The 57,179-nt window shown below is 60.6% G+C and carries 51 protein-coding genes and 2 tRNA genes (1 of these 53 only partly in view); 18 read left to right on the top strand and 35 right to left on the bottom strand.

All coding sequences use genetic code 11. From position 1 onward, the window contains the following. The 7 genes from ihfB to QM659_RS04220 all read left to right on the top strand — a co-directional run. A protein-coding gene (ihfB, locus tag QM659_RS04250) for an integration host factor subunit beta (protein ID WP_127075932.1) crosses the window boundary here: on the top strand, positions 1–173 show its 3' portion. It extends 160 nt beyond the left edge of the window; the window shows 173 of its 333 coding nt (coding positions 161–333); its start codon lies off the left edge, out of view; the stop codon is at positions 171–173. Positions 174–209: 36 nt separating this feature from the next. Next, positions 210–575, top strand: coding sequence for a LapA family protein (locus QM659_RS04245; protein WP_303486636.1), 366 nt, complete (start codon positions 210–212; stop codon positions 573–575). 162 nt (positions 576–737) lie between these two features. Then, complete coding sequence (locus tag QM659_RS04240) at positions 738–1,430, top strand: phosphoribosylanthranilate isomerase (RefSeq protein WP_415187490.1); 693 nt, start codon at positions 738–740, stop codon at positions 1,428–1,430. Next, complete coding sequence (gene trpB, locus QM659_RS04235) at positions 1,417–2,649, top strand: tryptophan synthase subunit beta (protein WP_415187489.1); 1,233 nt, start codon at positions 1,417–1,419, stop codon at positions 2,647–2,649. Before QM659_RS04240 ends, trpB begins: the two co-directional genes overlap by 14 nt. A gap of 30 nt (positions 2,650–2,679) precedes the next feature. Beyond that, positions 2,680–3,501 carry a tryptophan synthase subunit alpha gene (gene trpA / locus QM659_RS04230; RefSeq protein WP_415187506.1) on the top strand — a complete coding sequence of 274 codons (822 nt, stop codon included), beginning with the start codon at positions 2,680–2,682 and terminating at the stop codon, positions 3,499–3,501. Between the two features lie 49 nt (positions 3,502–3,550). Continuing rightward, on the top strand, positions 3,551–4,579 hold the full coding sequence (accD, locus tag QM659_RS04225; protein WP_127075937.1) for an acetyl-CoA carboxylase, carboxyltransferase subunit beta: 1,029 nt from the start codon (positions 3,551–3,553) through the stop codon (positions 4,577–4,579). Continuing rightward, positions 4,576–5,946, top strand: coding sequence for a bifunctional folylpolyglutamate synthase/dihydrofolate synthase (locus QM659_RS04220; RefSeq protein ID WP_415187488.1), 1,371 nt, complete (start codon positions 4,576–4,578; stop codon positions 5,944–5,946). The genes accD and QM659_RS04220 overlap by 4 nt, the downstream gene beginning before the upstream one ends. A 62-nt stretch (positions 5,947–6,008) precedes the next feature. Here the strand turns inward: QM659_RS04220 and QM659_RS04215 are convergent, their stop codons facing one another. The 9 genes from QM659_RS04215 to QM659_RS04175 form a co-directional block, all read right to left on the bottom strand. Then, positions 6,009–6,935, bottom strand: a complete 927-nt coding sequence (locus tag QM659_RS04215; protein ID WP_303486626.1) for a hypothetical protein — start codon at positions 6,933–6,935, stop codon at positions 6,009–6,011. A gap of 198 nt (positions 6,936–7,133) precedes the next feature. Continuing rightward, positions 7,134–8,003, bottom strand: a complete 870-nt coding sequence (locus QM659_RS04210) for an NAD(P)-dependent oxidoreductase (RefSeq protein ID WP_415187487.1) — start codon at positions 8,001–8,003, stop codon at positions 7,134–7,136. Positions 8,004–8,047: 44 nt separating this feature from the next. Further along, positions 8,048–9,334 (bottom strand): hemolysin family protein, encoded by a 1,287-nt coding sequence (locus QM659_RS04205; protein WP_415187486.1) that lies wholly within the window; start codon positions 9,332–9,334, stop codon positions 8,048–8,050. A 902-nt stretch (positions 9,335–10,236) separates the two neighbouring features. Then, complete coding sequence (locus QM659_RS04200; protein WP_415187485.1) at positions 10,237–11,286, bottom strand: branched-chain amino acid ABC transporter permease; 1,050 nt, start codon at positions 11,284–11,286, stop codon at positions 10,237–10,239. Next, positions 11,286–12,404 (bottom strand): branched-chain amino acid ABC transporter permease, encoded by a 1,119-nt coding sequence (locus QM659_RS04195; RefSeq protein WP_245433916.1) that lies wholly within the window; start codon positions 12,402–12,404, stop codon positions 11,286–11,288. Before QM659_RS04195 ends, QM659_RS04200 begins: the two co-directional genes overlap by 1 nt. A gap of 71 nt (positions 12,405–12,475) precedes the next feature. Then, positions 12,476–13,687: an ABC transporter substrate-binding protein gene (locus tag QM659_RS04190; protein WP_127075943.1), complete on the bottom strand. Its 1,212-nt coding sequence runs from the start codon at positions 13,685–13,687 to the stop codon at positions 12,476–12,478. A gap of 35 nt (positions 13,688–13,722) precedes the next feature. Further along, a complete protein-coding gene (locus tag QM659_RS04185) occupies positions 13,723–14,502 on the bottom strand; it encodes an ABC transporter ATP-binding protein (RefSeq protein WP_415187484.1) in 780 nt (259 codons plus the stop codon). Further along, the gene (locus QM659_RS04180; RefSeq protein WP_415187483.1) at positions 14,495–15,250 is read right to left on the bottom strand and encodes an ABC transporter ATP-binding protein; all 756 of its coding nucleotides are present in this window, start codon (positions 15,248–15,250) and stop codon (positions 14,495–14,497) included. The genes QM659_RS04185 and QM659_RS04180 overlap by 8 nt, the downstream gene beginning before the upstream one ends. An 85-nt stretch (positions 15,251–15,335) precedes the next feature. Then, entirely contained in the window at positions 15,336–16,310 is a 975-nt protein-coding gene (locus QM659_RS04175; protein ID WP_415187482.1) for a hypothetical protein, read from the bottom strand. A 273-nt stretch (positions 16,311–16,583) separates the two neighbouring features. Here QM659_RS04175 and QM659_RS04170 point away from each other — a divergent pair, with 273 nt between their 5' ends. Together QM659_RS04170 and QM659_RS04165 are read left to right on the top strand one after the other, a co-directional pair. Beyond that, positions 16,584–16,964 (top strand): phasin family protein, encoded by a 381-nt coding sequence (locus tag QM659_RS04170; protein WP_303486610.1) that lies wholly within the window; start codon positions 16,584–16,586, stop codon positions 16,962–16,964. A gap of 560 nt (positions 16,965–17,524) precedes the next feature. Next, a tRNA-His gene (locus QM659_RS04165) sits at positions 17,525–17,601 on the top strand. A gap of 213 nt (positions 17,602–17,814) precedes the next feature. On the opposite strand, the gene QM659_RS04160 is transcribed toward QM659_RS04165, so the two are convergent. The 7 genes from QM659_RS04160 to QM659_RS04130 form a co-directional block, all read right to left on the bottom strand. Beyond that, a complete protein-coding gene (locus QM659_RS04160; RefSeq protein WP_415187481.1) occupies positions 17,815–17,988 on the bottom strand; it encodes a hypothetical protein in 174 nt (57 codons plus the stop codon). 104 nt (positions 17,989–18,092) lie between these two features. Next, positions 18,093–18,845: an ABC transporter ATP-binding protein gene (locus tag QM659_RS04155; RefSeq protein WP_415187480.1), complete on the bottom strand. Its 753-nt coding sequence runs from the start codon at positions 18,843–18,845 to the stop codon at positions 18,093–18,095. After that, positions 18,842–19,624, bottom strand: coding sequence for an ABC transporter permease (locus QM659_RS04150; protein WP_415187479.1), 783 nt, complete (start codon positions 19,622–19,624; stop codon positions 18,842–18,844). Before QM659_RS04150 ends, QM659_RS04155 begins: the two co-directional genes overlap by 4 nt. A gap of 66 nt (positions 19,625–19,690) precedes the next feature. Further along, positions 19,691–20,662, bottom strand: a complete 972-nt coding sequence (locus QM659_RS04145) for a LysR substrate-binding domain-containing protein (RefSeq protein ID WP_415187478.1) — start codon at positions 20,660–20,662, stop codon at positions 19,691–19,693. A gap of 724 nt (positions 20,663–21,386) precedes the next feature. Then, a complete protein-coding gene (locus QM659_RS04140) occupies positions 21,387–22,292 on the bottom strand; it encodes a nitroreductase family protein (RefSeq protein ID WP_415187477.1) in 906 nt (301 codons plus the stop codon). A gap of 31 nt (positions 22,293–22,323) precedes the next feature. Then, positions 22,324–23,139: an ABC transporter substrate-binding protein gene (locus tag QM659_RS04135; protein ID WP_415187476.1), complete on the bottom strand. Its 816-nt coding sequence runs from the start codon at positions 23,137–23,139 to the stop codon at positions 22,324–22,326. A 180-nt stretch (positions 23,140–23,319) separates the two neighbouring features. After that, positions 23,320–25,452 carry a TonB-dependent receptor gene (locus QM659_RS04130; protein WP_415187475.1) on the bottom strand — a complete coding sequence of 711 codons (2,133 nt, stop codon included), beginning with the start codon at positions 25,450–25,452 and terminating at the stop codon, positions 23,320–23,322. 582 nt (positions 25,453–26,034) lie between these two features. Between QM659_RS04130 and QM659_RS04125 the strand changes: the two genes are divergently transcribed. Further along, on the top strand, positions 26,035–27,012 hold the full coding sequence (locus QM659_RS04125) for a helix-turn-helix domain-containing protein (RefSeq protein WP_415187474.1): 978 nt from the start codon (positions 26,035–26,037) through the stop codon (positions 27,010–27,012). Here QM659_RS04125 and QM659_RS04120 read toward each other — a convergent pair. The 6 genes from QM659_RS04120 to QM659_RS04095 form a co-directional block, all read right to left on the bottom strand. Next, positions 26,937–28,310 (bottom strand): amidase, encoded by a 1,374-nt coding sequence (locus QM659_RS04120; protein ID WP_415187473.1) that lies wholly within the window; start codon positions 28,308–28,310, stop codon positions 26,937–26,939. The two genes, QM659_RS04125 and QM659_RS04120, sit on opposite strands and share 76 nt — an antisense overlap. Positions 28,311–28,336: 26 nt before the next feature. Then, the gene (locus QM659_RS04115) at positions 28,337–29,590 is read right to left on the bottom strand and encodes an MFS transporter (RefSeq protein ID WP_415187472.1); all 1,254 of its coding nucleotides are present in this window, start codon (positions 29,588–29,590) and stop codon (positions 28,337–28,339) included. 18 nt (positions 29,591–29,608) lie between these two features. Continuing rightward, entirely contained in the window at positions 29,609–31,423 is a 1,815-nt protein-coding gene (asnB, locus tag QM659_RS04110; RefSeq protein ID WP_415187471.1) for an asparagine synthase (glutamine-hydrolyzing), read from the bottom strand. Between the two features lie 20 nt (positions 31,424–31,443). Next, entirely contained in the window at positions 31,444–33,276 is a 1,833-nt protein-coding gene (gene asnB, locus QM659_RS04105; RefSeq protein WP_415187470.1) for an asparagine synthase (glutamine-hydrolyzing), read from the bottom strand. Continuing rightward, complete coding sequence (locus tag QM659_RS04100) at positions 33,252–33,971, bottom strand: hypothetical protein (protein WP_415187469.1); 720 nt, start codon at positions 33,969–33,971, stop codon at positions 33,252–33,254. Before QM659_RS04100 ends, asnB (QM659_RS04105) begins: the two co-directional genes overlap by 25 nt. A gap of 1,000 nt (positions 33,972–34,971) precedes the next feature. Beyond that, the gene (locus tag QM659_RS04095) at positions 34,972–35,754 is read right to left on the bottom strand and encodes an IclR family transcriptional regulator C-terminal domain-containing protein (protein WP_415187468.1); all 783 of its coding nucleotides are present in this window, start codon (positions 35,752–35,754) and stop codon (positions 34,972–34,974) included. 878 nt (positions 35,755–36,632) lie between these two features. On the opposite strand from QM659_RS04095, the gene QM659_RS04090 reads away from it, so the two are divergent. Both QM659_RS04090 and QM659_RS04085 read left to right on the top strand, forming a co-directional pair. Next, positions 36,633–37,454 (top strand): TylF/MycF family methyltransferase, encoded by an 822-nt coding sequence (locus QM659_RS04090; RefSeq protein ID WP_415187467.1) that lies wholly within the window; start codon positions 36,633–36,635, stop codon positions 37,452–37,454. A 435-nt stretch (positions 37,455–37,889) separates the two neighbouring features. Continuing rightward, entirely contained in the window at positions 37,890–38,291 is a 402-nt protein-coding gene (locus tag QM659_RS04085; protein WP_415187466.1) for a bacteriohemerythrin, read from the top strand. A gap of 170 nt (positions 38,292–38,461) precedes the next feature. Here QM659_RS04085 and QM659_RS04080 read toward each other — a convergent pair. Both QM659_RS04080 and QM659_RS04075 read right to left on the bottom strand, forming a co-directional pair. Further along, positions 38,462–38,547: transfer RNA gene (locus QM659_RS04080), tRNA-Leu, on the bottom strand. Positions 38,548–38,607: 60 nt separating this feature from the next. After that, the gene (locus QM659_RS04075) at positions 38,608–39,393 is read right to left on the bottom strand and encodes a ceramidase domain-containing protein (protein WP_415187465.1); all 786 of its coding nucleotides are present in this window, start codon (positions 39,391–39,393) and stop codon (positions 38,608–38,610) included. A 281-nt stretch (positions 39,394–39,674) separates the two neighbouring features. Between QM659_RS04075 and QM659_RS04070 the strand changes: the two genes are divergently transcribed. Then, positions 39,675–40,118, top strand: a complete 444-nt coding sequence (locus tag QM659_RS04070) for a hypothetical protein (protein ID WP_415187464.1) — start codon at positions 39,675–39,677, stop codon at positions 40,116–40,118. A gap of 56 nt (positions 40,119–40,174) precedes the next feature. On the opposite strand, the gene QM659_RS04065 is transcribed toward QM659_RS04070, so the two are convergent. The 6 genes from QM659_RS04065 to QM659_RS04040 form a co-directional block, all read right to left on the bottom strand. Continuing rightward, on the bottom strand, positions 40,175–40,915 hold the full coding sequence (locus tag QM659_RS04065) for a reverse transcriptase domain-containing protein (protein WP_415187463.1): 741 nt from the start codon (positions 40,913–40,915) through the stop codon (positions 40,175–40,177). Positions 40,916–41,239: 324 nt separating this feature from the next. After that, entirely contained in the window at positions 41,240–42,016 is a 777-nt protein-coding gene (locus QM659_RS04060; RefSeq protein WP_415187462.1) for a sterol desaturase family protein, read from the bottom strand. 290 nt (positions 42,017–42,306) lie between these two features. Then, positions 42,307–42,906 carry a thiamine phosphate synthase gene (locus QM659_RS04055; RefSeq protein WP_415187461.1) on the bottom strand — a complete coding sequence of 200 codons (600 nt, stop codon included), beginning with the start codon at positions 42,904–42,906 and terminating at the stop codon, positions 42,307–42,309. A 65-nt stretch (positions 42,907–42,971) separates the two neighbouring features. Further along, positions 42,972–43,775: a thiazole synthase gene (locus tag QM659_RS04050; protein WP_303486572.1), complete on the bottom strand. Its 804-nt coding sequence runs from the start codon at positions 43,773–43,775 to the stop codon at positions 42,972–42,974. Between the two features lie 4 nt (positions 43,776–43,779). Next, positions 43,780–43,977 carry a sulfur carrier protein ThiS gene (gene thiS, locus QM659_RS04045; protein WP_415187460.1) on the bottom strand — a complete coding sequence of 66 codons (198 nt, stop codon included), beginning with the start codon at positions 43,975–43,977 and terminating at the stop codon, positions 43,780–43,782. After that, positions 43,955–44,965, bottom strand: a complete 1,011-nt coding sequence (locus QM659_RS04040; protein ID WP_415187459.1) for an FAD-dependent oxidoreductase — start codon at positions 44,963–44,965, stop codon at positions 43,955–43,957. The genes thiS and QM659_RS04040 overlap by 23 nt, the downstream gene beginning before the upstream one ends. 279 nt (positions 44,966–45,244) lie before the next feature. On the opposite strand from QM659_RS04040, the gene hemB reads away from it, so the two are divergent. Together hemB and QM659_RS04030 are read left to right on the top strand one after the other, a co-directional pair. Then, positions 45,245–46,291: a porphobilinogen synthase gene (hemB, locus tag QM659_RS04035; protein WP_415187458.1), complete on the top strand. Its 1,047-nt coding sequence runs from the start codon at positions 45,245–45,247 to the stop codon at positions 46,289–46,291. 65 nt (positions 46,292–46,356) lie between these two features. Next, a complete protein-coding gene (locus QM659_RS04030) occupies positions 46,357–47,628 on the top strand; it encodes a threonine ammonia-lyase (RefSeq protein ID WP_415187457.1) in 1,272 nt (423 codons plus the stop codon). A gap of 126 nt (positions 47,629–47,754) precedes the next feature. Here QM659_RS04030 and QM659_RS04025 read toward each other — a convergent pair whose 3' ends face one another. Next, positions 47,755–48,297: a cysteine rich repeat-containing protein gene (locus tag QM659_RS04025; protein WP_415187456.1), complete on the bottom strand. Its 543-nt coding sequence runs from the start codon at positions 48,295–48,297 to the stop codon at positions 47,755–47,757. A 377-nt stretch (positions 48,298–48,674) separates the two neighbouring features. Here QM659_RS04025 and QM659_RS04020 point away from each other — a divergent pair, with 377 nt between their 5' ends. Beyond that, on the top strand, positions 48,675–49,124 hold the full coding sequence (locus QM659_RS04020) for a DUF2141 domain-containing protein (protein WP_415187455.1): 450 nt from the start codon (positions 48,675–48,677) through the stop codon (positions 49,122–49,124). 245 nt (positions 49,125–49,369) lie between these two features. Here QM659_RS04020 and QM659_RS04015 read toward each other — a convergent pair whose 3' ends face one another. The 3 genes from QM659_RS04015 to QM659_RS04005 form a co-directional block, all read right to left on the bottom strand. Then, positions 49,370–50,323, bottom strand: a complete 954-nt coding sequence (locus tag QM659_RS04015; protein WP_303486560.1) for a TerC family protein — start codon at positions 50,321–50,323, stop codon at positions 49,370–49,372. Between the two features lie 288 nt (positions 50,324–50,611). Next, entirely contained in the window at positions 50,612–51,838 is a 1,227-nt protein-coding gene (locus QM659_RS04010; protein ID WP_415187454.1) for a beta-ketoacyl-[acyl-carrier-protein] synthase family protein, read from the bottom strand. A gap of 63 nt (positions 51,839–51,901) precedes the next feature. Continuing rightward, positions 51,902–52,171 (bottom strand): acyl carrier protein, encoded by a 270-nt coding sequence (locus QM659_RS04005; protein WP_127076040.1) that lies wholly within the window; start codon positions 52,169–52,171, stop codon positions 51,902–51,904. Positions 52,172–52,452: 281 nt separating this feature from the next. Between QM659_RS04005 and QM659_RS04000 the strand changes: the two genes are divergently transcribed. After that, on the top strand, positions 52,453–54,192 hold the full coding sequence (locus QM659_RS04000) for a long-chain-fatty-acid--CoA ligase (protein WP_415187453.1): 1,740 nt from the start codon (positions 52,453–52,455) through the stop codon (positions 54,190–54,192). Between the two features lie 56 nt (positions 54,193–54,248). Beyond that, positions 54,249–54,947 (top strand): aspartate/glutamate racemase family protein, encoded by a 699-nt coding sequence (locus tag QM659_RS03995; RefSeq protein WP_415187452.1) that lies wholly within the window; start codon positions 54,249–54,251, stop codon positions 54,945–54,947. A 135-nt stretch (positions 54,948–55,082) separates the two neighbouring features. Here the strand turns inward: QM659_RS03995 and mazG are convergent, their stop codons facing one another. Then, entirely contained in the window at positions 55,083–55,940 is an 858-nt protein-coding gene (gene mazG / locus QM659_RS03990) for a nucleoside triphosphate pyrophosphohydrolase (protein ID WP_415187505.1), read from the bottom strand. Between the last annotated feature and the right edge of the window lie 1,239 nt (positions 55,941–57,179).

Below are 57,179 nucleotides of genomic sequence, written 5' to 3'. Positions count from 1 at the left end.
AGCACCGCCCCGCTAGGGTCGGCCGCAATCCGAGGACCGGAGATCAGGTCTCCGTGCCCGAAAAGTTCGTTCCGTATTTCAAGACAGGCAAGGAGCTGCGAATCAGGCTTAATCCGCCCGAGGCTCCTGCCGAGAAGCCGAAAGGCCGCAAGAAGGCAGCGAAGGCATCCTAACTCTGGCGACAGGCGGCCGCTTCGGCCGATGCATCCATGAAACGTTTCCTCATCTTCGTTCTTCTTCTGATCATCGGCGCGATTATCGCCGCCTTTGCCGTTGCGAACAGGCATGATGTGTCCTTCATCGTCGATCCGTTCATCGATCGCGACATTGCATTCAAGGTGAGCTTGCCGTTCTACGTCTTCCTCTTCGGCGCGGCGTTCCTCGGAGCCATCGGGGGATGGATCGCGGCATGGCTAGGCCAGGGCCACTGGCGAAAGGCGGCCCGCGAGACGCACAAGGAGGCGGCGATCTGGAAGCAGGAGGCTGAGAAGCTCAAGCGCGGTCTTGAGCAGGCGCTTCCGAAGCCCGGCGCAGTGCAGCAGCCCCAACAGCGCGCGCTTCGCTCCATCCGCTAGGCCGTCTTCGCCAGAAGACACTCATGTCGGATGTGGTGAAAACGAGGGAGCCGCGTCCAGGGGCAGACCAGGACGTGCTCGGAGCTGTCGGCTCTATTTTTGTTTGTCCCGTGGTCCGGGGAGCTGAGGCCGGCTCCGGTCTTTCACGGCAGTATTGAAAGCATGACCGTCTCCGTCAAAATCTGCGGACTTTCGACCGAAGACACGCTTGAGGCAGCGATCGGCGCAGGCGCTGATTATGTGGGCCTCGTGTTTTTCCCCAGGAGCCCGCGCCATGTTTCGCTCGACCGGGCCGCGAGTCTCGCTGAGGTCGCACGCGGGCGCAGCGCCATCGTTGCGCTGACGGTCGATGCCGACGACGCGCTTCTCGAAGCGATCAGGGAGCGTGTCGCACCTGACTTTTTGCAGCTTCACGGGCACGAAAGCGTTGAGCGCGTGGCCGATATCCGCCGTCGCGTCGGCGCGCGCGTCATCAAGGCGGTTAAGGTCGGAAGCCCGGCCGATATCGAATCGGCGCGGATCTTCGAGCCCACCGCCGACATCGTGCTGTTCGATGCGCCGCCACCTCGCGCAGGCGACGCGCTTCCCGGCGGCAACGGCGTCTCCTTCGATTGGACGTGGCTCGCCACGGCACAACCCAGACCCGATTTTATGCTTTCCGGCGGCCTTGACCCTGATAATGTGCGCTTTGCCATCGCCACGAGCGGTGCGCGGAGCGTCGACGTTTCATCGGGCGTCGAGCGCGCGCCGGGCGTGAAGGACCCGGACCTTGTCGCCCGCTTCGTCCGCGCCGCCAAACATCTGGAACAAGTCGCCGCGCCAGCGGCGGAAGAGGATCGACATGAACCCCGCTGAAACGCCGCTGCATCTGAACAGTTATCGCACCGGCCCGGATGACAGGGGCCATTTCGGGCTTTACGGCGGCCGATTCGTTGCCGAGACGCTGATGCCGCTCATCCTCGAACTCGAGACCGCATATGAGGCGGCGAAGGCCGATCCGTCGTTCCATGCGGAACTCGCGGACCTCAACGCCCACTACGCCGGACGCCCCAGCCCGCTCTACTTCGCGGAACGGCTCACGCAGCATCTCGGCGGCGCGAAGGTCTATTTCAAGCGCGAGGAACTCAACCACACCGGTTCGCACAAGGTAAACAACTGCCTCGGGCAGATCCTGCTGGCGAAGCGCATGGGCAAGAAGCGCATCATCGCCGAGACCGGCGCCGGCCAGCACGGCGTTGCAACCGCCACGGTCGCCGCGCGCTTCGGCCTGCCTTGTGTGATCTACATGGGCGCGACGGACATCGAGCGGCAGAAGCCGAACGTGTTCCGCATGCGGCTTCTCGGCGCGGAAGTGCGCCCCGTCATCTCGGGCACGGGTACGCTCAAGGATGCCATGAACGAGGCGTTGCGCGATTGGGTGTCGAACGTGGAGGACACGTTCTACATCATCGGCACGGTCGCGGGTCCGCATCCCTATCCCGCCATGGTGCGCGATTTCCAGGCCGTGATCGGGAAGGAAACCCGCGAGCAGATGCTTGCGGCGGAAGGCCGACTGCCGGACACGCTCGTTGCGGCGATCGGTGGCGGCTCGAACGCGATGGGCATCTTCCACCCCTTCCTCGACGACCCGAGCGTGAAGATGTTCGGCGTGGAGGCGGCGGGCAAGGGCCTCGATGTGCCGAACGGACATTGCGCCTCGCTCAACGGCGGCACTCCGGGCGTGCTCCACGGCAACCGCACCTACCTGCTTCAGGACAGCGACGGCCAGATTCTCGAAGGACATTCGATCTCGGCGGGCCTCGACTATCCGGGAATCGGGCCGGAGCATAGCTGGCTGCGCGACACCGGCCGCGTGACCTATGTTGCGGCGACGGACCGCGAAGCGCTGGACGCTTTCCAGCTTTGCACGCGGATCGAAGGCATTATCCCGGCGCTGGAGCCCTCGCACGCGCTCGCCTATGTGACAAAACTTGCCCCCACCTTGCCGCCGGACAATCTCCTCGTTATGAACATGAGCGGGCGGGGCGACAAGGACATCTTCGCCGTCGCCGCTCACCTCGGCATGGATATCTAGCGCACATTCGCGCTTTTAAGGCTCAAGGCGATCATGCATCGGCTCGCGAAAGTCTTCGAAGAACTGGCGGCTCAGGACCGCAAGGCGTTCGTCACCTTCATCACGGCTGGCGATCCCGATACCGCCACGTCGCTCGAAATCCTGAAAGGTCTTCCGGGGGCGGGCGCGGACGTCATCGAACTCGGCATGCCGTTTTCCGACCCGATGGCCGACGGCCCGGCGATTCAGCGCGCCTCGCTGCGGGCGCTTCACGCGGGCCAGGACATGCACAAGACGCTCGCCATGGTGCGCGCCTTCCGCGAGACGAACAAGACGACGCCCATCGTGCTCATGGGCTACTATAACCCCATCTACGTCTACCCGGTGGACCGGTTCCTGGCCGATGCGGTCGAGGCGGGCGTCGATGGGCTGATCGTGGTGGACGCGCCGCCGGAAGCCGACGACGAGCTTTGCATCCCGGCGCTCAACGCCGGACTGAACTTCATCCGCCTGACCACGCCGACAACCGATGACCACCGTCTCGGCGCCGTTCTCGCGAACACGAGCGGCTTCGTCTACTACGTTTCGATTACGGGCGTGACGGGCACCCGCGCGCCCGACCTTGAGGCCGTCGCCAGGAACGTGGCGCGCATCAAGGCGCGAACCACGCTACCCGTCGCGGTCGGTTTCGGCGTTCGCACGCCCGAGCAGGCGAAGGCGATCGCCAGCGTTGCCGACGGTGTCGTCGTCGGTTCCGCGCTGGTCGATACTATCGCCCAGAGCCTTGACGACAAGGGACGCGCGACCGAGCTAACGGTAAGCTCAGTGCTCTCTATGGTCGAGAAGCTCTCCGCCGGCCTCAAGGCAGCCTGAACAGAACAAGGGAATGGCCTCCCGCGCGAGGCGATGAAAGTGAAAAGCCGTGAACTGGATCAATAACGTCGTCCGCCCCAAGATCAGCGGTCTCTGGCAGAAAAGGGAGATGCCGGAGAACCTTTGGATCAAATGCCCGGAGACCGGGCAGATGGTTTTTCACAAGGATCTGGAGGCGAACCAGTTCGTTTTTCCGCAATCCGGCCATCACATGCGCATCGGTGCGACGCCGCGGCTGAAATCCTTCTTCGATGACGGCAAGTTTGAGACTCTGCCATCGCCCGAAGTGCCCGCCGATCCCCTGAAATTCCGCGACGAGAAGCGCTACGCAGACCGCATCAAAGAGGCGCGCGCGAAGACCGGCATGCAGGATGCCCTGCTCACCGGCGTCGGTCAGCTCGACGGCCTGACGGTCGTCGCGGGCGTGCAGGACTTCTCCTTCATGGGGGGGTCGCTCGGCATGGCTGCGGGCGAGGCGATCATCCTCGGCATGATGAAAGCGGTCGAGCTGAAGGCCCCTTACATTCTTTTCGTGTCGTCCGGCGGCGCCCGCATGCAGGAAGGCATCATGTCGCTCATGCAGATGCCGCGCACCACGGTTGCGGTGCAGCGCCTTCGCGACGCGCGCCTTCCTTATATCGTGGTGCTGACGAACCCGACCACGGGCGGCGTAACGGCCTCCTATGCCATGCTCGGCGACATCCATATCGCGGAACCCGGCGCCCTCATCGGCTTCGCGGGGCCGCGCGTGATCGAGCAGACGATTCGGGAAAAGTTGCCCGACGGCTTCCAGCGCTCGGAATATCTCCTTGAACACGGCATGATCGATATGGTGGTGCACCGCCACGAATTGCGCGAGACGCTCGCCCGGATCTGCGCAATGCTCTCGGCCGAACGCCGCGCCGAAGAGGGCAAGGGGCGCGGAGAGGCTTCCTCCGCCGAGGGTAACGCCCGGCATCTGAATGGCGCCGCCCCCGAGGCCAAGCTTCCCGCAACAGCGGAACAGATCGCAGCCGCCACCACAGCGCCTGCCTCGCCCGAGCTGGCCAAGGCGCAGGCGCCCGCTACGCCGTCATGAGCGGAGCGGGGCAGGATCGCGCCCCTCGCAATTCGGACATATCCTTGCATTTTCCTTCCGACAGCCTGCTTGCGCGGCTTCAGACGCTGCATCCGAAGATCATCGACCTCTCGCTTGGCCGGGTCTACCGGCTCCTGCGCGCGCTGGGCGACCCGCATCGCAGCATTCCGCCAGTGATCCACGTCGCCGGTACGAACGGCAAGGGGTCGGTCGTCGCGTTCCTGAAGGCGATGCTCGAAGCGTCCGGCTATCGCGTTCACGTCTTCACCTCGCCGCACCTGCTGCGCTTTCACGAGCGCATCCAGCTTGCGGGGCAGGGCGGCGCCAGGCCGATCGGCGAGAGCCATCTGGCCGATGTGCTCGCGCGCACCGAGGCGGCCAATCGCGGCGAGCCGATCACATTCTTCGAAATAACCACGGCGGCGGCGTTTCTGGCCTTCGCGGAAAATCCGGCCGACATCGTCCTTCTCGAAACGGGACTCGGGGGGCGGCTCGACGCCACCAACGTCATCGACGAGCCGTTGGCAACGGTGCTGACCTCGATCTCGCTCGATCACTGCTCCTATCTCGGCGATACCATCGAGGCTATAGCAGGCGAGAAGGCAGGCATTCTGAAGCGCGGTCGGCCCGCCATCGTGTCGCGTCAATCGGACGAGGCGATGCGCGTCATCGCCGTGCGCGCCGCTTCCCTTGAAGCGCCCGTCATCGCTGGCGGCGCAAGCTGGGACGTTTTCGAGCAGCAGGGGCATCTCGTCTATCAGGACGAAGAAAGCCTGCTCGACCTGCCGCTTCCTCGTCTCGTCGGGCGCCACCAGTTCGAGAACGCGGGCACCGCCATAGCTACGGCGCGCAATCTCGAAGGTTTCCACGTGTCCGACGCCGCCATCGCAAAGGGCATCACGTCGGCGGTCTGGCCCGCCCGGCTCGAACGGCTCGGCCCCGGGCATCTTCATGCTCTCGCGCCGGAGGGCTCGGAAATATGGGTCGACGGCGGGCATAATCCGGCTGCGGGCGAAGTGATCGCGCGCGCGCTCGCCGACCTCGAAGAACGCGTGTCGAGCCCCATTCATCTCATCGTCGGCATGCTGTCGACGAAGGACGCGGGCGGTTTCCTCCGCCACTTTCAGGGCTTGCCCGAGCTTACGGCCACAGTCGGCATCGAGGGACAGTCGTCAGCCTATACGGCGGACGAGCTTGCCGCCATCGCCCGCCGCGAGGGATTGGCCGCCGAAGCCGCAGGGAGCCTCGAAGAGGCGTTCGCGAAAAGCCGGGCCGCTGCGAAAGGCCCGGTCCGCATCGTCGTTGCGGGCTCGCTCTATCTCGCCGGTTCGGCGCTCGCGGCTCACGCCGAAAAACCGCGCGCCTGAATTTCGCATCGTTTTTCAGCGACTTCCTTAACGGCGCGCTTTTGAGGATGCGATTTCGCCGCTTATCGAGCGCCGAGCGTTTGCCCGACCGCGTTCGAGATGGCCGGCGCAATCTCGCGCAAGCTTTGCTGTGTGCTCGCGTTCGTGCGCGTTTCGGCGCTTGGGCCCAGGGTGATCTTCAGCCTGTGCGTATCGGTTCGGCCCGCGCTCGCGAAGGAGCTGTTGCCATTATGGCCCTTGAAATAGACCAGCGTCCAGCTTGGGCTGACGTTTGCGCTTTTCACGACGCTGAACTCGATCGAGTGCGTGATCGACTTCAGCGGCGCCTCGCAGTCTGACGAAGGCACGCCCGACCTCTGGCGGCAGGTGAAGGCGGGCGGTGCGGCCCGCCGCGTGCCTTGTTTCGGTTGGGGGGAGAGCAGGGCACGCTTGCCGCCTTCAAGCGGGCCGAGCACCGATTTGATCCACTGCCGCAGCCCGAGATCGCTGTTCAGGTCGCGGCCCTTGGGAAGGTTGCAATCGTCGAAAGCCGCCCGGCGGTTGATCCGGCTCGCCGGGTTGAGCTGCTCGTGCACCTCCGCGAAGTTCATGGAGAAGCTCACGCTCTCCGTCCGCGAAGCGGTGGTGACAACGCCGCCGCCGAGGCCGAGCGAAAAGCCTCTGGAGAATGTGCCGAGCGTGGCCGTTCTGATCTGCGTAAACGGGTCGAGCACCGCGATCGAAGGCGTGATGGAGGAAGATTCGTTGGCGATCAGGTCGAGATCGACATTCGCGCCCCAGGTCTCAAACCAGGCATATTCCTTCGGAATGTCGCGCGTCGCGTCGTAAATTTCGCATTTGACGCGCTTGACGACCTCATTGATCGGGATGCTGCCGTCCTCAAGCGCCTCGGTGCCGTTGATGGGGCTGAGTGCGGGAACAGTCGTACAGCCCCCAAGCCCGACAAGCGCGCATGAAGCGGCGACGGAAAAAAAGTGCGCAATACGCATGAAACAATGCCCCGACCCAAGCCCGGCGCAAGCTTACATGCGGGGCCTATCGAGTAACAAGGCAAGTCCGTTACCGAGCCTGTTGATATCGATCAAGGGCTTCCGGCGAGAATGCGAGTGTTGCTTCTGGAACACCAAATATCGCGCAAAAGTTGTGTTAACTGCTCGTTAAAACCGGACAATGCAGCCGCCGCGCGCTCATTTCCGGTTCAGGCGTGCAATGAGGCTCGACGTGTCCCAGCGCTTGCCGCCCATCGCCTGCACCTCGGAATAGAACTGATCGACAAGCGCGGCGAGGGGAAGCTGAGCGCCGTTTTTACGGGCCTCGTCGAGACAGATCGCGAGATCCTTCCGCATCCAGTCGACCGCGAAGCCGAAGTCGAAACGGCCCTCGTCCATCGTTTTCCAGCGGTTTTCCATCTGCCAGGACTGCGCCGCGCCCTTGGAAATCGTGTCGATCACAGCCTCTACGTCGAGCCCGGATTTCTGGGCGAAGTGGATGGCCTCGGCGAGCCCCTGCACCACGCCAGCGATGCAGATTTGGTTGACCATCTTGGTCAATTGGCCCGCGCCCGATGGCCCCAGGTGCTTCACGGCGCGCGCGAACGAGGCGATGACCGGCTCCGCGGCGGCGAAGGCTTCCGCGTCCCCGCCAACCATCACCGTCAGGACGCCGTTTTCCGCGCCCGCCTGACCGCCCGAGACGGGAGCGTCGAGAAAATGCGCGCCGTGAGACTTCGCGGCGGCGTAAAGCTCGCGCGCGACGTCGGCCGAATCGGTCGTGTTGTCGATGAAGATCGCGCCCGGCTTCAGAGCGCCGAACGCGCCGTCCGGTGCTGTCGTCACCTCGCGCAGGTCGTTGTCGTTGCCGACGCAGGAGAAAACGAAATCCGCGTCCCTTGCGGCCGATGCGGGTGTCTGCGCCTGGCGCCCGCCGAATTCGGCCACCCATTTTTGCGCCTTCGCCGCCGTGCGGTTGAAGACCGTCACATCGTGGCCGCGCCTGGCGATATGCCCGGCCATGGGATAGCCCATGACGCCCAGTCCGATGAATGCAACCTTGCTCACGAGCGCGCTCCTTCAGTTTAAGGGGGCCGATCTGCGACGCGTTCTTACACGGGGCGGAACGCGAGCACCTTGTCGATACGGCGACCGTCGAGATCGATGACCTCGAACACCCATGAGCGCCAGCGGAACTTCTCGCCCACCGCCGGAATGTGCCCGAGCTGTGCCAGAACGAAGCCCGCAAGCGTCGTATATTCGGCGTCATCCACGGCCATGCCATGCACGTCGAGCACGCGCTCGACCTCGTAGACGGGCATCTGCGCGTCGAGCAGCCAGGAGCCGTCCTCGCGTTGAACGGCGGACTGCCCGATGTCGGCTTCTTCTTCCGGCAATTCGCCCGCGATCCCCGCCAGAATGTCGGCGGGAGTCACGATACCCTGCACGGTGCCGTGTTCGTCGAGCACGATCGCCATGTGAACGAGCGTGTTCTTGAACATTTCGAGAAGCTTCAGCACGTTCGTGCTCTCATGAACGTAGAGCGGCGCCATGATCGCAGCTTCGAGATTGATCTTGCCGCCATGGCGGCATTGTTCGAGCAGCGTTTTCGCGTGGATAACCCCGAGCGTTTCGTCCACGTCGCTGCGGCACACGGGAAAGCGCGAATGACCGCTCGCGAAGATGTCGTTGAAGATGGCGTCCTCGCCATCGTTGACGTCCAGCCAGATGATGTCTCGCCGGGGCACCATGATCGAGCGCACAGAGCGGTCGGCGACGCTCAGCACGCGTTCGATGATTTCCTGCTCGGCCTTTTCGAACACGCCCGCTTCCGTGCCCTCCGCGATCATCGATTTCACCTCTTCCTCGGTGATTTCCGGCTCGGCCTTCATCGGGCCCGCGAGCCGAAGCACGGCATCCGTGGAGATGCGAAGAAAGTAGGAGATCGGGGTCGAAATGGTCGCCCAGACATTCATGGTGGGCGCGACGAAGCAGGCGATGACCTCGCGGTTCGAGAGCGCGAGCCTTTTCGGCACGAGTTCGCCGATCACCAGCGAGAAGTACGAGATAACGACGACGACGATGACTGACGCGACCCACCCGGACCACGCGCCGAACCAGCCCACCTCTTCGAGCGCGGTGGTGAAGCTCGGCGCGAGAGCCTGCTCGCCATATGCGCCGGATATGATTGCGACAAAGGTGATGCCGATCTGCACTGCGGGAAGGAAGCGTCCCGGGTCCGCATTGAGAGCGGTCGCGGCAACGGCCCCCTTTTTTCCATCGCTGACGAACTTTTGCAGTCGTGCCGGTCGCGATGAGACGATCGCAAGCTCTGCCGCCACCAGAAAGGCGTTGAGCAAAATAAGAGAGACGAGGACGAGGAGTTCGGGCCAGGGCATCGATGTGTGAGGTGTCGCTTCTTCGGATGTTATAGCGGGTGTTCGCGACAACCGTAATAAAATATGGGTTCAGCGCCAATTTTCCGCATCGCGGCGGCCCCGAACGACATCCGTTCACCCTGCCTTGAGATATCGACGTGGTATGCTGTCGGCCTGTCGACTGGATTTGTCTTCTCCTTCGGACATCTCCGCAGACAACACGTGCAATCAAGGGAAGACCTTTATTGGAAACCGGGCTGCACCCGGCTTCCGGCGTCATGGGCGAACCCGTCCACGGCAAGCACCCCGAAGGAAGCATTCGCCGTCAGAGCCGCCCGAAGGCTCGAACTACCTCCGCCCACTCGGAGGATAGAGATGTTGATGCATTCGGAAAATGTCACTCTCGGGAAGAGTCATGCACCGCCTGCGTACACCCCCACCAAAAATCTGCTGCGAACGGTACCGTAAGAGACCTGCGAGAGCTGCTTTCAGCATCGGTCCTCCGACTGTCGCCCTGGGCTCTGTGTCGTCGAGGAGAAAGCCCGGATCGAACGTATGAGCCCCCTCACGCTCTGCTTTCCGCGCTGGAATGGAGGCTCTGCGGGCATTCGGAAGCCGGGAGACGTTTCGCCGCCGACGTCTTCGCCCGCGCGAAACCGGCACGCCTGCGCGGCAACTCGACGACGGCGCTTGCCGTCGCGGACGCAACACCCTGCGCTACCCTTACAGGGTGCCTGCGACTTGGCCTTTATAGGCGAAAATCGTGAAGCACTGATGTTCAGCATAACGCGATTCTATCGTCATCGCACAGGCTTAACAAAAGGTTAACACGCCTTAACGCCGTGTTAACGCGTTCAGGGGGCGCGAGAATTTTCGCCTCCTCCGGCCATGTTCGCGGCAACCGCTCGGGACGAATCGAACGATCAGAGCGGACGCTTGATCCAGCGGCTCAGCCTGCCTACGATTCCTTCGCGGAACAGCATCACGCAGATGACGAAGATCGTCCCCTGCACGATCGTCACCCAGGCGCCGAGATTGTTGAGATAGGTCTGGATCGCGATAATGATGACCGCGCCGATCACGGGGCCGTAGATCGTGCCCATTCCGCCGACGAGCGTCATCAGCACCACCTCGCCGGACATGGTCCAGTGCACATCTGTAAGCGTGGCGATCTGCGACACGACGGCCTTCATGCCGCCCGCGAGCCCGGCGAGCCCCGCCGAAAGGACGAAAACCGCCAGCTTGTAACGCTGGGTGCGGTAGCCGAGCGAGATCGCGCGCGGCTCGTTATCGCGGATGGCCTTCAGCACCTGCCCGAACGGCGAGTGGATGATGCGGTAGATTAGCAGGAAGCCCGCGAAGAAGATCGCGGCGACCACATAATAGAGCGTTATGTCGTCGCGAAGGTCGATGAAGCCGAGGAAATGACCGCGCGGCACGCCCTGAATGCCGTTCTCGCCGCCCGTGAACGGAGCTTGCAGCGAGAAGAAGTAGACCATCTGCGCGAGCGCCAGCGTGATCATCGCGAAATAGATGCCCTGCCGCTTGATGGCGAGCGCGCCGACGATAAGGCCGAGCACCGCCGCAACAGCAGCGCCCGCAAGCATCGCAAGCTCTGGCGCAAAGGGCGGAAGGCCGACCGGGATCTCGAAGCGCCCGACACCCGGCAGCCAGAAGGGCAGGGAGGCGAGGCCGCTTTTCGCCGTATAGGCTGCCACATAGGACGCCATGCCGAAGAACATCGCGTGGCCGAAAGAGAGAAGCCCCACGAAGCCGAGCAGCATGTTGAAGGCGCAGGCGAACAGCGCGAAGCACAGGAGCTGCGCGAGCACGAACGGGTAAAGGCCGAGCGCGGGCAGGATCGCCAGCAGCGCCGCCAACCCGGCGAACAGCGCGGCGTGAAGGAACGAGGGCGATGCGGCGAACGGCCGGACGGCTTGCGAGGCGATAATTCGCGGCTGGTCGAGAGTCATCAGGCGGTCCTTCCGAACAGTCCGGCGGGCTTGATCAGCAGCACGATGGCCATGATGACGAAGATCACCACGGATGCGGCTTCCGGGTAGAAGACTTTTGTCAGCCCCTCCACGATGCCGAGCATGAAGCCCGTCACGATGGCGCCGAGGATCGAGCCCATGCCGCCGATCACGACGACCGCGAACACCACGATGATGAGATCCGCCCCCATGTTGGGGTTCACCGAGTAGATCGGCGCGGCAAGCACACCCGCGAGGCCCGCCAGCGCAACGCCGAAGCCGTATGTGAAGGTCACGAGGCGAGGCACGTTCACGCCGAAGGCCGACAGCAGGGTCGGGTTTTCCGTCGCCGCGCGCAAATAGGCGCCGAGCTTTGTCTTCTCGATGATGAGCCACGTCGCGATGCAGACGGCGAGCGAGGCCACGATCACCCAGCCGCGATAGATCGGCAGAAACATGAAGCCGAGATTCTGGCCACCCTTGAGTTCGTCCGGGATCGTATAGGGCAGGCCCGAGGAACCGTATTGATTCACGAACAGCCCCTGGATGATGATGGCGAGGCCGAAAGTGAGCAGCAGACCGTAGAGATGGTCGGTGTTCTGGTCGGCGTCGGGCGCCTTCAGCATGTTCGTCGCGGAAAGAAGCGAGGTGAACAGAAGCGCACCGATCGCCGCGATGCCGTAGGCCGCCGCCGGGTCGAGCTTGTAACCGGCGAGCGAGGCGAGATCGGGCACCGCGCCGCCGGACAAATGCGAAGCGGCGAGCGCAAGAAAGGTCGCGACGAAACTTGCGATGAAGATCAGCGGACGTGTCTTGGAGCGCACGTTCAACTGCGAAATGAGGTTCCGCTCAAGCAGCATGCCGAGGCCCCCCACGATCACCGGCGCGAGGATCAGCGCGGGCCAGTAGCCGATGGAATAGAACGGGTTGTTCAGGAGCAGATACGCCGCGAAGGCGCCGAGCATGTATTGCGCGCCGTGGGCGAAGTTGATGATATTGAGCAGGCCGAAGATCACCGCGAGCCCGAGGCTGAGCAGCGCGTAAAATGAGCCGTTGATGAGCCCCAGGAGGAGCTGGCCGAACAGCGCCTGCGGCGGCACGCCGATGAGTTCGAACATGGCCTTCCATCTCCGCGAAGTGCGGCGCCGTTTTCGTCACGGCGCCGCGGTGTCCTGCCGAAACCGCGCGGTTACTTCGCAGCCGAGGCCACGAGCGGGCAGCCGCCTTCCGAAAGCGGACGGAAAGCCTTTTCCTTCGGCGTCGTAGCGAGCAGCTTGTAATAGTCCCACGGCCCCTTCGACTCTTCCGGCTTCTTCACTTCAAAGAGGTAGGAGTCGTGGATCTTGCGACCGTCGGCGCGCACTTCGCCCTTGCCGAACAGCGGATCGTCGGTGGGCGTCGCCTTCATCTGCGTGACGACCGCAGCGCCGTCCTTCGCACTTTTCAGCGCCTCTACCGCCTTCAGATAATGGAGCACACCGGAATAGACGCCGGCCTGGACCATGGTCGGCTTACGGCCTGTCTGCTTCTGGAAGCGGTCCGCAAAGGCGCGCGTGTCGTCGTTCAGATCCCAGTAGAAGGAGGCGGTGAAGATGAGGCCCTGCGCCGTCTTCAGCCCGAGCGAGTGGATGTCCGTCAGGAAGATCAACAGGCCCGCGAGGTTCTGGCCGCCCTGCACGATGCCGAACTCGGACGCCTGCTTGATCGAGTTGATCGTGTCGCCGCCGGCATTGGCAAGGCCGACGATTTTCGCGCCCGATGATTGCGCCTGAAGCAGGAAGGACGAGAAGTCCTGTGTGTTGAGCGGCGCCTTCACCGAGCCGAGCACGGTGCCGCCGGCGTCTTTCACCACCTTCGCGGTGTCGCGTTCGAGCGCATGGCCGAAGGCGTAATCGGCGGTTATGAAGAACCACTTGTCGCCGCCCTGCTTCACGATCGCGGACCCCGTGCCGTTGGCGAGCTGCCAGGTGTCGTAGGTCCAGTGGATGGTGTTCGGCGTGCATTTCGCGCCGGTGAGATCGGACGACGCCGCGCCCGAGTTGATGAAAACCTTGTTCTTTTCCTTCACGATCTCGCTCACCGCCAGCGCGACGCCGGAATTCGGCGTGTCGACGATGAGGTCGACGCCCTGCTGGTCGAACCATTCGCGCGCGGTGTTCACCGCGATGTCGGACTTGTTCTGATGGTCCGCCGCGATGACGTCGACCTTGAGGCCCTTGTCGGCGGCCTTGAAATCCTCGACCGCGAGCTTCGCGGCGACGACCGAGCCTTCGCCGCCGAGATCGGCGTAGAGGCTTGAGCGGTCGTTCAGCACGCCGATCTTGACCGGCGTCTGGGCATGCACGGCTGTTGCGGCGAATAGCAATGCCGCCCCCGCGATGAATACCGTCCTGATGTTCATGCGTTTTCGCTCCCGCTTTTTACTTTAATGATGACCTAAACGCCGAGATAGCCGTGCAGTTTCGCCTTGTTCGCCTCAAGGTCCGCGTTCGGAATCATGTCGACCACCTTGCCTTGCTCGACCACGAAATGGCGGTCGGCTACGGTGGCTGCGAAATGGAAATTCTGTTCGACGAGCACGATGTTGAAGCCGTCCTTCTTCAGCTCGCGGATGGTGCGGCCGATCTGCTGAACGATGACGGGCGCAAGCCCCTCGGTCGGCTCGTCGAGAAGCAGCGTTCGCGCGCCGGTGCGGAGGATACGGGCTATGGCGAGCATCTGCTGCTCGCCGCCCGAAAGCTTTGTGCCCTGGCTTCCCCGGCGCTCCTTGATGTTCGGAAACATGTCGTAGATGCGGTCGACGGCAAGGCCGCCCGGCTTGACCACGGGCGGCAGCATGAGGTTTTCCTCGACCGAAAGGCTCGCGAAGATGCCGCGCTCTTCCGGCACGTAGCCCATGCCGAGCCGCGCGATGGTTCGAGAGGCAAAGGCGATGGTTTCCACGCCGTCGAACAGCACGGAGCCTTGCCGCTTCGCGAGTAGGCCCATGATCGCGCGCAATGTCGTTGTCTTGCCGGCGCCGTTGCGACCGAGCAGCGTGACCACTTCGCCCGGTCGAAGGTCGAACGTCACGCCATGCAGCACGTGGCTTTCGCCGTACCAGGCTTCGAGGCCGGAAACCGCCAGCACCGGAGCCACCGCCTGCCGGATGGCTTTCGCCTCGGCCAATCCGCGCTCAGGAGTTCCGCGCTCAGGAGGGGGGTCGCGCTCAGGCATGGCCAACCCCTATATAGGCTTCGATGACGCGTTCATCCTTCGAAACGGCGGCGTAATCGCCTTCCGCCAGCACCCGCCCGCGCGCGAGCACGGTGATCGTGTCCGAAAGGTCGGCCACGACCGAGAGATTATGCTCGACCATGAGGATGGTGCGGTTTTCTGCAACTCGCGCGATGAGCGCCGCGATGCGGCCGACATCCTCATGCGCCATGCCCGCCATCGGCTCGTCGAGCAGCATCACGGCGGGGTCGAGGGCAAGCGTTGTCGCGATTTCGAGCGAGCGCTTGCGGCCATAGGACAGTTCGCCCGCGAGCGTCGCGGCGAAGTCGCCAAGGCCGACCGCCTCCAGCAGCTCACCCGCGCTGCCGTCGAGGTCGCGCAGGACGGCCTCGGAGCGCCAGAAATCGAAACTGTCGCCGCGCTTTCGCTGCAGTGCGATACGCACGTTTTCGAGCGCAGTGAGATGGGGAAAAACCGCCGAAATCTGGAAGGAGCGGACGAGGCCCATGCGCGCCACATCGGCGGGCGGCGTCTTCGTGATATCCTCTCCCTTGTAGAGGATCGTCCCGCGCGTCGGGTTCAGGAACTTCGTGAGCAGATTGAAGCAGGTCGTCTTGCCAGCGCCGTTCGGGCCGATGAGGGCGTGGATGGTGCCGTGACGAATCTTCAGATCGACGCCGTTCACGGCCACGAAGCCGCGAAATTCCTTCGTCAGGCCCGTTGTCTGCAAAACGACGTCTTCGGCCATCGTTCTCTCCCACGCATGCGGGAAAGGTGCATCGGCCATGCGTCCATGTCATCCCCGACCATAGTCGCGGCGGTATGACGCGGACTCAGGCGGCGCGACGGGAAGCGAGCGAAATCGGCGCCGTCTTCTCGCGCGAACGCTTCAGCCGTTGCGGCGGGTCCAGCGCGAGGAGCAACAGCGCATAGGCGGTGCGTTCGCCGGGCCAGCGGCAGAGTGCGGCGCGGCAGGGAAGCGTCGGCCCTTCGCCGGTTGCAAACCAAAGAGTTTCACTTGCGGTGCGTGTTCGCGGCGAAGCGAGGCGATGAGACATGCGTCGAAGGATCGTGCCGTCAGCGTCGGGAAGCAGATCGAGAACCGGCATGCCGTGTAGCTCGGCCTTTTTCCAGCCGAACCGCGCGGCGCGTCCCGAGACGCGCACGACGTCCAGGTCGCTTCCGAGGAAGAGGACGAGATCGAAAACCTGCAGGAAGCTTTCAGCGGTCGGGGGAGATGGGGGGGACGCGGCCCGGAGGGGAGGGAAGGGCGGCTCGGACGGCGACTCGGCGGGGCGGCTTCTCTTATCGGCGCAGAGACGTTTCATCTTTCGACCAAGCGCCTTGAATGCGCTCATCTCGGCTTCGGTGAGAGTTTGTACGGGGGGCGGCGTGCCGGTTTTCGCGCGGCTTTTCTTGCGCGCCGGTCTCCCGGAGGGCTTCGGCGCCATGCGTGTCACTTGCGGGCAAAAGTCTCCGTCTGTTTCCGCAACGATGAGGCCCTTTTCACCGTCGGCAAGATGGAGGACTTCCGCGAAGCAATCGAGCGGGGGCCGCCCGGTGAGCTTGAGTCGCACGCTCCCGCCGGCGTCGCCCTCGGTCAGCCGCTGCAGTTTCTGGACGAAGCGCTTCGGAAGCGCCTCGGTGAAGTCCTCGGCACGAAGTTCGAACGAAGTCCGCGCCGCCGGGTTCATCCATGCGACCGCATTGCGCGCCCCGTTCCAGATGAAGGCTGCGCGCGGCGAAAAGAGAAGGTCAGGCAGGGACGGTTGACCTGTCGCTGTTATTGTATGCGGGCTTTTTGCCAAGGCGCGAGATTCCTGACCAGTTGTGCTCAAGCAGTACAACCAAACTCAGGACGCATCACATGGAACGTGTTCGCGGCAAAAAGCAAGGGCGTGGAAGACCGCTTCGGCCACTTTTCGGGGGCCGTTGCCGTGCGGAAACGAGGAATGAGCGAAAAATTGTGCGATGCACAAAAATCCGCGTTGCAACGCACCAAATTTGGAATTATATAGGAAACAGCGATGATGACTCGCTTCCGAAGCCTATAGCCGAGCCTTCCACCAGGAGAAAACGCCATGACGCAGCCCCTCGATTTCGAAATTCCGTCCTCGGTCCGCGACCTTGCCGCGAAGAGCGTCGAGCAGACCCGCGAAGCTTACAACCGCTTCATCGAAGCCGCCCGTCAGGCGAACGATGTGGTGCTGAAGTCGTCGGACGTGTTCGCCAACGGCGCGCGCGAGATCAACGAGAAGGCCGTAAAGTTTACGGAAGCCAATCTTCAGGCGCAGTTCGAGCTGGCTCAGCGTCTCGTCCACGCGAAAGACATCAAGGAAGCGCTCGACATTCAGAACCAGTTCGCTCGCCAGCAGGTCGAAGCCTACGCGCAGCAGGCGCAGGAATTGACGCGCCTCGTCGCGCAGTCCGCGCAGAAGGTCAATCCGACCAACCAGTATTGATCGCGTGGAAGGCCGGGCTAGTGGAGTGAATTTGACGTTTGAGTCCCGCTTGCGGCGAACTCTCGCTCAAACGTCAAAAGCTCCGCTAGCGTCATGGTGTTGCGAGATGTTCTGTTGATCCGACGTTTGCTCGCAAGCGTGCTGCAAACGGGTGCAGAATGTCGGTGTGGTAGAACGGGGCTCGCCTCGCGCCGGTGTCGAGCGTTCAGGACGAATTCGTTGTCGCGAATCGTCATGGACGCTTTTTTATCTCGCCAAGATAATGTGGCTCTCCCGGAACAGCAGCCGTTTCGGGTGCCTCGCGCGACCGGGAACCCTCTGCTCGCGGCAGACGCCACAGAGGGCACGCACCGCCGCAAGCCGCCGAAAGTATGCAATCGCGCCGGTTTTTCAGAAGCCGCGGGTGCGTGTTTCGGCCAACGGCCGACCGTTCTCTGGGGGGGCATCCCGTTTCATTTCCTCGGTTTGCCGTGCGTTGACGCGTCGCCCTTTTCATCGCCGCAATTTCGAAATCACGCCTTGAATTTTGCAACGAAACGCTGTTTATTGCGCACTCCTTCGCCGCTGTAGCTCAGTTGGTTAGAGCACCAGATTGTGGATCTGGGGGTCCCCCGTTCGAGCCGGGGCAGCGGTACCATTCAAATCAAGGGGTTAGGGCAAATCGAAAAAGCCTAACCGAAGCCGGGGACATCACCGGCGACATCAAAGCGGAAGCCTTTGCAGACCCGTGAATCCTCGTTAACGAATGCGGCCTTTCACAGCTTTCGGTGCCGGTGTGGGTAGGGCGGACGGAATGACAAAATTGGACGGAATGAATACTGTCCTTTTGCCGTCGCGCCTCACGTCCAAATCATTGTTCCGGTAGGCTCCGCAGCGCCTGATACCAGCTGCGAGTCCACGGCGGGTCGAGGAACACGTCTTGCGCGCCCGGATGATTGTTCGCCACGAAGAAGCCGTCGCCGAAGCTCGAAATGTAGCAGGGCGTGCGGATCCGGCTCTTCGCAGCATCGCCACGTACTCGCATTTGTCGTCGAGCGCGATCTCCATCGCCTCGCGCACCGGCGTTCCGCGAGATCGAACTCGAGCAGCAGATGGCGCAGACAGGAGAAACCGTCAGGTTTGTCGCATTCAGCCGGCGGCGTCATTGGTCTTGACGCCAAGAAGGCTGAGCAGGCGATGTCGAAGAGCAGAAAACCCCGCAAGACCCTGGTCGCGCGGGCGCGGTAGATCAACCGGCAGATCGGCGGCGATGCGACCGGCCGACAGGACGATGACACGGTCCGCCAGTCGAATGGCTTCGTCCACGTCGTGGGTTACCGCCAGGACGGCCGGTCGATGGGTGCGCCACAACGACAGCACCAGATCGTGCATTTGCAGACGCGTCAACGCGTCCAGAGAGGCGAAGGGCTCGTCAAGCAGGAGAAGATGCGGCTCGCGGACCAACGCGCGGGCCAGAGCCGCCCGTTGCGCTTCGCCGCCCGAAAGCGTCAGCGGCCATGCGTCCAAACGATGGTTCAGGCCGACTTCGCGCAGCGCCCGAACGGCCCGTTCCTGAACGTCAGGCCCCCGCAGGCCAATCGCCACGTTCCGGCGCACGCGCATCCAGGGAAACAGCCGCGGTTCCTGGAAAACCATCGCCCAGGGCTCGGCCACCTCCACCACTCCGACTGGTGCGGGGTCGATACCGGCCAAGGCGCGCAGCAGGGTGGTCTTGCCCGAACCGCTTCGTCCCAGCATGGCGACGAATTCCCCGGCGGAGATATTCAACTCCAGTCGGTCAAGGATGGTGACGTTTCCGAAGGCACGGTTGAGGCCCCTCACTCGAACGGCTGGTGGAGCGAGCGGGACGACCTCAGGAACGGCCAGAGTTTCGTCTCTCACGCTTCGACTCCAACTGGCGCGCGCCAAGCCAAAGCCCGGCGTTCGATGGCTTGGACCAAGGCATTGGTCGAAACGCCCAAGAGGGCATAAACGGTTAATCCGACGAGCATGATGTCGGTCCTCAAGAATTCGCGGGCTTGCAATATCAGGTAGCCGACGCCTTGGGTGGCGTTTATTTGCTCTGCTGCTACGAGGCTAAGCCAGGAAACGGTCAGCGCATGACGTAGTCCGGTCAGGAAGGAGGGCGCGGCTCCCGGCAGCACCACATGGACAATCTGCTCGGTGCGGCTTAGCCCGAAACAAATTCCGGCCTCCATGAGCTTGGAGTCGACCCCACGGATCCCGGATAACAGATTAATATATATAGGAAATATCGTCGCAAGGGCAACCAGGGCAATCTTTGGCATTTCGCCTATGCCAAACCATAGGATGAACAGCGGGACCAGCCCGAGGAACGGCAATGCCCGGGCCGCCTGCACCGGGCCGTCGACGATCCGTCGTCCCCAGTCGCTCAGGCCCGACAGCAGGGCAAGCATCGTCCCAAGGCTCACGCCTAGGGCGAGGCCACTGAGCGCTCTCAGAAATGAGACCGATATATGTGTCAGGAGATCGCCCGATTTCAGCAGGCTCCATCCAGAGGCCAGAACATCCAGGGGGGAGGCGAGAATGTTCTTGCTAATCAGCCCCAGATCGCAGCTGCTCTGCCATATGAGAAGAATGCCGATGAGTGAGAAATTCTTATCGAAAATATTCAATATGCTGCGCAATACGAGGCTCATGACGGTAAGAATCCATTCTTGCGTGCCTGGGCGAACCGGCGCGCATTGCGCGAAGCACCACGGGAGCTAACGAACCATTGCTCGGAGATCGCGGGAAGAGGGAGGCACTTCCATCTTCAGCCAGTCCAGGAAGCGTCGTCCGCTCACCGACAACGTTCGGTTCTTGGGCCATATCAGGAAAAAGGCATTGGGATTGGCCAGGACGAAGTTCGGACCGAGAGGCCTGACCAGTCGTTCCTGAATCAGATCGTTTTCCACCAATGCGAGACTAGCGAGCGCGAGGCCGTGTCCTTGGGCCGCGTATTCGACGGCCAGAGACGGAGTGGGAAAATGGATCCCCCGTGGGAAGCGAGCCAGCCCATAGGCGGCAAACCAGTCGCGCCAGTTGGGCAGCGAGGCATTGTCCGGCCCGACGTGAATGAGCGGCCAATCGGCAATCTGGCGCGGCGTCAAAGTGTGTGGCGATCCGGCGACCATCAATGGAGAGCATACGGGAAAGATGTCCGCGCTCATCAAGTATTCCTGCTCGACATCCGGCCATGTGCCTCTGCCATAGGCGATGGCGAGATCAAAGCCGCCCATATCCCGGCTTAAAAGGTTGTCGGATATATTAAACTTCACGTCAAATCCGTCGTCGTTGGCGTAGAATTTCCCCAGCCGGCTAAGAAACCACCGCTCCAGCATGCGGGGCAACGTCAACCTCAATTCGGTTTTGAGCGGCGATCTTCGCAAGGCCTGGTCGAAGGCCACATGGAGTTGGTCGAATCCGGCGCCAATACCCGGAGCGAGTTTGGCGCCGAAATCGCTCAGGGCAACGCCTTTGGCGGAACGGTGGAACAACTTTACGCCCAGATACCCCTCCAATTCCGTGATATGTCGGCTGATCGCCCCAGGGGTGACCGACAACTCCGCTGCCGCCTTGCTGAAACTGGCATTCCGGGCCGCGGCTTCGAATGCCCGCAATGCATTGAGAGGCGGCAGGCGGCGACGCCGGGAGACTGCGTCCGCGACAACCCAACCTGGTTTCGCATCTATCATGGAGGAAGCTCCTGATTGTGCGTACGCCGCACAGACTGCCATTATATCGCTCATTTCGCGGCTCGCCTGTCGCTTTGTCAATTATAAAAACGATAGATTTTATATACGATACGGTTTCCGGCCGCGTAGTGTTGCGATTGAGACGGGATCGCCGCGCCGTCCGCGGTTACCCGGTCAAGGGCAAGTCCAAGATAAGCATCGCTTCTGCGCATGCCCTTATCGGTGGAGTTGCGACGCAGATTGGTTCACAAAGGCGCTTCAGCTGGAGAGGCAACCAGCTAACGCTCAGTGGCGCTCGCCAGTTCAGCTGGAAGGCGACATTAAGTGGCCAGGGCTCGGGCGCTGTCCGTTGGTGCCGATAGCCTGAGGTCCTGCGGCAGCTATTGCGAAGTTGCTGAATTTCTGAAAGGCCGGCGTCTTTCCCGTAGAGGATGCCGTTAAATCGCTGGCAGAACGTCAAGGATGTCGGGAAACCGGTCTGCCCCGGAAACTGGTCAGTGGTCCGGTTTTAGGCGTCGTAGGGAGGGCAGGACAGGAAGAATCTCCTCTCCGACCCGATCAGCAGGTCTCCTCACCTTTGACGGTAGGGTGAAACCCGGTCACCGACGGCTACGTGCGTGGCTTTGGCTCACGCGCTAACGAACGCTCGCTTAACGCGCTGTCGCGGCCATGATTGAGCAATCCCAGGATCGTCGCGCGATCCATGGGAGAGGCGCGACGGCTCCTAGCTCTCGCTCGCCAGATTGAGTTGGCGGATGGCGCGGTTGTAATCCTCGCGTCCGGCGATTTCATGCATCCGGTCCAGGCGGTAAACAGAATAATCGCTCCAGATCGGGACGTCCCGCTGCTGTTCCCGATTATACTCATTCAGCTTGCTGTCATAGGACTCAATTGCGGCAATCTGGATGGCGGCATTGTAGGTTTCCCGATGCAGGACGGCGGACAGGGGAAGGCGCGGCTTGATGCCGGTTTGTCGGTTGAGGTCGGGGTAGCCGACGCAAAGACCGAACACAGGCAGGACATGCGCAGGCAGGTTGAGGGCGTTGCGTAAGGCGCTCTGATAAAGGCGCAGCGCCCCGATGAAGACAATGCCAAGGCCGAAGGATTCAAAGGTAACCGCAGCGTTCTGTGCGGCGAGAGCGGTGTCGATGACGGCTGTGACCACCGGGTCGAGATTGTCGGGTTCGGGCTGTCCTCGCTCGATGTTTCGGGCTGTGGCGATCTGTTGATGCCGGGCCAGATCAGCCAGCCAAATCAGATAAAGCGGTGCTTCGCGGATCCACGCCTGATCGGCGACTCCGATACATACTTTATCTTTCTGTTCAGCGTTTTCGATGGCCACGACGCTCCATGCCTGCAGATTCAGTGAGGTCGACGCCGACTGGGCCGCCGCCACCGCCGTCTCCAGGATGTCGCTGGGAACCGGCTGCGGCTGGAAGGCGCGGACCGAGCGATGGGACAGCAGAGCCGACGCTAAGGGCGTCCAGTGACGGGGATGGGGGCGATCAATGTCTTGCCGATAGCGTTGCTGCAACAGGATCTCGGCCTGCGCCAGAAGTTCGCTGTCTCCGGCGGCAAAAATATGAGAGGCCGAGAGAGCAGATATAGTCGACTGAGAGAAGCTTGACATGAGAAGACTGCTCCTGATTGGAAATTTAATCCTAACGAATGTCGGAGAATGTCAGATCGACAGCAGCATCGATGTCGATCTTGTTGGTAATCACTCCGGCGGCGAAGAAGGTCTCTTGAATGCGGCTCAAAAGGCTCTTCAGGTCGCCAGCGAGAGGAATCATGCGGGTGTTTTCGCGTTGGATCAGCATCAGGGCTGCGTCTGGCGGCAAACCGGTGTCTCGGGCATAGGCCCGGGCATAGTCCGCCTGGTGTAGTAGGCCCCAAGCGCGAGCCCGCCACACCCGGGCCAAGAAGTCGCGGATAAGGGATTCCTTGGTCCGCAAGGTTGCCTCGGTGCCGACCAATACGCCTACCGACGTCGAAAGCGTGGTGCCACGCAGGATGATTTGCGCATTGTTGTAAAGTTCTTCCATGACCGTGAACGGCCCCCAGGTTGCCCATGCGTCCACGGCGCCGGTACTGAGGGCGGCCTTGCAGTCAGATCGACCCATAAACACCGGGCGGATAGCGTCGATTGCGATGCCCGCTTGCGCTTGGGCAGCCAACAGCAGGAAGTGTCCCATCGAGGCACGGCCCAGGCAAACGGTGTGGCCGCGCAAATCCTCGACGGTACGGAAAGGAGACGCGGCTCGGGCGAGAATAGCCGTGTTTGTGCCGTCGATGCGCCACGCCGCCACCGCCTTGATCGGCAACCCGGTGGTACGGGCGGCGATCAAGCCGCTGTCGCCGACACCCGCGAGATCGACGGCTTGGGCATTGAGAGCCAGCAAGGAATCGTTGACTTCGGCGAACCGATGCCAAGCGATACGATAGCCGACCGGTTGTATTTCGCCGGCAGCCTGCATGAGGGTCTCCAGACCACCGGTATAGTCCGCTATATGCAGTGTCGGTGGTGCACCGAAGCTTGCTCTGACCGTCGCAGCCAGGATGGCAACAACCAGGACGGCCAGTCTTGCGGCAAGGAGGCGGGGTAGCGAGGATATGTTCACGGCGTTTCTCCGGGCATTGTAGTCCTTGCCTACTCGCTAATAGCGATAGGAAAGCTTCAGTAAGGCCGTCATCGGAGGATAGGGAGATGCGACGTACAGGCTTGAATTATATATCCCAAACTGAGACGGTCGCTGATCGAAAATATTCTTCGCCAGCGCACTGATAGTCCAATGTTTGTCTTCGGTGGTATAAGAAGTGCCGAGATCGACGATGCCGAAAGACGGAATGATGATCTCTTTCGTGTTAGCAAGGTCCGAGTAAGACTGCGTCTGGTATTTGATCGCACCATGCAGTTTGAAAGCACCCGGAATATCCAAAGGAACGGTGTAGTCGGCAGTCGATGTAAAGGTCCACCGGGGCGCATTCATCAGCGTGTTGCCCTTGGCATTGGTCCCTGGCCCTAGAACGCCTGCCGCTTCGTCGTAAGTCCCGACCAGATAGCCCGCCGAACCTTTCAATTCCAGCCCTTCCAGAGGCAGTGCGGCGACGACCAATTCGACACCGCTGGAGTGGGCGGATTGGGCATTCCCCGCGAAGAAGGCGTTAGCCGGCGCATTCCAGACAGAAAGCTGCAGATCCCTGTAGTCGTTGTAGAAAACGGCGAGGTTGGCGGTAACGCGACGATCCAGCCAGGAGGTTTTAAGTCCGGTTTCGTAGGTCGTCACCTTCTCCGGCGCGAACGGCGTTGACGCGGCGATCGCCGATAGAAGGGATCGGTCGTATCCGCCGGATTTAGAGCCGTTGGTGATCGAGGCATATTGGAAAATATCCGATGTCCACTTGTAGTCTATGCCGAACTTGGGAGATACTGAATACCATGTTTGATCGGCCGTGATAGCGAAGAACTGGTTGATCGGTTGGTGATCGCTGTCGGTGGCTCCCGCCTCATAGAAAACATCGCGTTTTTCTCCGGTAAAACGGAGGCCAATGGTCCCGGAGAAACGGTCCGTGAATTTGTAGGTGCCCTGACCGAATAGAGCTGCGCTGTCAGTTGTCAGGCGACTTGATCCCCATATTTTGCTGTGAAACACGAGCCTGTCCTGGTCGTAGCGCTCGTGAAACAGAAACAGTCCGCTAACAAAATTGAATTTGTCATAGTCACCGGACAGCTGAAATTCCTGAGAATAATATCGCTCCACCAAGCGATTGGAGCCTTCGCTGATGGAGGTCGGAAGGCCGTCGCTATCATAAACAGCGGGAGTTTCAACAAACGAGCGGGTAGCGGTGATGGATTTCAGCGTCAAGCCATCTCCCAGTCCCTTGCTGACGTTCAACGAGACGCCACCCGTATCGATGCGTCCCGTTGGCTCCAATTCGGAAGCGATAATTCCCGGATCATATCCACCCGGTCGGTTGATTGGCACGCGATAGAAACTTGGGGAATTGTCCCTTCCTCCATCGACGGACAACACGATATCGAGATCGTTAGTTGGTGTGAGGCGAAACTTTCCCCGTAACGATGTCACGTCTTGATCGTTGACGCTGCGGTTCAAGTACTCGTTATAGATAAACCCGTCATGACTCGCATGGGCGAAGCTCAGGCTGGCATAGGCGCGTCCAGGCACCAGGGCGCCGCCGACATAGCCGTGACTTACCAATTGTCCCCAGTTGCCGATGCCGACGTCATAGTAGCCTTCCGTAGTGTCGCCCGGTGTGCGCGTCGTCACCTTGATGGCACCCGCATTGGTGTTGCGCCCGTAAAGGGTACCCTGCGGCCCAACCAGCACTTCCACCCGCTCGGCGTCTCCCAGATCTCCCAGCGTGCCGATAAGACGCGGCATCACCACGTCGTCGACATAAAATCCGACCGCTGGATCCTGATACGGATCATTCTGGCCTATGCCGCGAAACCAGAAACTTTGCGTCGAATTGGTCAGGAATGTTCCGGGATTATTGCTGTTGGGAATCAGCCCCTTCGCATCGCGCAGCGTATTGATGTTCTCTTCCTTCAGTTGATCAGAATCTATGACGGAGATTGATCCGGGCGTCGTCTGGGCTTTGGTTTCCCGCCTTTCGACGGTCACCACGACATCCTGAATGGTGGCCGAGACAACGGTATCGGAAGCGCCGTTATTTGTTTGTGCCAAGGCTGGGCTTTCCAGCGATGTCACAGCGATGGCCGCGACAACAAGGTTAGTTCTCACGATTTTATCGAGATGGTTCTTCATTATAATTTACTCCGCACGAGACGATTACAGAAATGATAATTTTGTTTTGCGCGCACAGTTGGACTGATAAACGCAAACACACATTTTGAAATACATTGTCCAAGCGAATATGCTTATAATCAAGTCACATATTCTCATCGCAAAGCTTGAGAAAAACTCAAAAATGAGCATTGCAACCTTGGATTGTATTTGTACGTCTGTGGAGTAACCTTCTCTATACATGATCGACACGGCGGAGCCAACCCGGTTCTGGCTGGCGAAGCCGAGTAGTCTGCATCAAGCCAGATATGGGCAGCAAGCAAAGCTGGCCGACGCTGTTGGACCAGTGCCCACCCTCAGACTTCAGGAGCGTGATCGTCGCGAAGCCCCGACGAGTTTCCGAGCGGATGTTCCGATCCTGCCGCTCATGCGATGCCGAAAGGGCGGGCGCCGATGCCGCCGTTGCTTTCCCCCACGCGGAGGCGGTTCGTTATTTGAACATTGAATATTGAGTAAATATATGTATATACATATATAAAGCGGCGCTAAGCGGCCCGGATGGGGCCTTCTCGTGTGATGTTTCCTAGGGTCGCGCGAGAACGAATGACACCGCAAGAGAGGACACGAAAGGAGTGGCTGTGCACTGGGCTCACTTTCAATGAGATCGACGCGATGCCAGATGGAACGCAAGGGAGTGTCAATTTTGGCCGCCTTCTGGCGCAGGCTCGTAAGGCAAAAAGCTACAGCCAACTCGACCTGGCGGCCGCGGCGGAGATCTCGCAAAAACATTTGAGCTTTCTTGAGACGGGCCGATCAAGACCCAGCCGGGTCATGCTGGATGTTCTTGCTGAGACCTTGTCCCTGTCGGAAGGTGAGAAATACCAGTTGTTCTCGGCGGCCGGCTTCGCTCTCCATCCACCATCCCACGCGGAAGCTCATTCGCAGACGCTCGCCGGAATAGCGCTCATTCTCCGAAGCGCGGAGCCTTTCCCGGCTGTTGTGTTCGATCGGCTCTGGCATATTGTCATGATGAACCGTCCTTATGGCGCCTTCATCGAGCAACTGACCGGTGGCCGCATCGTCCTTGGGCAAGCCTATACGTTGCTTCCCGAGCCGCGCGTCAATCTGGTCGAAGCGACGATCGGCTCCGACTATTATATGTCGCGTGTTCTGTCATGGCGCGAAACGATCGCTTCCGAGCTGTTACGCGTTCGATGGGACGTTTTGAACGACCCGGATCCGCGACGCCATGTCTGGTGGTCGCATGTGGTCAAGGGCGTGAATTCGTTCCGCCCGCTCAGCGATCTGGATCTGGGTGAAGCCGTCAGCAGCTACAAGCCGTTGGTTCCGGTCACGATGCAGATGGGACCGGAAACTGCCCATCTGTTCAATAGCGTGATGCGGCTCCATACCAACGGCGAGGCCGGCTTGTCCGGTCTTCGCGTCAAGATCTATTATCCGCTGGATGACCGTGCGGAACAGGTTGTGCGCGAGCACACCTTTCCTCAGACCAAAGTGTCGGCGAGCGGCGGACGAGCGCCCGAAAAGCCCGTGACCGTATCGAAGGCCCTAGCGACATGAAATAACAACGCTTCATGCCGTTTCGCGGCAATGATCTGACACCCCACTGGCAATCCTTCCGCCGTGAAGCCTGCCGGCATCGCCATCGCGGGATGGCCGCTAAGGTTGAAAAGCGCGGTGAAACCGATATCCGACGCCGAGACGGGCCAGCCCTTCTCGGAGTCAACCGCCTTCACGCGGTCGACTCGCGGCGGAGCGAAAGGTTGGATCGGAGCCAGGATCAGATCGACCTCAGCGAACAGATCGTCTATCGCAGAACAAAGGCGTCGTCTCCGAACGACTGATGCCTCGATCATGCCGGCTCCGATCGTCCCCCCGAAGGCGATCAATTTTTGCAATCCGGGCGATACGGGCGCCCCTCGCCCGGCATGGACTGCGGCAGCCTCCGGAGCGCAAAGGTGAAGCCAGACTTCGGTGGCTTCGTGCCAAGACGGAAGCTGAACCGTCTTTACCGTCATGCCCAATGCCACGAACACAGCTACGGCCTCTTCCAGAGCGCGGGATATAACTGGCTCCACATCCCTGCCGTTCCAATCCGGATCGATTCCGACCCGAACCGGTTCGATACGATCGCCGAAATCATCCTGAGACCGACGGGGCGCTTTCGTAAGCGCGTTGAAGAGCGCTTCCAGATCCGCAGGCGAGCGTGCCATCGGTCCTATGTTGTCGAGCGACGGCGCCAGTGGGAAGGCTCCCGCCGTATTGATAGCGCCAATGGTCGGTTTCAAGCCGAACAAATTGTTAGCCGCGCTCGGATGGCGGACCGAACCTCCGCTGTCAGTCCCGACCGCCGCGAAGCAAAGTCTTGCCGCAGTGGCTACGCCGGGGCCGCTGGAGGATGCGCCAGGCCAGTAGTCCCGATTCCAGGGATTGCGAGGCTGCCCAATGGCCGGATCATGCAGGCCGAAGCAGCCTTCGGGAAGGTTGAGCTTGCCAAGGAGCACAAGCCCATGCCGCTTCAGGCGGACGACGGCAGCGGCATCGCGGGGCGGATCGTCCACTGTCAGTCGCGCCGCTCCGTTCGTTGTGGCAATCCCTTTCGTTGCCAGTGAATCCTTCAAAGCGATCGGCACGCCGTGCAGCGGTCCCCGAACAAAGCCGGCGGCGAACTCCGCGTCGGCCCGGTGTGCCTGCGCTAGGGCCTCCGACGCAGATACGTTGACATAGCTTCTAAGGTCGCGATCCAAGGCGGCAATACGGTCCAACATATGCTCGACGACATCGGTGGCCCGCAATTGACGACACTGCAGCGCCTTCGCCAACCGAAGCGCAGTCCAGTCGTGAAGCGGTTCACTCATGGCGCAATCTCAAGCTTTGGTTCGCGTCAGCGCTCCGTCGTCGCATCTTCCAACATACTATGTTTCGCCTTGTTGCCGTGGGAAAGCAGACGCGCTGCAATCGCCGAGCCGATAGCAGCAATGGCTGCCAGAAACAAACCGCCTGCAAGAACGTTTGTGTCCCGGCTCTCTGTGATGCTCATAAGCCAGATGCCGAAAGCTGCGGATGAAAAGAGGATCGACATGTTCCACGCTAACGCGACTGACGTCATGTCTACAGGTGCCAAGTTGGATATGAGAGTCTGTTGGTTGGTATCGAACGCACCCGCGGCTACGAACCAAAGCAAAATCGCACCGAGGGCAACGATCAAAAAAACCTCGGACAGCGCTACCGCCATCGTCACAAAGAGCAGCAGCGACCAGATCGGAAGAAGCCATGACTCCGTCATGCCTCGCCAACGCAGGCGATCTCCGACCGCGCCTGCGATGTTGGCCCCTAAGAACGTACCGACACCGCTCAACACTCCGATGAAACCAAGTTGGACTGTCGTCAGGCCATAATGCAGACGCAGAATTTCCGCGAGATAAGTATAGGCGCCAAGATTTGCTGCGTGGAAGAAAAAGGTCGCCGGTAACATCAGGCGCAAGGATTTATCGGTCCAAATCAGAGTCAGAGCGCGATATCGAACGGCTCGGTCGCCTTGGCGGGGCGTCCCGGACAGCATGTACCATGACAGCACAGCCGTGACCAAAGAGAGGATCACGATGAGGGTGAAGGAGACACGCCACCCAGCGGTGGCCGCTATGAATGCGCCGAGCGGAACGCCGGCGACCTGACCGAGCGCAAAGCTTCCCATCCCGAAGCCGATCGCGGTTCCGCGGATATCATCCCTCGCGGTATGAGCGATGTATGTCCAACTCGCCGGTCCCGCTATCGCTATGCCCAGTCCGGCAACGGCGCGCCCTGCGACCAGAACGAGGAAATGCGAGGCAATAGCCGAGAGCAAATTACCCATTGCGAAGATCACTATTCCGCTGACAATCAGCCGCCTTGCGCCGAACCGGTTGTAACCGAGACCGATCAGCGGGCCTAGAACAGCCTGAACCAATACGTAGGCTGTCACGGTGGAGGCTGCGGTCGAAACGGGAACTTGAAAATACTCCGAAAGCAGCGGGAGCAGGGGCGAGATCAGGTACATCTCGGCACCAGCAAGAAAAAACAGCATGTAAAGCGTCGAAAAGGGAACCAGGGCCGATCTGCGCCCGATGCGGCTGAGGTCGTTTGAGGAAGGCTGGTGCATTTTCTTGCGTGACGCCCCTCAGACAGCGAAGGTCGGGCGGTAGATGCGAAGCCAGGCATCGAAATTTAGCGCCAGCTCTGCCCCGACATTACTGATGAAAGGGCCGTTCTCCCCGTGAAGCGCGGCCTGCTCCAGACGTCGGACATCGAAAATCTCGCCAAGATCCCCAATCGGTTCCACCAGCCGTTGCGCCAATTGTCGGCGCAGAAGTGCCCCATATGCGGTGCTCCGTGTGGTAGGGTACGGAACCTTCTTCCGATGGATCACCGACTGAGGCAACAGATCGGCCGCCGCCGATTTGAGCAGACCCTTCACTTGCCCCTCCCGGGTCTTATCCTTCCACGGAAGAGGGGCGACAAGCTGGACGAGACGGGGGTCGCAATAGGGAACCCTCACCTCGATTCCCGCTGCCATGCTCATCCGATCCTTCCTGTCCAGCAATGTCGGTAGAAAGCGCGTCAAGCCGAGATGGACGATTTGCTGCATTCGCGCCTCGCGATCGTCGGAGCGCTCCTCGGCCGGAACTTCTGCGAGCGCGGCTTGATAGTTATCGGCGACGTATTGCTCAATTTTGAGATGCTGCTTCAGGTCGTCGCGGAAATACCCCAGGATCCGCCGATGCAGATCGCCGTGGGCGGGGGACGCAGCCATCCACGGAAAGGTCTCCGCCGTAACTGAAACCGAATCATGAAACCAGCGGTATCCTCCGAAGATTTCATCGGCGGCTTCGCCCGACAAAGCGACCTTCGACGTCCCGTTGATCGCTTTCGACAGGAGATGGAGGCTCATGTCGAGATCGCCGATGCCGATCGGCATGTCCCGCGCGCGAACGCAGGTTTCACGCACGGCCTCGGATGCCATCGTCTCCGGGGTCAAGGAAGCGCGCGTATGGGCCACACCCAGATGATTGACGACCTGGGTGACGAAAGGAGCGTCGTCGTCGCCGGAAAATTTATCCCCGAAGTCCAGGGAGAACGACCGCATCGGAGCGGCACTACCTCCGATGCGATGAGCCAGCGCCGTCAGCACGCTGGAGTCCAGTCCTCCCGACAACAAGGTGCAAAGCGGCACATCGGCGATCATTTGCCGCTCGACGATATCTTCCAGCAGGCTTCGGATCATGTCCGGCGTCGGCTTCTCCTCACCGAGGTTGGTCCATGGCGACCAATATCGTGTCTCTTCCCGCCCGGTCTCGGTGATGCGCAGCACATGGCCCGGCCGCACCTCAAGCATCCCGCAATAGGGTGTGCGGCCAGGAATTTTGAGAAGCGGAAGGAGTAACTGGGCTAATCCTTCTTCATCGATTTTCGGTTTTACGGCTTCATGAGCGAAGAGAGCCTTGGGTTCGGAACCAAAAATAACGCCAGTCTTCGCCGGATAGTAATAGAGCGGCTTTATTCCCAAGTGATCGCGCGCCAGCCACAATTCCCGCCGCTCGATGTCCCATATCGCAAATGCGTACATGCCATTGAAATAGTTCAGGCATTTCGGCCCCCACGCGATCCACGCCAGGAGAATGACCTCGGTATCGCCGCGCGTATGAAAATCATATCCGAGATCTTGCAGTTCTTTGCGTAACTCCTTGTAATTATACAATTCGCCATTGTAGACGAGGACCGCCGCCGTCCGGCCGTTGCGCTCGTAGGCCAGGGGTTGCCGGCTGCCTTCAGGGTCAATGATGGCAAGGCGCCGATGGCCCAATGCGACATGCTCACCGCGCCAATAGCCGACACCATCCGGCCCTCTGGCCGCGAGTGTCTCGGTCATACGTTCGAGTGTGAATATATCGGTGTCTTTTTGGGTGTAATCGACCCACCCGGCAATTCCGCACATAAGTCGCCCTCCTGGCAGGATCAGCGGATACTGACGCGATAGGTCTGCAGCCATTGATTGACGTTAAGCAGAAAAGATAGTCCCGCTGTTTGGCTTGCCGCGCTCCTCGGGCTCGGGAGGGGAACCCCATCGTTCAGGAAAGCCCTGACCTTGAAGGGCTCCACAAGTTCGAAGACCGGCGCGCTGGGCGTCGCCAAAAGATCGTCTACGCGCTCGCGCAAGGACTGCTGGTATCTGACATCAGGATTGGCGGGAAAGGCGCTTTTGCGCCGGGTAAAGACGGACCTCGGCAGGAGGTCTGCCACGGCGCGACGCAATAACGTCTTTTCGATGCCGTCCGAATTTTTTGCATTCCAGGGAAGCATCCAGACATATTCGACAAGGCGGTGGTCGCAGTACGGGACACGGGCTTCGACCCCCGCCGCCATGCTCATTCGGTCGTTGCGGTCCAGCAGGGCCGGCAGCCATCGCGTCAAGGCGAGATACCCGATTTTTCTCAGCCGCACATCGTGCGGTGACTCGCCGGTAAAAGATGCCGCCTCCGCCAGCGCCTCGTGATAACGCTCCTTCATATAGGTTGCCGGCTGCACCGTCCGTTCGATGTCGTCCCTGAGAAGAATCGACGGGGTGGATCGTCCCTGCATCCAGGGGAAACCTTCAAATTCCAACGCATGCTCGTCGTGGAAGTAAGGATAGCCGCCAAACACCTCGTCGGCGGCTTCGCCGGACAGCACGACGGTCGCATGCGGCCGTATCTGCTCCATCAGCAGATAGAGCGAGATATCCATCTCTCCCCAACCGGGGAGATCGCGCGCGCGAAGTACGACTTCCTCGTGCTTTTGGGCGTCCTCCGGCTTAACGAGAACTGTCGTGTGATGGCTGCCGATATGGCTGGACACTTCTCGCGCATAAGGTTCGTCGTGGCTATCGTGCCATGCATTGCGTTGGGAAAGCCCGGCGCTGTCTGGAAAATCCACGGAAAAGGTCGACAACCGATGGCCGGTGCCCAGTTTCCGAGCGGCCAGAGCGCTGATCGCACTCGAATCGAGCCCGCCGGACAGCAAACCGCCGAGCGCGACGTCAGACATCATCTGATGTTCGACGATGTCTTCGAGCAATTCCCGAACATGGGCCGTCGCTCTCTCCGGTCCGTCGTTCACTTGCCCAGTGGGAAGAGACCAGTAGAGATTGTCGCGGAACCCGCTCTCCGAGACCTTGAGGGCGTGGCCCGGTTTCACTTGCTGGAGGCCGCGATATACCCCGTGGCCAGGCGTAGGGGCGCTGGCAACGACGAAGATCTCCGCGATGCCGGAGGTATCGACTTCCGCAACCGCGTGCGGATGGGCGAGGATCGCCTTGGGCTCGGATGCGAAGATCAGTCCGTTTTGCGTCGGGTAATAGTAGAGGGGCTTGATGCCGAAATGATCTCTGACAAGCCACAGTTCGCGACGCCGGATGTCCCAGATGGCGAAAGCGAACATTCCGTTAAGCTTGGCAAAGGCGGCTGTTCCCCAGTGGAGAAAAGCCCGAAGGATGACTTCCGTGTCCGACCGCGTGCGGAAGAGATGGCCGTGCAGGGTCAATTCCGCTCGCAGTTCACGGAAGTTGTAGATTTCTCCGCCATAGGTGATGACCGCCAACGGTTCCTCGCTGTCGCCAACCACCATCGGTTGCGCACCGCCGCGCAGATCGATGATCGACAGACGGCGATGACCGAAAGCCACCTGTTCCGCGGTCCAGATGCCCTCGTCATCCGGACCGCGCCGCGTCAATGTCCGCGTCATATCGAAAACTGTATTGGCCTCGCGACTGAGGTCGCGTTTCCAATCTACCCAGCCGACGATTCCGCACATGTTGTCTGTCCCGATTTTTGTGATGTGGCCGACTTGTAAATTCGCCATTCACAGCCGTGATGCGTACCGTCGCTGATAAGCTGGTATTGGGATTGATATCCCTTCGCAGCGGCATTCGATGCGATCGCCTTGGTGCAGTATTCGCAAGGCGAGCGAAGCGTGATTGGAACACCACGGGCGCGCGCCTTCTCGCGATAATCCCAGATCGCGCAATGGGAAATGGCGATTTCCGCCTCGGCATAGCCGGTGCTGCGCAGATCGTATTCAGAATCATAAAGTGCGGCCTGACGGGCAATTCGGTTTGCCACGTCGGCTGCCCCGCCGCCCTGGCCAACTTCCAGCCTCTCATGGACCCAGGCGTTGACACGGGTCCAGTTCGCGAGTTCGTCATGACCGCACCGGGCGATAAGGAATTTCTCGCAAAGCGCCTGCGCGCGAAAAAAGATCTGCATCCAGGCATTGGCGTCCTCGGCTCCCGATGCGGGGAGATTGGAGAAAATGTCGCTCTGGACTGCCAGCCAGTCGAAGATGACCGACGGCTCACGTTTTTCGATGAGGTGGACTGTCATCCCGAAGACGGCTTCCGCCAGACGTTGTTGCCATAATTGGCTGCGCTCAATGTCGCTGACAGACAGACGACCCGTCAGCAACATCGTTTTGGCCGATACGGCCGCGGCGTCGTTGAATGCGCTCATCATCCTGAACTCTCCTTTCAGCGTTGAGACGGGTTGCAGCCGCGCCTCCTCAACGGCGGCAGACGCTTGATCTGAGTGGAGCGACCGGGGTGAGGGAGGCGTGCGCGATCAGCGCGGCGATGACGACCGTCACGGCGTCGCCGTTCAGATGCGCAAGGGTAGACCATGAATATCTTCGCGATAGCGTGTGGCATCCGATTCCTCGCAGTTCAACGACTGGCGCTCAAACTGGTATTCATAGCCAAACACATTTTTACAGCCAGGAGCGGCCAGCACATGCAAGAATACTCCACGTCTTCAGACAACTAGGTAGACTACGTTACACACATAACAAAATGTGCTCCGCCAGCTTCTACAAGCGTAGACAAAGCCATGGGATCAAGTCAATTACCTGCCGGGTAATATCGGCCTGTGTTATGCATCTCAATCAGCACACACAAGCATTTCTCGTCGCCACTTTAGCATCGACGTAGCAATACAAAACGAATTAAAATCGCCATATACATGAATGACTAAGACATAATGTTGTCCTAAAAGGAAATCATTAGGTTGCCTTCAGCTCAAAACGCTCAATGTTGTAACAGATTTTTTCTCTGCATCGTTAGGCGATCAACCAAGTCACGGCCTCGCTCGGCTATCATTCTGACCGGAATCGCACGAAGACATCTCGCCAGCTCGGCGTCCAATGCGTAATTCTTCCAAAGCAACCGTTTTTAATTATCTGCATTGCGGCAGCTAACACGAAGATCATCGCGAGAATTCGAGTGGAGTCTGGAAAACATTATCCGAATTCACGCGAAATACGCTTCTTGAAAGCTACGACTTCGCACTTCGAGTCTGATTTCAAGGTTCTCCTCACCGGAGGGCGGGCGACATCTCGCTTTACGCGAAGGACTGGACCCCGACCGGCCTGTCGCGCATTATGAATCATAGACCGCGACATCCTCGCCTAGTCGGCTTCAGAGGCATCAATATTAGACAATCTTGAGGTGTGGCCGAGTCATAAAAGCAAATCTACGAAACGAGGTGCCCAATCCTGGAGTATCGGTATAAACTCGCGGACCAGACGAGCCTTGTCCAGCCGACCGACATGAGAACTCATGTTTAACGCCGCGACGGCGTTTCCCCTACGGTCGCGCAATATAACGCTCGCTCCTAGTATCCCATCTTCTAGTTCTTGATCAATGACGGCATAATTGTTGCGGCCGGCCTCCCGTATCACTGCCATTAGCTGATCCGGGTCGGTGATTGTGTTTGCGGTGTAGGCGCGACGTTCGATTCGATGCAGGTACGCTGACAGTTCGGCGTCAGACAGATCTGAAAGCAACAAACGGCCTGAACTGGATAAATAAGCCGGAATGCGGTCTTCCAGCTTGGCGAGATACACCATGCGCCGTCCCGCTGCATCGGAGCGCGCGAGGAATAACACGTCTTCCCCATCAAGTACCGACACCGAGATGGTCTCACCTACAAGGCGGGATAGTTGGTCAAGATAAGGCTGTAGGCTGCGGTCGAAGCCAATGGACGAAAAATAGGAGAAGCCTAGACTGAGGATTCGGGGGGTCAACTCAAACTTCCGCTCATTCACGACCGCAGCAAGCCCAAGGTCCACCAATGTGAGAAGCAGGCGTCGGGCCACAGCCCGATCTAAACCCGTCCGCGTCGCCACCTCCGCCAAAGTCATGCGCGGGGACTCCGGTCCGAATGCCTGGATGACCGACAGGCCGCGAGCAAACGCCGTGACGAAGGTCTGTCCATTTGTCGTGCCGTTTTGCTCGGGCATGGCGGGCTCTCATAAATCTTGCCAAGGCGGCTATCGTAAAATCCAGGGAGAAAGATCCGTCTTCGGCGATGGTTGGCACATGTGACTGCGAATGTGAGCGGTTCCCGGCTTCAGTCTATCGGAACAGGCACTCGCCGTGATATCGACCTGAGCATGCCCTCCGTGGTCACGAGGGGATGTCCTACTCCGATGGTCGGCATGAACGAAAATCACCGAAGTACATGGCGCCTGAAACCAACTAGAGCACCATCATGAAAGTACCCATCTCGTGCGCTTGTCGCACGTATTGTAATTACGTTCCGAGATAATCTGTCATCGACATGACTGTCAACGGCCGACTGGACTGGCCACAGTCCATGGAATGGTACGTGTCCGCTTTCCCGGCATTTTCTGTGCGACTCCGCAAGCAATGCGTGTGCGGTCTTTTTTTGAACGTCCAGCCACGACGGCCGAACCAAACGCTCGGGGCGCTGCGCCCGATCCGGAGGTCAGGCTCATGGGCAAGGCGGTCTTCATCTCATGAGCGTGATGTCCTTTGGGTCACCGACTCGTAAGCCCGAAGCCAGATACGGACTGACGCAAGCTTGACGGATGCGAGGAAGTTGTCGTCGCGCTTGTCGTACCGGGTTGCAACGGCGCCGATTGCCCGTTTTTCCGCCGTTGCGGTCGATTCGGCGCCGGGCCGCGAAACCTCGCAGCAAATGATCATCTTGAATGGCGCACCGGAGGGTCTCGTGGGGCCCAAGAGTGGGTCGGTCCGTCAAATCCGCGCAGTGCCATGATTTGTTCTACAGGCAGAAGCAAGCTGCCGTGCAGCCTCGAATAAGGTTGAAAGCCTATTAAAGAAATTATTCGGAAATGTCCGGCAAGAGGATCAGATGGGACAGGCAAAGATCAAGGATAATAACCTTGGCGAGGTCGAATACGCCAACGACGCTGCGGGTTTCTTCGAAAGTGATTTGAGAGCGCTCTATATCGATCTCCTGCAAAAGACGCTGACGAATGAAATTTACGGCGATCTGCCCATGGACCCCTGGTCCGGCGGGAAATATGACCCTGCAAAGCGCGCGCTAGGGCGTGACTGGCCTTCTCAAGCCATGACGATGATCGGCGCCCAGCGGTTGACCAATCTGCGCCAGTTGACAGAGACGGTGATCCGGGAGGGAGTGCCCGGAGACTTCATCGAAACCGGCGTCTGGCGAGGCGGCGCGTGCATCCTGGTGCGCGGGATACTGAAAGCTTATGGTGTCACCGACCGGCGGGTCTGGGTGGCGGATTCCTTCGAGGGGTTGCCGCCTCCTGATCCGGATTGTCCTCAGGATGCCGGAGACAAGCACCACACCTGGGCGCCGCTGGCCATCAGCCAGGAAGAGGTCAAGAACAACTTCAGCAAGCTGGGTCTGCTTGATGATCAGGTGAAATTCCTCAAAGGCTGGTTCAAGGATACCTTGCCTGCGGCACCTATCGAACGACTGGCAATTCTCCGTCTCGATGGCGACATGTACGGGTCGACGATGGACGCGCTTCTGGCTTTGTATTCCAAGGTTTCACGGGGCGGCTTCGTGATCGTCGACGATTTTGGCGCAGTACTGGGATGTCGCCAAGCCATCGCCGATTTTCGCGCCGCCAACAATATCACCTCTCCGATAATCGACATCGATGGCGTGGGGGTGTTCTGGCGGGTTGGCGCGCAGGTGTAACACTTCGAGCGTGCTGCAAGGGTCAGCCTTGGCGTTCCCGACCGCTGCGTTGAACTGCTGCTTGGGGCGCTCGTCCTTCGCAGCAGTTTGACGGCGTTGGTTCGGAGGGAAGGTTAAGGCTGGATGCTCGTGTTTCCCTGTAGCCCAGCGCTGTCGTCCCTCGCGCGGGAAAATGAAAAGATCGGCCATGCCGCCCTGCGAAATATCGGCCGCAGGGTTCGCAAGAGCACCTTTTGGGTTGCCGCGAATACACTGGGTTGCGTTTTTTCGCCGCTTTTCCCGCGTGGCAGGGCGCCCATTACGTTAACCGCCAAAATGCGCGATGCGAAGAGATTTACTGATTCTTCTTACGGAGGATTAAGCGCAAAAGCTTAATCTCGGCCTTGCCTCCCCCACTCGTTTCTGCACGAAAAAGGCCGACATCCGATGCCGCTTATGAACTGGACAAACGACTTGAGCGTTGGCGTTCCATCTATCGACGATGAGCACAAGAAGCTCGTCGGAATGCTGAACGAACTTTACGACGCGATGCATGCCGGTCATGCAAAGGACGTTCTCAGCAAGATCCTCGACGACATGATCGCCTACACTGCCGCGCATTTCAGGCATGAGGAGGAACTGTTCAAGCGGACCGGCTATCCGCACGCCGCGGCACATAAGGCGGAGCACGATGCGCTGACGAAGCAGGTTCTTGCCGTGCGGGAGAAATATGCGCAGGCGCGCACGACACAGCTTTCCATGGAAGTGATGACCTTCCTGAAGAGCTGGCTGAACGGCCATATTCGGGAAAGCGACATGGATTACGCCGAGCACTTCCTTGCGAAGGGCGTCCGTTAAGTCGGCAGCGACCACGGCGCATCCAGCATCGGCCCCACCCAAAGCATCCGCTTTGATCGGACCAGAAGCGGATGCTCATGTTTTGTTGCGCGTCTTGCCGGAAAGCCGTTTCACACTTTTCTGGACGCGCTCCAAGGAAATCGCGGCAAACAGCAATCCGGTGAATGGAATGGTGCGGGCGGCCGGACTCGAACCGGCATGGCCTTGCGGCCGAGGGATTTTAAGTCCCTTGCGGCTACCATTTCGCCACGCCCGCATGCATCAAGGAGTATGCGAAGCGTGAGCGACTCGCAACTGCCGATCGAAAACTGCGCGCTCAGCGCCGCCCTCGCAATAGAGCCGGGCGTGGCGGGATGATCTCTATGCGCCGTGCTGTGCCGTTTCCAGACTGGCGGCTGTAGCGGATCGAGGCGAGGAGCAGCAGCCACAGCGTCGTCGCGTTCAGGAGATGCCAAAGGAAGTGCGTGCCCAGGCGATAGCCGAGAAGCGTGAAGTCGGCGCAGAGCGTCGGGTCGAGCGTGCGGAAGGTGAGCGACACCGCGAAGGTGACGGCCGCCGCGAAAACGAGCGCCGCCGCACGGTGTCGGCGGATCGCGAGCGTTCCCGCTATCAGGACCAGCGCGACCACAGCCGGGCCATAGGCGAGGCCGCCGTTGAGACACGCGGCGCGCGCGCCCTCCGGTACGGCAAGCCCGAAGCCGATGCGCCCGCCATAGCATTGCACCTCCCCGGAAAGCGCCATGGCGCTCACGAACAGGGCGATCATCGAGGCGGTGAGCAGAACGCCCGCCCCCGCGAAACGTCTCAATGCAAAGATGAGATAGGTCAGCATGAAGATGCCGATCGGGATCGTGTCCGCAGCGCCGGTGGTCGGGTTTGGCACGGTGTGGAACAGAAAGCTGCCGATCCCGATGGCGACGAAGTTCAGGGCGAAGAATATGCTCCACGCCGAGCGCTCGGCGGGCGTTTGCCGCGCGATCATCACCGCCCCGGCAATCCCCGCCGCAACGAACGCGGCGTTCGTGATCGCGTTCAACGGTTCCGCCCAGAAGGCCGGGCTCATGCCCCGCTCGCAATAGGCGAAAATCGTCGCTCCCTGCATGTCTCGCTCCCGGTGCTCAACTGGCGCGACCGCCTCGGCCGAAGCGGCTCACCGCGTTTCCAGACGGTGCGCCAAGGCTACAGGGGAGGCGGATTTTCGCAAAAAGACAAACGAAAAGGCATGGCGCGCGGCGGTTTTCCCAAGCAGCGGGTATGCCGTTCCTGTCTCGCACCGGTCGTGAAGTCCCCGTTGCGAAACGTTACTCTTCGCCACCTTGGCTAAGTTGGTTAACCGGCTTACAGTAAGATCAGGCACATTGAGGTCTTTTCGGGGGAATCGACATGATCTTTCGCGCTCTTTTGACCGGCGCGGCCCTTCTGGGGCTGGCCGCTTCGGCTGAGGCCGCCGATGCATCCTCGACGCCGGGGGCGGGCAGCAGCGCCGCCGTTCCGCACGTCAAGAAGGTCCGCGCGACGCAGCAACGCGCGCCGAAATTCTGCGGCGAGTGCAAGGACTGCTGCGGCGCTTACCGCGTCATCTATGCCGAAAGCTGGTATGGCTTCGAGCGCGTGATCGCGCCGGTGCGCCGCGCCGAACATGGCGATCAGGTGCGCTTGCCGGGCGGTTCGTGGGTCTATTGCGAGTACTCCTGCGAATATACGCTGAAGCGGCAGAGCCTCGATTTCTGGCAGGGACAGGGCGCGGGCGGCACCGGCGACCAAAGCTCGCCCGGCTATTTCAGCGTCAACATCTACCCGAACGGCGCTATCGAGAAGCGGCCTTAGTTCTTTTGATGCCGAATGCGAGTGTTTCTAATACACTCGCATTCGGTGTTATAATCTTACTCTGAATTGCCATGGCTTACGCGCGCGCAATAAGACTCAAACGCAACTGCGCTATTTTCAGATTTCGGCAAAGAATAGAATATATTCTTGCGTTCTTGTGTCACGAAGGTCTTCGTGGAAGTAAGGCTACAATTAAATAAATCAATAAATTCAGAAGGTCCTGTACTTTTATTCTTGTTAATTCTAAAATTACTACCTATCACCGCATCGCAAACATAATGAAAACACTCTGAAATTAAATTAAAATCGTTGCTAGATAGCGTTATGTCGTCAACATAAACCGATAATACGATAGAGGACGGAAGAAATCTCAAATATCTTCCCAATTGAGAATTGTGAAGAACTAAACTTGCTATCAATGGTGATTGTACAAAACCATAAGGAAGTGCATAAGATGGGTCACCATACGGGTTTTTCACGCATGACCACTTGGAATAACTCTCATGACGCCGTACACCTATATCTCTTAGGCAACGCTGAACGCGATTTCGAGCGATGGAATAAAAAAAATTCTCTAAGTCGACGCGGCAGAAATATTTTTGATCGCGGTGCTTATGTAAAGCCGCTATATGCGCACCTTTGGACAGATGATAATAGAAAGTATCCGGTATGTATTTTTGTTCAATAAGTGATTTAATTCTTAGGCCAATCCGCCGCCCTTCGATTGTCGGTACAAAAATAGGTTTTCCTTTTTGATTATTGTAAATGTATGCGCAATTTTCGTAAAGGGGAGGCATAGTTGACGACCTTGCTCAAGATATCCAGCACGACGTTTACGATCTCAAGGATCATTAACGGAAGCGCCAAATACTGAGCAAGGTTCGTTTTGTCGAAAGAAATCTTCATACAAAACCCTCCTGCGTTGCCTCGGCCTTCCGCAGCTCCTGTCACAGGAGCCGTCAACTGAGAAGGTAGCTAGGCATTAAGTAGCCTAGCGCTTCGAGACGAATTGCAAAGATACCGAAATACCTTAACGCAAATCGCAAAGGCGCTGCGTGCTATCGCCGAGGTGGGATTACCAACTAGCCGATTCGACGGATTTAGTCAATTAATTGGTTCTCTCAAGCCCGCTCGGGCCGCATCGAAAGCCGCGAACCGTCGCGCGCTTCATCGGGCATCGTGTCCGTGCCCATGACCTTGTCCCAGAACCTGAAATAGAGCCCGTAATTCCGGTCGAAGCGGACGTGGTGATAGCTGTGATGCGTGGCCGATATGAGCTGGCTGCCGACCGGGCCGCGCACGAGGAAGCGCGGCAGCACCTCCCAGCCCGAGTGGTTCCACACCGCCACGAAGCTCATGAACATAAGAAGCCCGATCAGCACGCCGACATGGATCGGCGCCACGAACACCATCGCAGGGATGAGCCACGCCGTCAGCGCCGCCTCGGCCGGATCGAACGCGAAGGAGGCGAAGGGCGTCGGCTGGCGTGAGCGGTGATGGCCCGCATGCATCCAGCGGAACAGCCTCGGATGATGCATGAGCCGATGCGCGAAGTAATAATAGGTGTCCTGCACCACGAGATAGAGGAAGAAGCTGAGGAGGAGATAGGGCACGCCGCCATAGGCGCGCCAGTCGGTGTAGATCGCCGTGCCGCCGTTCAGGAAAACAGCAAGTGCGAAGGCGGCGGGCGCGGCGTAAACCGCAGACGAGAGCAGCGACAGCCGGATTTCCTTCATGACGATGGCGCGCATCGGCCTGTCGCGGTTGAGCCGCTTCGCGCTGAGCTTCTCGCCGCCGCGCTGCCACAGGAGCCAGTAGAACAGACCGGAGAGCAGGAGATAGCGCGCCGCGATGATCGCGGTGAGCGCCGCCGTCAGCCCGAGGAATTGCCAAGCCATCCTGTCTCCCGGCGCGCAAACGATCGGCGCACCACGTTGCAACCCTATCCTAAAGAAGATAGATCTTTTCGCGGTTTCGCAAGCTTTCGCGCTACAAACAATCGCGAGCGATAAGGCGGAAAAGGTCGAAAAACGCCGCCGCGAAATTTGAACGATCAGCGAGGAGCGCGCCTATGGCTTCCTTCGTCTTGCCCGCGCTATGCGTGGGACTGCTTGTCGCCATGCCCGGTTGACTGGGTGGCAGAGGCGAGAAACCGATCCCCCTCGGCAGATCCTTCTCGTTCCCGTCTCTAGGCGATCAGCTTAAGCCAATCCTTCGCGCGCGCTTCCGGATCGGGCGCGAAAACCACGTCCGAGACGACCGCGGCGCTGTCCGCGCCCGCCGCATAGACATCGGGCGCGCGTTCCAGCGTGATGCCGCCGATGGCGACGAGCGGGCGTTTCGCCAGCGCCTTCCATTCGCCCACGCGCGCGAGCCCCTGCGGCGCCCATGGCATGACCTTGAGCGTCGTCTGATAGACGGGGCCGAGCGCGACATAATCGGGATCGAAGGTGAGCGCGCGGTCGAGTTCCTCATGGCTGTGCGTCGAAAGGCCGAGCTTGAGCCCGGCGCGGCGAATCGCGGGAATTTCGGCGGTATCGAGGTCGCCCTGGCCGAGATGGACCCATGGCGCGCCGCAGTCGACGGCTTCGCGCCAGTGATCGTTGACGACGAGCGTGGCGCCATGCGAGCGGCACGTTTCAAGCGCTTGCGTGATCGCAGGCGCGATGTCCGAGGGGTCGGCATCCTTCATGCGAAGCTGGATCAGCTTCACGCCGACGCGCGCGAGACGCTCGACGAAAACGACATCCGGCACGACCGGATAGAAACGGGGCAGGGCGTTTGTCATCGGGTAACCTCGCTATCGATGTAGGCGAGCTTCAGAACAAGACGCGCGGCCTGTTCATTGCCGCGTTAAAGCAGCGCGAGCCCCGCCACGGGCGACGACGGACTCGCCATGTCGCGCGGCGGCATGATGCCGGACCGATACGCGAGACGGCCAGCTTCCACGGCCTTCGCGAAGGCGACCGCCATCGCCACCGAATCGGCGGCCTTTGCAACGGCCGTGTTGATGAGCACGCCGTCATAGCCCATTTCGAGCGCCAGCGCGGCGTGGCTCGGCGCGCCGAGGCCCGCATCCACGATGAGCGGCAGGTCTGGATAAAACGCGCGCAGCGTCCTGAGGCCGTAGGGGTTCATGAGCCCGCGCGCCGAGCCGATGGGGGCCGCCCATGGCATGAGCACCTGGCAGCCCGCGCCGACGAGCCGCTGCGCGACGCTCAAATCTTCCGTGCAATAGGGCAGCACCTTGAAGCCGTCGCGCGTGAGCTTTTCCGCCGCGTCGACGAGGCCGTAAACGTCCGGCTGCAGCGTGTCGTCATTGGCGATGACTTCGAGCTTGATCCAGTCGGTCTCGAACACTTCGCGCGCCATGTGCGCCGTGGTGATCGCCTCGCGCGCGGTGTGGCAGCCCGCCGTGTTCGGCAGCACGCGCGCGCCGAAGCTTTTCAGAAGGTCGAAAAAGCGTTGGCCCGCCTTTCCGTCGCCGCTCGATTCGCGCCGGAGCGAGACGGTGACGATCTCAGCGCCGCTCGCCTCGACCGACCGCCTGAGGATGTCGGGCGACGGATATTGCGAGGTGCCGAGCAACAGCCGCGAACCGACAGTCTCGCCATAGATCGAAAGTGAGTCGGCGGTTTTGGTTTGAGCAAGTGTCATATGTTCAGCCTCCCTGCCGGGGCGACAGGATTTCGACGGCGTCGCCATCGGCGAGCGCCGCCGTCGCACGTTCGTTTTTCGGCACGAACGCGCCGTTCAAAGCCGTTGCAATCTTCGCGTCGGCGAAACCCAGTTCGCGGCAAAGCGAATCGAGTGTCGCCGCATCGGTCGCCATCGCCTCACCATTCACCGTGATCTTCAAGCAGAACTCCCGGAGCCTTTGCACCTGACTCTATATAGTCGGCCGTAATCTTCGCGAGGATAGGCGAGAGCAGAAAACCGTGACGGAAAAGGCCGTTCACGTAGAGGCGGGGGCGGCCTGACTGCGTTTTTCCGATGATGATCCGGGGCGCGTTATCGGGGAAGGACGGGCGCACATCCGCATCCATGAAAGCAATGCGCGCCTCGCCGAGCGCAGGGATCAGCGCGTAGGCCGCTGCCATGATCTCCGTCACGGAACGAAGCGTCGCCGGGCCCCGGTCGTCGCTCTCGATGGCCGTCGTGCCGATCATGAACTGGTTGTTCGACCACGGCACGATGTAGAACGGAATGCGCGGATGCGTCATGCGCACGGGGCGCGAAAGGGTGACGCCCGGGCAATCCACCACGACGCGCTCGCCGCGCACGCCGCGCAGCGTCTTCAGATGATCGCGCGCTGCGAGGCCCCGGCAATCGACCACAACGTCAGCGTCGGTCTCCTCCCACGCCTCGGCAACGAGCTTCGTACCCTGGGCCGCCGCTTCCTTGATGAAGTATTCCAGCGCGACGAACGGCTCGATATGGCCCTCGTCCTTGTAGAAAAGGCCGTCGCGAAAGCGGTCTTCGAGAGCAGGCTCAAGCGCGGAAATCTCGTCCACGCCGACGCGCGTGTGCCCCTGCGTGACGGCAGCGAAGCGCTGAAGGTCGGCGACATCGCGCGGAGACGCCACGACGAGCGTGCCGTTCAGCTTGAGATACGGATAATGTTCCTTCCAGATCTCCATCGCTTCGAGGCCGAGGTCGCGGGCCTCTTCGTGGCCCGGCTCGCCCTCGCAATAGGAGCCGAGCATACCGCCCGCGCACCCGCTCGCGCAGTTCTGCGACGGGGTGCCCGCGGGATCGTAAAGCGTAACCTTATGTCCTTGGCGTGACAGGAGAAACGCCTGCCACATCCCGGCGGCGCCCGCCCCGATGATATCTATCTTTGCCATGGCCCTGATGATCTTGCTGCGGAGGAGGCTGGTGTCGCGCAAATTGGAAAAAAAAGCAAGCAAGCGGCCAGTGGGGCGTATCGTTCTCTCGCGGGGGCGTAGAGCGCACGATGCCGGCTTTGGGGGAGCGCCGGTGTTCTGGCTCGCCTGCTTGCTGCAACCATCGGACGGAGTTTGCGGCCACCTCCGATGTTCCTCGTTTGTTCTAATTCCGGTTCAGGCTTGTGTCAAGTAGATTTCGGGCGTACAGAACAGCCACTTTTTCGAGAGGTGCCGGCTGTGAAGAAAGAAAAACCAAACGCATATTACGATGCAGGTGCAGCGCTTCAGAACGCCCAGGCGGGCGGTTTTCCTCTCACCCGGTTGCGCCGGACGAGACAGGCGCCGTGGTCGCGCGCGCTCGTCGCCGAAAACACGCTGTCCGCGTCGAACCTGATCTGGCCGATTTTCGTCATGGATGGCCTGCGTGCGAAGCAGCCGGTGCCGTCGCTTCCTGGCGTCGACCGCATGTCTGTCGATCTCGCCGCGGAAGCTGCCGAGCAGGCTGCGGAGCTTGGCGTTCCGGCTGTCGCGCTCTTTCCCTATACGCGGCCCGATCTTCGCGATGAAGCCGCGACCGAAGCCTTCAATCCCGAAAACATCGTCTGCCGCGCGGTGCGCGCCATCAAGGCCCGCGTGCCGAACATGGGCATCATCTGCGACGTCGCGCTCGACCCCTATACGAGCCACGGTCAGGACGGCCTGATGGTCGGCAATGAGATCGTCAACGACCTGTCGCTGGAAGCGCTGACGCGTCAGGCGATGAATCAGGCGGAAGCGGGCTGCGATGTGCTTGCGCCGTCCGACATGATGGACGGCCGCATCGGCGTAATCCGCACCGCGCTCGAAGCCCGCGGCTTCTACAACACCCAGATCATGGCGTATTCGGCGAAGTATGCCAGCGCGTTCTACGGCCCGTTCCGCGATGCGGTCGGCTCATCCGGCACGCTCAGGGGCGACAAGCGCACCTATCAGATGGACCCGGCCAATTCCGACGAGGCGATTCGCGAAGTGGCGCTCGATCTTGCCGAAGGCGCCGACATGGTGATGGTGAAGCCCGGCATGCCGTATCTCGACATCGTGCGTCGCGTCCACGACGAGTTCAAGGTGCCGACATTCGTCTATCAGGTATCGGGCGAATACGCGATGCTGCTCGCGGCGTTCCAGAATGGCTGGCTCACCCGCGAGAAGGTGGTGCTCGAAAGCCTGATGGCGTTCCGCCGCGCGGGTGCCAACGGCATCCTCACTTATTTCGCGCCCGAAGCCGCACGACTCTTGAAGGCGTAGGCGGCGAAGGTCATCTTTCCACGCACTTGTTGGGTGGCGCTTACGCCGCCGGAGGAGATGCGTGGATGACCTTTTCCGCCGTCGCGGTTTCTGAAGAGCCGCGCGTCAGCCTTGAAGATATTCGGGCAGCGCGCGAGGCTCTTCGCGGCTCGATCATCCGCACGCCTGCCGTGGAGGCGCCGAAGCTTTCGGCGCTTTCCGGCGCGCAAATCTTCATCAAATACGAGAACATGCAGGCGACCGGCTCCTTCAAGGAACGGGGCGCGTTGAACAAGCTGCTGTCGCTCGACGCGGCGCAGCGCGAGCGCGGCGTGATCGCGATTTCGGCGGGCAATCACGCGCAAGCCGTCGCTCACCACGCGGCGCGGCTCGGCATTCCGGCAACCATCGTCATGCCGGAAGGAACGCCCTTCAACAAGGTCGGCAACACGGAAGCCTTTGGCGCGAAGGTGATCCTCTACGGCGAGAGCGTTGCCGAATCGCGCGTCGCTGCCGACAGGCTCATCGTCGAGCAGGGCTACACCCTCGTTCATCCGTATGACGATCCGGCCGTGATCGCGGGGCAGGGGACGGCCGCGCTCGAATTTCTGGAAGACTGCCCGGACCTCGATTGTCTTATCGTGCCGGTGGGCGGCGGCGGCTTCATTTCAGGAGTCGCCATCGCGGCGAAAGCCCTGAAGCCGGATATCGAGATCGTCGGCGTCGAGGTGGAAAGCTATCCGTCGACCTACGCGGCGCTGCGCGGACGTATCGCGGAATGCGGCGGCGCGACGCTCGCCGAAGGTATCGCGGTGAAAGCACCGGGCGCGCATGCGTTGCCCGTCATCCGCGACCTCGTGAGCGATGTGGTGCTCGTCAGCGAGTCCATGGTCGAAAGCGCGGTCTTCCTGCTCGCCAGCCTTCAGAAGACGGTTGCCGAAGGCGCCAGCGCGGTGGGGCTCGCGGCTGTCCTTTCCGATCGGCCGAGGTTCCACGGGCGCCGGGTCGGCCTTTTCCAGTCGGGTGCGAACATCGACAGCCGCGTGCTCGCTGCCATCATCATTCGCGGCCTCGAACGTGAATCGAAGATCCTGTCGTTGCGCATCCAGGTCGACGACCGCCCCGGCATGCTCGGTGAACTCGCAAGCGAGCTTGGCCGCTGCGGCGCGAACATCCTCGAAGTTCATCACCGCCGCTTCTATCTTTATGTGCCCGCTAAATCGACGCTGGTGGATATCGTCATCGAAACGAAGGACGCGCTTCACGCCGAGGAAATCATCGGGAAACTCCGCCTTCGCGGCTTCAGGGTGGAGCGGCTCAACGCAAGCGGAGGCGAGCCCGGCCCACGGATGGAGTAGGCGGCGCCGAACGCGTCGAGACAGCCAGGCTCCTGAAACAAATCCGCCCCTCTCTCGCGGGGAGAAAGGGGCGGCAGCCCAGCCGGCTAATCGGGTCGCTCCGCGCAACGCGCGGCGGTGCGAAATCTATTTGATCGGATCGCCGTCATCGTCCGGCCCTTCATCCCCGTCGGAATCGTAGGCGGGCGGGGGAGGGGGTGTCACATCCCGATAGCGCTCGCCGCCGAAGCGTTCCTCGCGGGAGAAGCGATCGTAACCGTTGTAATAGCTGTAGTCGCGGCGCGGCGACGAATAAGGCAGGTTCGCGATCACGACGCGGCGGCACTCGGAATTCAGGCTCTCGATGCGGTCGCCGAGGCATTCCACGATCTTTCCGCCGCCGGGCTGAACGCCGTTGCAGAAGCGGCGATAGTCCGGCATGCAAACTTCGATGGCATAGGCGAACTTGATCGCCTTGAGGCAGCCGGGATTGAGCTGCGCCTCGTTGTCGAGCAGACAGCGGCCAACCCGGCCCTCGCCGGGAAGGACATCGGAACAAAGCCGATGATAATCGGGCCGACAGGTTTGCATGACGCTGTCGAGAATTTCGGGCGGCAGGTCGGCTGCGGCGGCCGCCGATGAACCGGCAACAAGACCGGCGAGGAACACGTATTTTGCGGGCTTGAACATCGAAGTCTCCGGGCGCGCGCGCCTCAACCGGCGCGAGCGAATCTGAGCGTAATGAATGCCAGAAAATTCCGGCTGGAATTCGCCGTAACGAAGGCTAAACGTGTTGGCGGCGGTGCGAAGGCGCAACGGACTGTAACGGGATGTAACGCGTGCTGAATGCCCGTTCATGATCCCGCGCCATGCAGCATGACGGATGCGAAAGAGGCGCGCAGCCGCCCTTGCAGGGCCACACCAGCCGGGCGTCCACTCCCCGACAACGCACGCGCTAACGGCGGCCGGCTCGGGCGAAGACCTGCGCGATATGACCCGACAAACCTTGACTTCGGGGGATAATCCGGCTTGGCTGAAGACCCTCCTTCATGATTTCAAGGTTTTTCATGTCAGTGCGTATTCTTCCGGCGGCCGTGGCTGCGTTTTTCGGCTGCGGTCTGGCGAGTGCCGTCGCCGCCGACCTGACGATCGTCATCGACGGGCTTCGGTCCAACAGGGGCGAGGTCAAGCTCTGCGTTTTCTCGGCCGAGACATCCAACAAGGCCGCTTTTCCCGATTGCGTCACGGGACGGCCGGTGAAGCAGGGCAGCGCCATCATTCGCGGCGGCAGGGTCGTGGTGACGTACAGCGGCCTGAAGCCGGGCGTCTACGCGGTGGCGTCCATTCACGATGAGAACGGCGACGGCAAGCTCGACACCAATATTGTCGGCATTCCGACCGAGGGCATCGGCGTCTCCAACAACCCGACGCTCTACGGCAAGCCGGAATTCGCCAAAAGCGCCTTTGAAATCGCGGGCGACACGCGCGTCGCAATCACCGCCAAATATTTCTTCTAGGGGTGCAATTCGACATTTGAGACCCGGTTGCTGCTGCTTTCGCTCAAATGTCGAATTCAAAAGATCCACCAGTTGCCAAGGTGCTTTTGATTCCGACATTTGCTCGCAAGCGTGCTGCAAACGGATGCAAATGTCGGAATTGGACCATCAGGCGTTCCCGCATCTATCGGCGGCCAGCGCCGTCAGACGCCATGCCCTCAAAACCGCGCGGAGAGCGCCACGCGGTTTTTCTGCTGCGCCGCCGCCTACTGAGAGGCCGCCTTTTCTTCGGCGCGGTTTTTGATGAGCGACAGCCCGATCGATCCGAAGATCAGAAGCGCCGTAACGCCAAGCGCCCATTCGGTCGGGATATCCGGCAATTCTTCGGGATAGTTGAAGATCATCTTGATGCCGATGAACACAAGCGTGAGCGAGAGCCCGTATTTCAGATAGCGGAACTTGTCGACCATCCCGCGCAGCGCGAAGAAGAGGGCGCGAAGGCCGAGGATCGCGAACACGTTCGAAGTGTAGACGATGAACGGGTCCCGCGTGATCGCGAAGATCGCCGGGATCGAGTCGAGCGCGAAGACGATATCGGTGATGTTCAGCACGATGAGCACGAGAAACAGCGGCGTTGCCACACGCTTGCCGGTGCCGGAGAGCCGCACGAAGAACCGCTCGCCGTGATATTCGGTCGTCATTGGCAGCACGCGCCGTGTCCATCTCACGATGCGGCTGTTTTCGAGGTCGACGGCCTCCTCGCCGGATGCCATCGTCTTGAAGCCGGTATAGACGAGGAACGCGCCGAGGAAGAGCACGGTGAAGTGGAAGTTTTCGATCAGCGCATAGCCCGCGAGAATGAACGCCCCGCGCAGCACGAGTGCGGCGAGAATACCCCACAGGAGCACCCGCATTTGCAAATGCGACGGCACCTGAAAGTAAGTAAAGATGATGACGAACACCAGAATGTTGTCCATCGACAGGGCGTATTCGATGAAGTAGCCGGTCAGGAACTCGACCGCTTTCTGGTTGCCGAACTCGAAATAGATCCAGGCGTTGAAGCAGAGCGCGAGCGCGATATAGCCCGCCGTCATGATCAACGCCTCCCGCACGGGAATAGCGCGCGCCTTCCTGTGGAACAGGCCGAGATCGGCGGCGAGGATCGTGAGAATGAGGGCCGTGAATCCAAGCCACGCCCAGATGGAATGCTCTTCAAACATCGAAACGAGGATCCTTTAATAAGGGCGCGTTCACGGTTGCTTCAGTTCGTCTGATCCGGGAAGCGCTTAAGCGATGCCCGACTGCCGTCCGGATCGCGGATTGAGGGCCTGGGCAAAATCGCGGCGGTCGGACGAGACGAACGGGGCGAACAAATCCGCGAGACACCGATTAACACGGCGGTCGTCTTGTCGCTCCCCGAATTGGGTGCCGCGATGGTGACCTTCCAGTTCCACCGCGACCTTTCCAGACCATGGGATGAATAAGGCTGGAAATCGGCTGAATTGTGGTCAATTAGTGGCAGGGCCAAAAACCAGAACGGCGTTGAGCCCCCCGAAGGCAAAGGAGTTGGACATTGTGTAGCCGAGGGCGCGATAGCGTCCTTCGTGCGGCACATAGTCGAGGTCGCAGCCTTCGCCCGGTTCATCGAGCCCGATGGTTGCCGGAATGAAGCCGTCCCGCATCGCCTGCACGCAGACCACCGCTTCCAGGCCTCCGCCCGCACCGAGGCAATGGCCGTGCATCGATTTCGTTGAAGACACCGCGAGGCTGTCCGCATGCGCGCCGAAAACCTTGCGAATGGCGCGCGTTTCGTTGATGTCGTTCGCGGCCGTGGCTGTGCCGTGGGCGTTGAGATAGTCGATGTCGCCCGGCGAGAGCCTCGCGTCGTCGAGCGCGATCTGCATCGCCCGCGTCGGGCCTTCGATATCGGGGTTGACCATGTCGGCGGCGTCGGAGGTCATGCCGAAGCCCAGCACTTCGCCCAGCACCGCCGCGCCGCGCGCTCTCGCATGCTCCAGGTCTTCGAGCAGGAGGATGCCCGCGCCCTCGGCGATCACCGTGCCGTTGCGCCGACTGGAAAAGGGGAAGCATCCTTCCGGCGAAAGCACGCGCATCGCTTGCCAGGCCCGCATGCAGCCGTAATTGAGCGACGCCTCCGACGCGCCCGCGACCGCCACATTCACCAGGCCGGAGCGGATCATCTGGAAGGCGAGGCCGATCGCATGCGCCGCCGTCGAGCAGGCGCTGACCGTGCCGAACACCGGCCCCGTGATGCCGTGCTCGATGCTGATATGCGCGGGCGACGAACTGCTGATAGTCTTCAGGAGGGTGAGAGGGTGCGTCGCCTTCTTTTTATGAACGAAGATGTCTTCGTATGCCTTTTCCTGTGTCGTGAGCCCGCCGCCGCCGGACCCGACGATGCATGCTGCCCGTTCGCCGAGCGGGCCTTCAAGCCCGGACTGGCGCACGGCCTCCCACGCAGCAGCGGCGGCGTATTGGGTGAAGCGGTCGGAAAGCTGCGCGCCCCGGCTCTTGCATAGCTCGCGCGCATCGAAGTTTTTCACCTCGCCGCCGATGGTGATGTAAAGGTCTTGCAACGGGAAACCGGCCAGCGGCGCGATGCCGTTCTCACCTGCCTTGATCGCGTCCCAGAATTTCTCCACGCCCGTGCCGAGAGCCGAGACGACGCCCGTCCCCGTGATCGCCACGCGGCGACCGCTATTCCTCTCGCTCATTCGGGACTCCCCCAGGACTGACAGATGGGCGGGAGCGCGGTCCGGTCCGGCCGCGCTGGGCCGTCAAGCCGCCGCGCCCGACGCGTTCTGCGATGCGAGCACCGCCGTGACCTTGTCGACCACCGAGCCGACCGTGGCGAAATCTGCCACTTCCTCGTTGGCGTTGTATGGAATTTGAATTCCGAAAGTATCCTCGATATCGAAAACGATAACGGCAAGATCCAGCGACTCGATTTCAAGATCGGTCAGCCTGGTGTCGAGGGTTATCTCTTTCTCCGGATGGCGCATGTTCTTGCGCAGGATTGCTATGATTTTTTCGGCGACGTCGTCCATTCGAGGCTCCCTGGCGGAACCGCAATTCATGCTGCGGTTTCGATTCCTTATGGCGCGTCGGGAACGATTAGCGGCAATCCGGGGTCAAGTCCAGTGAACTCGCGGCGGGCGCGGTCCGGGCTGGGGAAATGTGGATCGCCCCGTGTAGAGCGAGCGGCGTGCTGTCGATGTCGCAGAGATGAACGTTCGCCGATGGTAGGCATTTCGGCCTCATTACTTAGATGATACCGTACGCGTCGAAAAAATAAGAAAACGCATGTTGTCAGGGGATGGAAACGGCCATGGACGGGCACGATCAACCGCATATTTTGGAAACGAACGACAAGGAAATTCAGGAGGAATCGACGGCGACGTCTCGGGCGTGGCTTCGATCCTATCCGCCGGGAGTAGACTGGTTTCAAGCCTTCGAACCGAAGCCCCTGCCGGTTACGCTCGAAGAGACGGTGGCTCGCTTTCCAGACAAGCCAGCTTCATGGTTCTTCGGAAAGACGATGACCTACGCCGAACTCGGCGCGGCCGTCGACCGCGCAACCAAGGGGCTGCAAAGCCTCGGCGTTCGCGAAGGAACGCGTGTTGGCCTGCTTTTTCCGAACTGTCCGGCCTTCGTCATCTTCTATTATGCGACGCTGAAGGCGGGCGGCACCGTTGTGAGCCTCAACCCGCTTTATACGGTGCCGGAACTCGCCCATCAGGTGAAGGACGCGGGCGCGAACATCGTGGTGACGGCAGATCTCGCGGCCACGCTTCCGAAGGCGAAGTCGCTCGTCGAGAAAGGGACGCTCGAAACGGTGGTCGTCGCCTCGTTCAAGAAGATGTTGCCGGGGTTGAAGGGCTTCCTCTTCGGTCTCTTCAAGGGCAAGGAGCTTGCGAAATGGACGCCCGGCAAGGGTATCGTCTCGGCGCAGGACTTGTTGAACAACGATGGCAATTACGACCGCCGCGCCATCGACGTGCAAGCCGTGGCGGCGCTTCAATATACGGGGGGCACGACGGGCACACCGAAAGGCGCGATGCTCACGCATGCGAACCTCTCGGTCAACGTGCAGCAGGCGGCGGCCTGGTTTCCGGGCCTCGCCATCCCCGGTGAAGAGCGCTTTTTCTGCGTGATCCCGTTCTTTCATTCGTTTGCGATGACGGGCCTCATGAACTTCGCGATCCTCAAGGGCGCGCAGATGATCATGCTGCCGCGCTTTGAACTGAAACTCGCTCTGAAGACCATCGACCAGACGAAGCCCACCATCATGGCGGGCGTGCCGACGCTGTTCAACGCCATGGCAAAGGTGCCGGACATCAAGGATCACGATCTTTCGTCGCTGAAGTTCTGCATTTCCGGCGGCGCGGCGCTTCCGCTCGAGGTGCGCCGCGATTTCGAACGCGTGTCCGGATGCGGCCTCGTGGAGGGCTACGGCCTGTCGGAAACCTCGCCCGTCACGCATATCAATCCGCTGAACGGCCCCAAAAAGGAATGCTCCATCGGCCTGCCTGTGCCCGGCACCGAGATGTCCCTCAGAAAGCTTGGCGATCCGAAAGAGGAAGTGCCGCTCGGTGAAAAAGGCGAGATCTGCATTCGTGGCCCGCAGGTCATGAAAGGCTACTGGAACAAGCCGAAGGAAACGGCCGACACCTTCGTCGGCGATTTTTTCCGCACCGGCGATGTCGCCTATATGGATGAGGACGGCTTCACCTACATCGTCGACCGCATCAAGGATCTGATCATCTGCTCCGGTTTCAATGTCTATCCGAGGCGCATCGAGGAGGCGATCTACGAGCACCCCGCGGTGGACGAGGTGACCGTGATCGGCGTGCCGGACAAGTATCGCGGCGAAGCGCCGAAGGCGTTCGTGAAACTGCGCGAAGGCCAGCAGGTCACAAAGGAAGAAATGCTCGATTTCCTGAAAGAGCGCATTTCGAAGATCGAGCTTCCCGCCGACATCGAATTCCGCGCCGAACTGCCGAAGACGCTGATCGGCAAGCTCTCGAAGAAGGAGCTGAAGGCGGAGGAGGTTGCGAAGCCGCATTGAGGGGGATTCACAGGCGGGCCCGGTTTGGCCGGGCCGGCCCACGCGGGATAAACGCTATGAAGACCATCGGCCTTATCGGCGGAATGAGTTGGGAAAGTTCAGCCCAATACTATCGCATCATCAATCAGGGTGTCAGAGAACGGCTGGGCGGTGTTCATTCGGCCCGGATCCTCATGTTCTCGGTCGATTTCGCCCACATCGAGCGCCTGCAGCACGATGGCGACTGGGCATCGCTGACCGCCGAGATGATCGATGCGGCGAAGCGCCTTGAGCGGGGAGGCGCGGACTTCCTCTTGCTCTGCACGAATACGATGCATCGAACGGCGGACGAGGTGGCGGCGAGCGTTTCCATTCCGCTTTTGCATATTGCCGATCCGACCGGCGAGAGAGTCCGGGCGGCTGGATATACCCGTGTTGGCCTGCTGGGCACGGCTTTCACCATGGAACAGACCTTTTACAAGGATCGGCTTTTGAGCCGTTTCGGGCTGGAAGTGCTGGTTCCCGACGAAACAGACCGGAGCCTCGTGCATGACGTGATCTATCGCGAGCTTGTCGCCGGGCGGGTCAACGACGCCTCGCGTCGAGCGTATCGTGAAATCATGGCGCGTCTGGTGGAGCGCGGGGCTCAGGCCATCATAATGGGCTGCACGGAAATCATGCTTCTCATCTCGGAAGAGGATTGCTTCGTGCCCCTCTTCGATACCACAACGATTCACGCCCGCGCTGCGATCGCACGGGCGCTGGACGACAGGTAATGTATGTCATTCCGTCGTTAAGAACGGAGAAGTCTGCCCTTGGCGGCAGGGCTTCTCCCGCCCGGCTGTCATGCGACAAGGTGCTGACCCAATTCGACGACACCCGTCGCGTCGTATGTTGGTGTGAGCAACCGGTTACTTCCCGCCTTGTTCGCGTTCCCTGGCCTTTGCCCGGTCCCAATATACCCCCATTTCGTCGAGGCGCATCTCTTCGAGCTTGCGGCCTTCCTCCTCCGCGCCCTTCACAACCTCGCCCATGCGGCGAATGAACTTCGCGTTGGCCGAGCGAAGCGCGGCTTCCGGATCGATGTCGAGCCAGCGCCCGAGATTGACGACGACGAACATCAGGTCTCCGAATTCCTCGAAGCGGCGCTTGTCGGTCTCGGGGCCCGCAGGGGCGGCTATTTCCGCGCGCAATTCGGCAAGTTCCTCGTCCACCTTGTCGAGAACGGGCGCGACGTTCGGCCAGTCGAAGCCGACGCTCGCGGCGCGACCCTGCAGTTTCGTGCTGCGAAGGAGCGCGGGCAGACCGGCGCCGATGCCGTCGAATAGGTCGCGCGGCGAAGTTTCCAGACCGGACGCGCCCCGCCGTTCGGCTTTCGCCTTACGTTCGTCGGCCTTGATCGCCTCCCAGGTCGCTTTCGCGTCCAAAGCGCCGCCCGCGCCGTCGAAGACATGGGGATGGCGGCGAATGAGCTTCTCGCTTATCGCGCGCGCCACATCGGCGAAGGCGAAATGCCCGGCTTCCTCGGCCATCCGCGCGTGGAAGACCACCTGCAAAAGCAGGTCGCCCAGTTCATCCTTGAGGTCGTCCATGTCGCCGCGCTCGATCGCGTCCGCGACCTCATAGGCTTCTTCGATGGTGTAGGGCGCGATGGTGCCGAAGCTCTGCTTCACATCCCACGGACAGCCGCGTTCGGGGTCGCGCAGGCGCGCCATGATGGCGATCAGCCGCGAAAGCTGCTCCTCGGCGGAAGAGGGCGCGTCCGCCACGGTGTCATTCGCCCGAGTTTCCGATTCGTTCGTCACGCTTCCTCCGTGCCCAAGGGCGATTGACGGTCAAGACCAAATCACCCTACGGTTTATATCCTTCGGCAAAAGACGTGCAAGGACGCGTCATGCGGGTCGTCGCATCAATCTTCCGCTTCCTTTATCGGGCGATCCATCGTCTGCGGACGATATCCGCCTTGTCGCGCGTCTCGTCCCGGCCGGACGGAGTGAGCATACCCGCTGCCGCGCCGTCGCATTCCGTCGGCGAAGCGCCCGCCATGACGCCGGAAATCCAGATCCCAGGCCGCCTGCGGCATCCTTCCGAAAACCGGACGCCGCATGACGCCGTCGATTGGTGTTGCGGGCAAGCGTGCCTGCGCCAAAGCGATGCCGCCTTGGCGCAGGCCGATCCGAAGCCCATGATCGCGAGTTCCCCCGATTCTGCATTCCGTGGAAAGCGCGCATCCCAGACATTCCGGGCACGTTTTTTCTTCGGACCGTTCGCCATCGGACCTCCTCGATGGGAACAAAGGACAACAGGACCGCCGTTTCCGTGTTCACTTTTTGTCCTTATCCGCCGCCGGAGCCGCGTCAGCGCTCGGCGATTCGACCCAACGAAAGGTCCGGCTTGCGGGGCCCTCACCATAAAATTTGGTTTTCCAGCCTGAATCGTCGCCTGAAATAGCGGTTTGCACGAGAAGCTGAGGTTTTGCCTATTTTTCGGAGAGATCCGAGACGTAGAAGGTGTTTTTTTTGCCTGGAGCAAGGCGAGTCCGGTTCTCGAAAAGTTCCGTATACCTCATTTTGTCACTTAAAATTTTAATGAAATCCGTTCCGCTCCGGCGACGTGGGGCAGCCGCTCCGTTCACGCCGAAAAAACAACGCGAAAACACCAGCCTTGCCGTGCGAAAACGCCGGTGAAGTGGCAGGCGCATGAGACAGGGCGAGAACAAAGATAGGACACGCTCGATGATGTCGTGGCGGCGTGCAGCGGATGCGCCGACTGGGTATAGCGGGTTGTCGGCCGGTCGCTGCTGCATTACGGAAAATTTCCATAATGTATCTTATGCGAATCGGACAAAGCCGGGTCGTTTGCCTTAAGACGACGTCAGAGGCTGGACGCGACTTCTCACAAGCCGCTCATCGGTCGCGGTCTTCCGTCTCCGGCTTCAGGGAACCTGGAAATGCAGCTGCCGACACATGCAAAGGTTCAGGCGTGGTGGCGACGATGGCCATATGCCA

This window comes from Rhodomicrobium sp. (assembly GCF_047605405.1).
Classification (GTDB): Bacteria; Pseudomonadota; Alphaproteobacteria; order Rhizobiales; family Rhodomicrobiaceae; genus Rhodomicrobium; species Rhodomicrobium lacus.
The sequence above is the reverse complement of the archived record's forward strand: the minus strand, read 5'-3'. Positions and strand labels throughout refer to the sequence as shown.

What these genes read in the sequence shown, in the direction of transcription:
- QM659_RS04245 (WP_303486636.1), top strand. Translation starts at nt 210, where the DNA reads ATGAAACGTTTCCTCATCTTCGTTCTTCTTCTGATCATCGGCGCGATT.
- QM659_RS04240 (WP_415187490.1), top strand. Translation starts at nt 738, where the DNA reads ATGACCGTCTCCGTCAAAATCTGCGGACTTTCGACCGAAGACACGCTT.
- trpB (WP_415187489.1), top strand. Translation starts at nt 1,417, where the DNA reads ATGAACCCCGCTGAAACGCCGCTGCATCTGAACAGTTATCGCACCGGC.
- QM659_RS04220 (WP_415187488.1), top strand. Translation starts at nt 4,576, where the DNA reads ATGAGCGGAGCGGGGCAGGATCGCGCCCCTCGCAATTCGGACATATCC.
- QM659_RS04215 (WP_303486626.1), bottom strand. Translation starts at nt 6,935, where the DNA reads ATGCGTATTGCGCACTTTTTTTCCGTCGCCGCTTCATGCGCGCTTGTC.
- QM659_RS04205 (WP_415187486.1), bottom strand. Translation starts at nt 9,334, where the DNA reads ATGCCCTGGCCCGAACTCCTCGTCCTCGTCTCTCTTATTTTGCTCAAC.
- QM659_RS04200 (WP_415187485.1), bottom strand. Translation starts at nt 11,286, where the DNA reads ATGACTCTCGACCAGCCGCGAATTATCGCCTCGCAAGCCGTCCGGCCG.
- QM659_RS04195 (WP_245433916.1), bottom strand. Translation starts at nt 12,404, where the DNA reads ATGTTCGAACTCATCGGCGTGCCGCCGCAGGCGCTGTTCGGCCAGCTC.
- QM659_RS04190 (WP_127075943.1), bottom strand. Translation starts at nt 13,687, where the DNA reads ATGAACATCAGGACGGTATTCATCGCGGGGGCGGCATTGCTATTCGCC.
- QM659_RS04185 (WP_415187484.1), bottom strand. Translation starts at nt 14,502, where the DNA reads ATGCCTGAGCGCGACCCCCCTCCTGAGCGCGGAACTCCTGAGCGCGGA.
- QM659_RS04180 (WP_415187483.1), bottom strand. Translation starts at nt 15,250, where the DNA reads ATGGCCGAAGACGTCGTTTTGCAGACAACGGGCCTGACGAAGGAATTT.
- QM659_RS04170 (WP_303486610.1), top strand. Translation starts at nt 16,584, where the DNA reads ATGACGCAGCCCCTCGATTTCGAAATTCCGTCCTCGGTCCGCGACCTT.
- QM659_RS04160 (WP_415187481.1), bottom strand. Translation starts at nt 17,988, where the DNA reads ATGCGAGTACGTGGCGATGCTGCGAAGAGCCGGATCCGCACGCCCTGC.
- QM659_RS04150 (WP_415187479.1), bottom strand. Translation starts at nt 19,624, where the DNA reads ATGAGCCTCGTATTGCGCAGCATATTGAATATTTTCGATAAGAATTTC.
- QM659_RS04145 (WP_415187478.1), bottom strand. Translation starts at nt 20,662, where the DNA reads ATGATAGATGCGAAACCAGGTTGGGTTGTCGCGGACGCAGTCTCCCGG.
- QM659_RS04140 (WP_415187477.1), bottom strand. Translation starts at nt 22,292, where the DNA reads ATGTCAAGCTTCTCTCAGTCGACTATATCTGCTCTCTCGGCCTCTCAT.
- QM659_RS04135 (WP_415187476.1), bottom strand. Translation starts at nt 23,139, where the DNA reads ATGCAGGCTGCCGGCGAAATACAACCGGTCGGCTATCGTATCGCTTGG.
- QM659_RS04130 (WP_415187475.1), bottom strand. Translation starts at nt 25,452, where the DNA reads ATGAAGAACCATCTCGATAAAATCGTGAGAACTAACCTTGTTGTCGCG.
- QM659_RS04125 (WP_415187474.1), top strand. Translation starts at nt 26,035, where the DNA reads ATGACACCGCAAGAGAGGACACGAAAGGAGTGGCTGTGCACTGGGCTC.
- QM659_RS04120 (WP_415187473.1), bottom strand. Translation starts at nt 28,310, where the DNA reads ATGAGTGAACCGCTTCACGACTGGACTGCGCTTCGGTTGGCGAAGGCG.
- QM659_RS04115 (WP_415187472.1), bottom strand. Translation starts at nt 29,590, where the DNA reads ATGCACCAGCCTTCCTCAAACGACCTCAGCCGCATCGGGCGCAGATCG.
- asnB (WP_415187471.1), bottom strand. Translation starts at nt 31,423, where the DNA reads ATGTGCGGAATTGCCGGGTGGGTCGATTACACCCAAAAAGACACCGAT.
- asnB (WP_415187470.1), bottom strand. Translation starts at nt 33,276, where the DNA reads ATGTGCGGAATCGTCGGCTGGGTAGATTGGAAACGCGACCTCAGTCGC.
- QM659_RS04100 (WP_415187469.1), bottom strand. Translation starts at nt 33,971, where the DNA reads ATGAGCGCATTCAACGACGCCGCGGCCGTATCGGCCAAAACGATGTTG.
- QM659_RS04095 (WP_415187468.1), bottom strand. Translation starts at nt 35,754, where the DNA reads ATGCCCGAGCAAAACGGCACGACAAATGGACAGACCTTCGTCACGGCG.
- QM659_RS04090 (WP_415187467.1), top strand. Translation starts at nt 36,633, where the DNA reads ATGGGACAGGCAAAGATCAAGGATAATAACCTTGGCGAGGTCGAATAC.
- QM659_RS04085 (WP_415187466.1), top strand. Translation starts at nt 37,890, where the DNA reads ATGAACTGGACAAACGACTTGAGCGTTGGCGTTCCATCTATCGACGAT.
- QM659_RS04075 (WP_415187465.1), bottom strand. Translation starts at nt 39,393, where the DNA reads ATGCAGGGAGCGACGATTTTCGCCTATTGCGAGCGGGGCATGAGCCCG.
- QM659_RS04070 (WP_415187464.1), top strand. Translation starts at nt 39,675, where the DNA reads ATGATCTTTCGCGCTCTTTTGACCGGCGCGGCCCTTCTGGGGCTGGCC.
- QM659_RS04065 (WP_415187463.1), bottom strand. Translation starts at nt 40,915, where the DNA reads ATGCCTCCCCTTTACGAAAATTGCGCATACATTTACAATAATCAAAAA.
- QM659_RS04060 (WP_415187462.1), bottom strand. Translation starts at nt 42,016, where the DNA reads ATGGCTTGGCAATTCCTCGGGCTGACGGCGGCGCTCACCGCGATCATC.
- QM659_RS04055 (WP_415187461.1), bottom strand. Translation starts at nt 42,906, where the DNA reads ATGACAAACGCCCTGCCCCGTTTCTATCCGGTCGTGCCGGATGTCGTT.
- QM659_RS04050 (WP_303486572.1), bottom strand. Translation starts at nt 43,775, where the DNA reads ATGACACTTGCTCAAACCAAAACCGCCGACTCACTTTCGATCTATGGC.
- QM659_RS04040 (WP_415187459.1), bottom strand. Translation starts at nt 44,965, where the DNA reads ATGGCAAAGATAGATATCATCGGGGCGGGCGCCGCCGGGATGTGGCAG.
- QM659_RS04030 (WP_415187457.1), top strand. Translation starts at nt 46,357, where the DNA reads ATGACCTTTTCCGCCGTCGCGGTTTCTGAAGAGCCGCGCGTCAGCCTT.
- QM659_RS04025 (WP_415187456.1), bottom strand. Translation starts at nt 48,297, where the DNA reads ATGTTCAAGCCCGCAAAATACGTGTTCCTCGCCGGTCTTGTTGCCGGT.
- QM659_RS04020 (WP_415187455.1), top strand. Translation starts at nt 48,675, where the DNA reads ATGTCAGTGCGTATTCTTCCGGCGGCCGTGGCTGCGTTTTTCGGCTGC.
- QM659_RS04015 (WP_303486560.1), bottom strand. Translation starts at nt 50,323, where the DNA reads ATGTTTGAAGAGCATTCCATCTGGGCGTGGCTTGGATTCACGGCCCTC.
- QM659_RS04010 (WP_415187454.1), bottom strand. Translation starts at nt 51,838, where the DNA reads ATGAGCGAGAGGAATAGCGGTCGCCGCGTGGCGATCACGGGGACGGGC.
- QM659_RS04005 (WP_127076040.1), bottom strand. Translation starts at nt 52,171, where the DNA reads ATGGACGACGTCGCCGAAAAAATCATAGCAATCCTGCGCAAGAACATG.
- QM659_RS04000 (WP_415187453.1), top strand. Translation starts at nt 52,453, where the DNA reads ATGGACGGGCACGATCAACCGCATATTTTGGAAACGAACGACAAGGAA.
- QM659_RS03995 (WP_415187452.1), top strand. Translation starts at nt 54,249, where the DNA reads ATGAAGACCATCGGCCTTATCGGCGGAATGAGTTGGGAAAGTTCAGCC.